The sequence below is a fragment of the Caulobacter sp. CCNWLW153 genome (assembly GCF_036889365.1).
Classification (GTDB): domain Bacteria; phylum Pseudomonadota; class Alphaproteobacteria; order Caulobacterales; family Caulobacteraceae; genus Caulobacter; species Caulobacter radicis.
The window spans coordinates 1-56,446 of record NZ_JBAKFV010000018.1 but is presented as its reverse complement, the minus strand read 5'-3'; the positions used below and the strand labels follow the sequence as shown (position 1 = coordinate 56,446).

The following is a 56,446-nucleotide window of genomic DNA, read 5'->3' as shown; positions in this document are numbered from 1 at the left end:
GTCGTCGACGGCGCCTTCCTGATCCGCGCGGACATCGAGAAGTCCGGCGCGAGCCACGATCACTGAGGGAGGCGAAGGTCATGCTCGAACATATCGTCGCCGCCGCGATCCGGCTGCGCTGGGTCGTGCTGGCGCTCGTCGCCGTCGCGATCGCCGTCGGGGTCTGGAGCTTCCAGCGCCTGCCCATCGACGCCACGCCCGACATCACCAACGTCCAGGTGCAGATCAACACCGAGGCGCCCGGTTTCTCGCCTCTGGAGGCCGAACAGAGGGTCACCTTCCCGGTCGAGACGGCCATCGCCGGCCTTCCGGGCCTGCAATACACCCGCTCGATCTCGCGCTACGGCCTTTCCCAGGTCACCGTCGTCTTCAAGGACGGAACCGACATCTACTTCGCCCGCCAGCTGGTCGGCGAGCGGCTGCAAAGCGCGCGCGGCCAGCTGCCGCCGGGCCTGACGCCGGAACTTGGCCCCATATCCACGGGCCTGGGCGAGATCTTCATGTATACCGTGGAGGCCAAGCCCGGCGCCCGCCGTCCTGACGGCGAGGCCTGGGGCCCCGAGGACCTGCGCACCTTGCAGGACTGGGTGATCCGGCCCCAGCTGCGCAACACGCCCAGGGTCACCGAGGTCAACACCATCGGCGGCTTCGAGCGGCAGTACCACGTCACGCCCCTGCCCGAACGGCTGTCGGCCTACGGCCTGACCATGGGCGACGTCGTGGCGGCGCTGGAGCGCAACAACGCCAATGTCGGGGCCGGCTACCTGGAGCGCTACGGCGAGCAGGTTCTGGTGCGCGTGCCCGGACAGGCCTCGGGAATCGCCGACCTGTCGGCGGTCATCGTCGCCAGCCGCAACGGCGCGCCGATCCGCGTGGCCGACGTCGCCGACGTCGGGCTGGGCCAGGAGCTGCGCACCGGCGCGGCCACCGAGAACGGCCAGGAGGTGGTGCTGGGCACCGTCTTCATGCTGGTCGGCGAGAACAGCCGCACCGTGGCCCGCGCCGCCGCCGCCCGCCTGGAGGAGGCCGCCAAGGCCCTGCCGCCGGGCGTCACGGCCAAGCCGATCTACGACCGCACCGACCTCGTCGACCGCGCCATCGCCACCGTCGAGAAGAACCTGCTGGAAGGCGCCCTGCTGGTCATCGTCGTGCTGTTCCTGCTGCTGGGCAACATCCGCGCGGCCCTGATCACGGCGGCGGTCATCCCGCTGTCGATGCTGCTGACCATCACCGGCATGGTCCAGGCCGGCGTCTCGGGCAACCTGATGAGCCTGGGGGCGCTGGACTTCGGCCTGATCGTCGACGGCGCGGTGATCATCGTCGAGAACTGCCTGCGACGCCTGGGCGAGGCCCAGCATCGCGAAGGGCGCCTGCTGACCCGCGACGAGCGCTTTTCCCTCGTGGCTTCGGCTGCCGGCGAGGTGATCCGGCCTTCCCTGTTCGGGATCCTGATCATCACCCTGGTCTATGTGCCGATCTTCGCCCTCACGGGGGTGGAGGGAAAGATGTTCCACCCGATGGCCATCACCGTGGTCATCGCCCTGACGGCGGCCCTGGTGCTGTCCCTGACCTTCGTCCCCGCGGCCGTGGCCATGTTCGTCACCGGCAAGGTCGAGGAGAAGGAAAGCCGCATCATGGCCGGCGCCCGGCGCCTGTACGAGCCGGCCCTGGAGGCGGCCCTGCGCCTGCGGGTTCCGTTCGTGGTCGGCGCGGCGGTGCTGGTGGTCGTGGCCGCCTTCGCCGCCTCGCGCATGGGCTCGGAGTTCGCGCCCAGCCTCGACGAGGGCGACATCGCCATGCACGCCATGCGCATCCCTGGCACCAGCCTCACCCAAGCCGTGGCCATGCAGGCGGCGCTGGAGAAGCGGATCGCCCGCTTCCCCGAGGTCGAGCGGGTCGTGGCCAAGATCGGCACCGCCGAGGTCGCCACCGACCCGATGCCGCCCTCGGTGGCCGACACCTTCATCCTGCTGAAGGACCGCAAGGACTGGCCCGACCCGCGCAAGCCCCGCGCCAGGCTGGTGGCCGAACTGGAAGCGGCCGTCGCCGAGGTCCCAGGCAGCAACTACGAGTTCACCCAGCCGATCCAGATGCGGTTCAACGAACTGCTGTCGGGCGTGCGGGCCGACGTGGCCATCAAGGTTCACGGCGACGATCTCGAGCAACTTCGGGCGGTCGGCGAGAAGATCGGCGCGGTGGTCGAGGGCGTCTCCGGCGCCCAGGACGTCGGGGTCGAGCAGGTCACCGGCCTGCCCGTCCTGCAGATCACCCCCGACCGCGCCGCCCTGGCGCGCCTGGGGCTCAATGTCGACGACGTCCAGTCGGTGGTGGCCACCGCCATCGGCGGCACGGTCACCGGCCAGGTGTTCGAGGGCGACCGGCGGTTCGACGTGGTCGTGCGCCTGCCCGAGAGCGAGCGCGGCAAGGTCGACGACGTCGGCCGGCTGCGCATCCCGCTGCCGGGAAGCCTAGACCAGCCCCGCGGCTTCGTGCCCCTGCAGGACGTCGCCCGGATCGAGACCGTGATCGGCCCCAACCAGATCAGCCGCGAGGACGGCAAGCGCCGCGTCGTCGTCACCGCCAATGTCCGCGGTCGCGACCTGGGCTCGTTCGTCGACGAGGTGCGCGAGAAGGTCGGGGCGCAGGTCGAGGTCCCGCCCGGCTACTGGATCACCTATGGCGGCACGTTCGAGCAGCTGATCTCGGCGGCCAGGCGGCTTCAACTGGTGGTTCCGGCCGCCCTGCTGCTGATCTTCGGCCTGCTCTACGCGCTGTTCCGCTCGGCCAAGGACGCCGGGATCGTGTTCTCAGGCGTGCCCCTGGCGCTGACCGGGGGCGTCCTGGCCCTGCTGCTGCGCGGCCTGCCGATGTCGATCTCGGCCGGGGTGGGCTTCATTGCCCTCTCGGGCGTGGCGGTGCTGAACGGCGTGGTCATGCTGAGCTTCATCCGTTCGCTGCGGCAGGACGGCATGGACCTTGACCAGGCAATCCGCGAGGGCGCCCTGGCGCGGCTGCGGCCGGTGCTGATGACGGCCCTGGTGGCCAGCCTCGGCTTCGTGCCCATGGCCTTCAACGTCGGGGCCGGCGCCGAGGTCCAGCGGCCGCTGGCCACCGTGGTCATCGGCGGCATCGTCTCGTCCACCCTGCTGACCCTTCTGGTGCTGCCGGCCCTCTACCGGCTCGCCCATCAGGTCAGACTGCGGCCTTAAGCCGCTGTTCAGGCGCGATTAATCTCGAAAAGCCGATCGTGGGATCGTACCCGCTCCCGGACCCCGGTTTTCGCCTTCAAGGGCGTAAGCCGGGGTCCGGGGGCTCCAGCTTTCGGAACCCGCGCCATGCTTCGCCGCAAACCCAAGAAGACGCCCTTTCCCGTGGCGGACGGCGACACCGTCGAGCTCGTCCTCCGCTGCGGTCACCGCGCCCGCGCCTCGGTGCTCGGCTCCAGCGGCGGCCTGATCGAACTGGCCTATCGCAAGGCCGACGACCGCTGCGGCCACGCCTATGTCGACGCCGCCACCCTGCAACCGGGCGAGAACGTCCGCTGGGCCTTCACGGCCCGTCCGCCGGTTCAGGATCGGGGATATACGGGTTGACGACCGAGCTGACATACCAGCCGCCGTCGATCCGCTTCGTCGCGCGGATCTCGCCTCCCGGAATCACGGTCACATCGAGGTTCTTTTTGCCCAGCAGGCGGTCTGCGCCCCGGCCATTGATGTTCTTCCAGTCAAAGCTCAGCGTGAGCTTCATATTGGCGTAGATGCGAATTTCCTGCCCGGGGTAGCCGTCCGTGATCCGGTTCAGTTCGCCCTTGTTTTGGATGAAGAACGTATCGCGGCCAAGCGCCGAGAAGGCGCCGTCGGTGATCATCACGGCCTTGGGCTGTCCATCGCCGGTGACGATCTCCACACGAACGCCAGCTGGCAGCCTGGGCGTGGGATAGGTGACGACTTCCGCTTCGGTGATCCTCTGGGCGACGATCCGGATGTTCACGTTGCTGAAGGACCCGTAGGCGCTCTCCAGGGCGTTCCACAGCGCCAGCGCGTACTTGGCGTCGTCCACCACCAGGGTCAGGTTGACGTTGCGCCAGTTCAGCACGCCCCGGAAGCCCGCCATGGCGCTGGTCTGGCTTGCTGTGGCGTTCTTGCTGAGCGTCAGCGTCGTGCCCGACACCGCAACAACCTTGGTGTCGGGAGCGATCACGCCATCGCATGCAACCAGCACGCCCGGCAGCAGATAGCCGCCGGTCGCGCCTGGATCGCCGGTCACCGTGACGGTCGGAGACCCTGCCGTCGTGGTGATGCTCCGGCCGATCTCGATCGTCGGCGGCAGGCGACAGGCGGCGTCGTCCTTCGGCGACCTGATCACCGCGCGAATGTCGACGTTCTCGATCACGCCGCCATAGTCGAGCCCAAGGAAGCAGTTCGGACCATAAAGGACGACGTCCGCGGTCATGTCCGAGGTCACGTCGAAGCCGGTGGCGGCCTGCCGGTCGGTGAACACCCCGGTGACGACGGTGCGGCGACAGCAATGAGGAACGTCCGAGCCGCCCTCGGCCAGGCCCCAGATGTCGCCTGTTCCCCGACCGATCAGGTCGCAGCCGACATAGGTCTCGTCCTCGTTGTTGAAGCGCGAAACACAGAAGGCCACGGGCGAGTAGCCCGGCCCGCTATACACTCGGTACGGAAGGGTGCTCAGGTCCGCCCGCACCCCCCCATGGACATGCGTCGATCCCTGGATGTCGTAGCCGTGATACCCCACGCGCCGAACCTGCGACTGCGCGAGGTCCACGCCGGTCGCTCCATGCACGACGATGCCCGTCCAGCCGACGTTGGCGACCCGGACGCCGATCCGCAGCCTGGCGTTCCGCCAGACCCCGCCGGCGTCATGCAGTTCCAGGCCGATGAAGCTGTAGTTCTCGATCCGGCAAAGCAGGCTCACGTCCGATACTTGAGCGGCGTTGCGTACGCCGTACACCCATACGTCGGGCGTCGTGATGGAGCTGCCATCGAACAGGATGTCGGCGCCGACCGTCACGTCGGAGGCCTCGATGCTCAGGTGCACCGTGCCCGAGGCCGCCTCGGGCACGAGCAGGAAACGGCCCGAGCCGACCAGCCGCGTGCCTGGTGTCGAGAGCACCAGCCCCAGGGTCAGATAGGTGTAGCCGAGCGTGTCGATGACGCCGCCGGCGTTCAGGACCCGTTGCACATAGACCGTCAGGTCCACGGTGTTGACGCCGTTGATGATGGCGCCGTGCAGGGATGCGGGAATGGCGTCCAGCAAGGTCCGATGCTGGTTCAGCTTGTTGTCGACGTCTGTGGTCTGGCCCAGCGTGATGTCGGGGCTATAGGCGATGTTGCCGGAGAGGTCCGCGCCAATGAGCGAACGAGCGGCGGCTGCCGTCGCCGCGCCGACGACCGATCTTCCCAGGCTCGAAAAGGCTGTGGCGCCGGCCGAACCCGCGCCGTTCCCATAGATCAGTTGGTCGTTCGCGAGCGTCACGCCGGATATGGCCGTCAGGGTCGCCGAAAGCGGCTGGTACTCGTTATCGGCTGAGCTCACGCGATACTCCTGAACCTATCGTCAAACACGACAATCCTGGTTCGGAGCGTGCTGGTCCGTCGCGTCAGTCCAGGATCGAAGCCTCGCCGCTTCGACATCTGAGGTTGCCGAAAGCGAGACCACAATCCTGCTTCTAGATGCGTCGATCCCGAGTCGCTACGGCTAGAACCGCCAGTTCAGCGCCGCGCCCCAGGTCAGCGGCTTGCCGGGGAAGCGCACCACGGTGTTGGCGTTGCTGCTGACCGCCGTCCAGTAATACTCGTCGGTCAGGTTGCGCGCCCACAGCGACAGCTCCCAGCCCTGGTCGGGCGACGAGATCCCGATGCTGCCGTTCAGCAGGCCATAGCTGTCGATGACGAACAGCGGATTGCCCTCCAGGTCGGCGCTCGACTTGTCCTGCCAGCGGCCGTTCAGCGCCGCCTGCAACTTCAGGCCATTGGCCAGGTCGTGGTCGAATAGGGCCGTCAGGCCGCCCTGGAACTTCGGGCTGTATAAAAAGGGCCGTCCGTCGAAGTCCTGGGGCTGACCGGCGCCGTTGATGCCGGTGTAGCCTTGGACCTCGGTGTGCAGCCAAGTCGCCGAGGCGAGGAAGGTGAGAGACTTGGTCGCGCGCCAGGTGATGTCGCCGTCCAGGCCGCGGGCCATGCCCTCGGGCACGTTGGCCAGGCGCGACAGGGCCGTATAGATCGGGTCGGCGAACGACACGCTGAGCTGCTTGTCGGTGTAGTCGTAGTAGAAGACGCTCAGGTTGGCCTGCACGCGCCGATCGAACAGCGCGGCCTTCACGCCCACCTCGTAGGCCGTCAGCAGTTCCTGCCGCGCCGGGGCGTTCTGGGTCGAGATGTTGGCCGCGTTGATCGGCGTCGCCCCGGCCTTGGCCCCGCGCGAGATCGAACCGTAGACCAGCACGTTGTCCGACGCCCGCCAGTCAAGCGCCGCGCGCCAGGCGAAGTTGTCCTCGTCCAGGGTCGAGCGCACGAAGCCGAAGCTGGCCGTGGCCGGATCGAAGGTGTTGCACGAGCCCTGCGTGATCGGCGCCACCAGGCCGTAGACGCCGAAGAACAGCGCCCGGTTCACGACGTTGACGTTGGGCAGCATGTTGCCGTTGAAGTCGCGCGAACAGCCCACGTAATCCTGCTTGTCCTGGCTGTAGCGCAGGCCGACGGTGAGCTTCAGAGTTTCCGTCAACTGCCTGTCGGCGTTGGCGAAAAGGCTCCAGGTGTCGGTCTCGATATTGCCCACGTCCTCATAGGTGCGGAACGCCTGGCTCATCTGCAGCGCGGTATAGCCGCCGCTGTTGAAAGGCGTCGCCAGCAGGGTCGAGCCATAGAACCGGATCAGGCCGACATTGGCGTTCTGGCCCAGGATCGTGCGGTTCATGTCGAGGATCTCGTCGTGGGCGATATAGCCTCCGACCAGCCACGAGCCCTTTTCGGTGCGCCCCTCCAGCCGCAGCTCCTCGGCCGTGGACTCGATGTCGCCGTGCGCCTTCTGCACCAGGATCTCGTAGGGCGCGCCGCTCCAGTCGAACACCGCGTCGCGCCGCAGCTTGTTGTAGCTGGTCAGCGAGATCAGGCTGACGTCGTCGGAGAGGCGCCAGGCCAGCCGCAGCTTGGCGGCGTCGAAGCGGTCGTCCTCCTGCGCCGGATCGCTGATCCCCAGACCCGTGCCGACGTCAGCGCCGCGTACCCACAGCGGGGCCCAGTCGGCCTGGGTGGCCTTGGTCGGCCTGTTGGCGGCGATGTAGTTGACCAGGCCCGCGGCGTTGAACGGGCTGGCCGCCGTCGCGGGCGTGAAGCCGATGGCCTGGGCGGCCACCGTGTCGGACCGGTTGCGCCAGCCGGCGTAGGAGAAGTCGATGTCGACCTTCTCGCTGGGCTGGGCGGCCAGCGACAGCCGCCAGCCCTGGCGATCTACCTCGCCCAGCCGCTCGTCGCGACTGTTGCTGACCTGCCAGCCCTTGCCGCTATGCTCGGCGCGGAAGGCGACCCGGGCCTGGACCTTGTCGCCCAGCGGACCGCTGAAATAGCCCTCGAGGTTGCGGGTCTTGTAGTTGCCAAGCTCGGCCGTCAGCCCGGCCTCGAACTCCTCGGTGGGCTTGTTGGTGACGAAGTCGACCAGGCCCGCCGTGGTGTTGCGGCCGTACAGCGTGCCCTGAGGACCTTTCAGCACCTCGACCCGCTCCAGGTCGAACATCGGGCCTGTGTTCATGAACGGATAGGCGTAGGCGACCTCGTCCACATAGGTGCCGACCGTCGAGGTGGCCGACAGGTTGATGGTGTTGAAGCCGATGCCGCGCAGCGTATAGGTCGGCACGCCCTGGTAGCTCTGGCTGACAGTGAAGCTGGGCGCGACCGTCGACAGATCCTTGGGGTCGGTGACGCGCAGCTGCTGCAAGGCCTGGCCGCTGAAGGCCTGGATCGGCATGCCGATGTCGTTGGCCGCTTCCTCGCGACGCTGGGCCGTGACGACGACCGTCTCGATGGCCAGGCTGTCCTTTTCGTCTTGCGCGGGCTTGGCCGTCGGGGCCTGGGCCCAGACGGGCGCGGCCATCGACAGGGCCATCGCCGACACCCCCAGCGTCAGCGCCAGGCGCAGTGGTCCTTGCATGCGAAACCTCCCTCCGGCCGCGCCTTCATTGGACGCTGGCTCTATCGGAGCGTGCGGGTCGCCCGCCCCTCTAACAAGCTATCGGAACTGATAGGGTCCCAAGCCGGTCACAGCCCCAGCACCAGCCTGGCGATGATGTCGCGCTGGATCTCGTTGGAGCCGCCGTAGATCGAGGCGGCGCGGTTGTTGAGATAGCGGGCCATGGTCGTGCGGCCGTGCTCGGGGCCGATCAGGGCCTCGTTCGAGCCCGCCTCGCGCGCGGCCGGCTGATGGACGGCGGCCCACGCCCCCAGATGCGCCACCGCCAGTTCGTCCTGCCGCTGCAAGGCCTCGGATCCCTGCGCCTTCAGGATCGACGAGGCTGGACCCGGATTGGCGCCGCTGGCGAAGGCGCTCAGCACCCGTCGCTCCGTGACGTCGATGGCCAGGGCCGCGATCTCGGCTTCGGCCAGGCGTCGCCGCTGGTCGGGATCGTCGGCCACGCCCGCTTCGCGCAGCCTGGAAAGGCCCGCCTCCAGCCCCGCCGCATAGCCCCCGCCCCGCTCGAACTCCAGCAGGTGCTTGGCCACCGTCCAGCCCTGGTTCTCCTCGCCCAGCCGGTCGGCCTTGGGCGTGCGGACCTCGTCGAAGAACACCTGGTTGACCTCGTGCTCGCCGGCCAGGGTCAGGATCGGATCGACGCGGATCCCCGGCCGGTCCATCTCGACCAGCAGGAAGGTGATGCCGGCCTGCGGCTTGCCCTCCGTGCTCGTGCGCACCAGGCAGAACATGTGCGTGGCCCAGTGGGCGTGGGTGGTCCAGATCTTCGAGCCGCTGAGCACGTAGTCGCCGCCGTCGGGCGTCGCCTTCATCTGCAACGAAGCGAGATCCGACCCCGCCCCGGGCTCCGAATAGCCCTGGCACCAGTAGTCCTCGCCCGACAGGATCCTGGGCAGGTAGCGGGCCTTCTGCTCGGGACTGCCGAACCGCATGATCGCCGGCGCCACCATCCGCAGGCCCATCGGCGCCAGGCCCGGCGCGCCGGCCCGCGCGCACTCGGCCTGGAAGACATGCCGCTGGATCTCGCTCCAGCCCGGGCCGCCGTGCTCGACTGGCCAGCTCGGCGCGACCCAGCCCCTGGCGTGCAGGATTCTCTGCCAGGCCAGGCTGTGCTCCTTGTCGCAGAACACGCTGGTCATCCGCCGCCCGGCCTCGCGCAGGCCCGGCGTCAGCTCGGCGTCCAGGAACGCCCGCACCTCGTCGCGAAAGGCCAGGTCTTCGGGCGACAGCTCCAGATCCACGCGCGCGCTCCATGCCAACGTCGGGGAAACTTGCGAAAGCCGGGGGCCGGTGCGCAAGCTATCGGAACCGATAGGGAAAGAGCGCCCGCATGACGGCGACGACGGAGGGGGATCGCGAGCGCCTGGCGCGGGTCATGGACCTGGCCCTGCACGTGCGCGATCTAGGCGCCGAGATCGGCCTGCCCTACGTCGCCGCCAGCGCCGACATCTCGAGCCCCGAACCGATGCTCGGCCCCGACGGACTGCCGCTGGCCGAGACCACGTTCGAGTGGCTGGACGCGGGCCTGCGCTACTGGCGCGACCGTTCTTTCGCCCTGCGGGCCCCGTTCATCCTGGCCGCCCGCTACGCCGCCGAGCCATTCTTTTACCACCAGGGCCGCTTCGCCAGTTGGCGGCCGCTGCCGAGACTCGAGGCCATTCCGGTCGCCGAGGCGGCGCAGGACTTCGGCGTCGCCGCCGCCGTCATCGCGCCCGCCTACCTGACCGGCGGGGTGATCGGCGCGGTGGTCTGGGCCTCGGACGAGCCGCTGGCCGACCTGCCCGCGCTCTACGCCGCCCATGCCGACCGGCTGCACGGCGCGGCCCTGCGCCTGGTGTCGGCCTATCGCGACGGCCTGGCCGACGACGGCCCGCTGGCCCGCTTGACCAAGCGCGAGATCCAGTGCCTGAAATGGGCGGCGGCCGGAAAGACCGACGCCGACATCGGCCAGATCATCGGCATCTCCGGACCCACGGTCCGGTTCCACGTCCAGAACGCCGCCCTGAAGCTGCGCGTGGCCGGGCGGGCCCAGGCGATCCATCGGGCCACGGGCCTCGGCTATCTGGGCTCCGCCGCATTCTGAGGCGCCGGCGCCCTGGATGATGCGCGGCAATGCTTTGTCACGAACGAGATGCACAGCCGCAAGGCGGCCTCTCCACCTTAAGACCTGTCAGAAGCGCCCGCCGAACGAGGGATCGGCCCGCGCTTCACAGGAGAAGACCATGAGCAAGACCCGCAATCGCCTGCTGGCCCTGACCGCCCTGGGCGGCCTGGCCATCGGCGGCGCGGCCGTCGCCGAAACCGTGAAGCTGCCTGCCAAGCAGGTCGCCCTCGGCGTCGATCACTTCCAGGCCAAGACCCAGGTCATCGACGATCAGCTCGACGTCGAGACGGTGGTCAGCACGCAGGCCGGTTTCCAGACCGGCAAGGGCCTGTTCCGCAACCCGTCGAACGACAACTACCTGCGCGCCGTCGTCGACAAGCGCACCGGCGCGACGCGTTACGAAGTCCGCCAGACCCTGATGTACCAGGGCTCGATGCGCGAGTACGACACCGTGGCCTACGAGACCGCCGCCTGGCCGGTCCAGGCCCAGGCGATCAAGATCCGAGACAACGCCGGCCGCTGCTTCCTGTTCGAGGCGCCGGAGCTGTGCACGGAAGAAGTCGCCTTCTCGGTCAGCGAGAACGAGCTGCGCAAGGTCGCCGCCAAGCCGCAGGCCTGGGGCTTCAAGTTCAAGTCGCCCAAGGGTTACGAGCACCGCACGGCCATCACCCAGGCCGAGATCGTCGGCCTGCTGAACAGCGTCGACGCCTATCGCGCCACCCTTCCCGCCGTCCAGGCCCAGGCCGACACCGCCACCGGCGGCTGAGCCTCGCATCCCCGTATTCCGGAGTAGTTCCGTACCATGAAGTTCGTTGCTTTGATCGGCGTGGCCGCTGGCCTCGTCGCTTTCCCCGCCATGGCCGGTCCGGCCGGCCACGGCCTGACCTTCACCGAAGAAGTCGCCAAGAAGAACCTTCAGAAGCGCACCGTGAAGATCTCCGCCGCCGCCTCCTGCGCCGCCCCGGCCGCCGTCGAGCTCGCCAAGCGTGACGACGTCGCCGCCGCCAAGGCCAAGGAAGGCGTGGTCCGCGTCGTGTTCCACTCGGCCGACGCCGCCGCGGCCCAGGAAGGCGCCGTCCGCGCCGCCGTTTCCGATATCTGCCGCGCCGTCTAAGGCGTCCGGCATCCAAGACGGCCGCTTCGGCGGCCGGCCCTCGCGCGAGTCCTCTTCCCCCGAAGTGCGCGCGAGGGCATCCCTTTTTCAGAGAACGATGCAATCTGGCCTGGTATTGGCTTGAAGTCGGTGGAAAACAGCCGCTTTCTACCTTGCTCGCGGCCGCATCGTTCCTAGATAGCCCAGGCATATGGATAGCTCAGGTAACGGACTGAACGCTTTGCAGCGGGAGCTGGCCACAGCCCCTGTGGCCCCGACCGTGCTCATCGTCGAGGACGATCCGGCCCTGCGCACCCTGCTGATGCGCCTGCTGCGCGAGGAAGGCTTCCAGCCCCTCAGCGCCGCGCACGGCGGCGAGATGGCCCGCGTCCTGGAGACCAACACGGTCGACATCATCCTGCTCGACGTGATGATGCCGGGCAGCAACGGCTTCCAGCTGTGCCGCAGCCTGCGCAAGGAGAGCGACGTTCCGATCGTGATGCTCAGCGCGCGCGACGACGAGAGCGACCGCCTGATCGGCCTGGAGCTCGGCGCCGACGACTATATCGGCAAGCCCTTCAGCAAGAAGGAGCTGATCGCCCGCATCCGCGCCATCCTGCGCCGCACTCAAGGCGGGGCCCAGGCCAGCCAGCCGCGCGGCGCCCAGCAGATGGTGTTCGCCGGCTGGCAGCTCGATCCGGGCCGCCGCGAGCTGCTGTCGCCCGACGGCGCCTTCGTCGACCTGTCGGGCGCCGAGTTCGACCTGCTGCTGGCCTTCCTGTCCTCGCCCCAGCGGGTGATCGGCCGCGAGCGCCTGCTCGAGATGTCGCGGGCCCGCATCTCCGACGCCTCGGACCGCAGCATCGACGTGCTGGTCAGCCGTCTGCGCCGCAAGCTGGCCGTCAGCGGCCAGGCCGAGTCGCTGCTGCGCACCGTGCGCGGCATCGGCTACATCTTCACCGCCCAGGTGGAGCGGCGATGAAGCCTTTGCGGCTATGGCCGCAGCGTCTGGTCGGCCAGGTCACCCTGGTCCTGATGCTGGCCGTCGCCCTGGAATTCATCGGCAGCTCGATCCTGTTCGAGAACAGCCGCATCTACCCCAACCGCAACAACCAGGTTCAGCGCGCCGCCGAACAGCTGGTGACCGCCGAAGCCATCCTCGAGACCCGCCCCGAGCACGAGCGCATCGCCCGCGCGGCGGGTCTCTCCAGCCGCTCCAGCCAGTTGGAGTGGACGCCCCTGCCCCATCTGGTCGACCGCGAGCGCTCTGCCGAGCGCAAGCTCAGGGACCAGTTCCGCGCCGCCGAGCCCAGCCTGGCCCGGCGCGAGCTGCGGATGAACGCCGAGATCGACCGCACCCTGCCGCGCGACACCCACCTGAAGGTGGCGCTGAAGATGCGCGACGGCACCTGGTTGACCATGAAGACCAAGATCCGGGCCGCCCCCTGGGCGGTGCTGCTCAGCAGCGTCGGCTCGGCCTTCATCCTGGGTCTGGGCGTCATCACCGCCGCGGCCCTCGTGCTGCGCAACCTCAGCCGTCCCCTGCGGGCGCTGGCCGAGGCCGCCGACAAGGTCGGCCAGGGCGCGCGCGTGCGGGTGGCCGAGACCGGCGCCGGCGACCTCAAGATGGTGGCCCAGGCCTTCAACGCCATGCAGGACCGCATCGCCGGCCTGCTGCAGACGCGCACCGAGGCCCTCGCCGCCGTCGGCCACGACCTGCGCACGCCGCTGGCCCGCCTGCGCCTGCGCGCCGGCTTCGTCTCCGAGACCTCGGCCCGCGAGGCGCTGGAGGCCGACGTCGACGAGATGACCGGCATGCTCGACTCGCTGCTGGCCTATCTGGGCGGCCAGGAGGATCCCGAGCCGCCGCGCCGCACCGACATCGCCGCCATCGCCATGACCCTGGTCGACGACGCCACCGACTCCGAGCGCATCGCCACCTATGACGGTCCCGAGCACCTGCCGGTGCGGGCCCGTCCGTTGTCGCTCAAGCGCGCCATCAGCAACATCGTCGAGAACGCTCTGCACTACGGCGGCGAGGCCGCCCTGACCCTCAGCCGCGAAGGCCGGATGGTCGTGCTGGCGGTCGAGGACAAGGGCCCCGGCATCCCCGAGGCCCAGCTGGCCCACGTGCTGGAACCCTTCCACCGCCTCGACAGCGCCCGCGCCCGCAACACCGGCGGCCTGGGCCTTGGCCTCACCATCGTCCAGCAGATCCTCAAGCGCGAGGACGGCGAACTGATCCTGCGCAACCGCCCGCAAGGCGGCCTCCGCGCCGAGATCCGCCTGCCGGCGCTATAGAGAAGATCCTCCCCTCTGGGGGAGGCGGCCCGAAGGGCCGGAGGGGGGCCGTTTTCAGCTTTCGAGACGCCTTCGGTCACCCCACCGATACACCCGCCTCCCTCGCCCTCGTGGCGAGGGCCCATGCCGGCCGCTGCACAAGGCCCAGGAAGGCGGTCTTGAGGAACCTCCCCCTGCGGAGGAGGTCGCCCATAGCGCTAAGATCCTCCCCTCTGGGGGAGGTGGCCCGAAGGGCCGGAGGGGGACCGCCGAAGGCGATCGCAGCCCACCACGAGAAAGCCCCGTCTCGGAAACCCTTTGTCACAAAACCCGCTGCGTCGCAGCAAAGACGCCACCCCACCTTCCATGTTGCGTGGCGGTTCAGGCCGCGCGCGCCGCGGCGTCCGTTACCCCTTTCCCCGGACGCCGCGGCCATCGCATGGAGGTTCCTCTTGGAACAGTTTCTCGAACGCGCCGCCTTCTTCCGCGGCCAAGTCTTCCCGGCTCAAAGCGCACTGTACGAGCGCCTGGCCAGCCACGGCCAGAGCCCCTCGGCCCTGATGATCTCGTGCGCCGACTCGCGCGTCGTGCCCGAGCTCATCACCCAAGCCAATCCCGGCGACCTGTTCGTCTGCCGCAACGCGGGCAACATCGTGCCGCCGTTCAGCCAGGCCAACGGCGGCGTCTCGTCGGCCGTGGAATACGCCGTCATGGCGCTAGGCGTGCGTGACATCGTCGTCTGCGGCCACTCCGACTGCGGCGCCATGAAGGCGTTCTCCAACCCGGCCGCCCTGGAAAAGATGCCGAACGTGGCCGCCTGGCTGCGCCACGCCCACGCCGCCCACAGCGTCGTCTGCAACGCCTATCACGGCCTGGACGAGCACGGCACGACCCGCGCCCTGTCGCTGGAAAACGTGGTGGTCCAGATCAATCATCTGCGCACCCACCCGTCGGTGGCCTCGGCCATCGCCCAGGGCAAGCTGACCCTGCACGGCTGGTTCTTCGAGATCGAGACCGGCCAGATCCAGGCCTATAACGGCGACACCGGCCAGTTCGAGCAGGTCTACGAAGGCCAGCCCCTGCCCGTCGCCCAACGTCCGGCCAAGCGCATGGTCGCCGCCGACCATCTGGGCATCGCGGCCGAATGAGCAACTCCGCCGTTTCCTCCCCGAACGGCGCGAAGTCCGGGTTCGGCGCGATCTTCTCGCGTGACCTGACGGCTTCCATCGTCGTCTTCCTCGTGGCGATGCCCCTCTGCATGGGCATCGCCGTCGCCTCTGGCGTTCCGGCCGAGCGCGGCCTGATCACCGGCATCATCGGCGGCATCGTCGTCGGCGCCCTCGCCGGCTCTCCCCTCCAGGTCAGCGGCCCCGCCGCCGGCCTGGCCGTCATCGTGTTCGAGATCGTGGCCAAGCACGGCCTGTCGACCCTCGGCCCGATCCTGGTGCTGGCCGGCCTGGTCCAGCTGGCCGCCGGCGCCTTGCGCATGGGCCAGTGGTTCCGGGCCATCTCGCCGGCCGTCGTGCACGGCATGCTCGCCGGCATCGGCGTCCTGATCGTCGCGGGCCAGTTCCACGTGCTGTTCGGCGACAAGCCGCGCGCCAACGGCCTGGACAACCTGCTGGCCATCCCGGGCGCCATCACCGGCCTGTCGGTGTCGACCTTCGGCGCCGCCGAAGCCGCCCTGCTGGTCGGCGTGGTCACCATCGGTTCGATCCTGCTCTGGGAGAAGATCCGTCCGGCCAAGCTGAAGCTGGTTCCCGGCGCCCTGCTGGGCGTGCTGGCCGGCACCTTCGTGGCCATGGGCTTCGGTCTCGACGTCCAGAAGATCGCCGTTCCGGAATCGATCGCCGGCGCCATCGCGATCCCGGGCATGGCCGACTTCGCCAAGCTCGCCGATCCGATGCTGATCCTCACCGCCGTGGCGGTGGCGTTCATCGCCTCGGCCGAGACCCTGCTGTCGGCGGCCGCCGTCGACCGCATGCACGATGGTCCGCGCACGAAGTACAACAAGGAGCTTGGCGCCCAGGGCGTCGGCAACCTGCTGTGCGGCCTGGTCGGCGCCCTGCCGATGACCGGCGTGATCGTGCGCAGCTCGGCCAACGTCCAGGCCGGCGCCGTCACCCGCGCCTCGGCGATCCTGCACGGCGTGTGGATCCTGGCCTTCGTCGCCCTGCTGCCCTTCGTCCTGCGTCAGGTCCCCAGCGCCGCCCTCGCCGGCGTGCTGGTGGTCACCGGCTGGAAGCTGGTCAGCCTGGACCACGTCCGTCACCTGTTCGCCCGCTACGGCCTGCTGCCGGCGCTGATCTGGGCCGCGACCTTCGTCATGGTCGTCGCCACCGACCTGCTGACCGGCGTGCTGGTGGGCCTGGCCCTGACCGTGGTCGAACTGCTGCCGAACCTGAAGCGCATGCGCCTCAAGATCGCCCAGCAGAACGTCGGCGAGAAGGAACAGGAAATCCGCCTCGAGGGCGCGGCGACCTTCGTGCAGCTGCCGAAGATCACCAAGGCCCTGGACGCGGCTCCCGACGGCGGCGTCGTCCGCCTCGACACCCGCGCCCTGACCGTGCTCGACCACACCACGACCGAGGTGCTGAGCGAGTGGGTCAAGAGCAAGGAGCGCACCGGCTCCAAGGTCGAGCTGCCCAACGCCTGCGTGTTCGGCGAACGGCTGCGGGCCGCCGGCGCCCACTGACCTCACCCAGTCGCCCCGGGACCGAGTCCGCTCGGTCCCGGGGTTCTTTTTCGTTTGAAGACCGTCAGAGACTTTCGATGAACAAGGCCCAGGAACGCGCCGCCGACATGGCGGCTCAAGTGCTTTGCGCCTATCTCCAGAACAACGTCGTCTCGGCCGACGAACTGCCGGACCTCGCGGCCCGCACCTATGCGGCGCTGGAGGCGGTGTTCTCGACCCCGGCCGCCGAGCCGGTCGAACGCCCCAACGCCGACGAGATCGCCGCCAGCGTCACCCAGGACGCCATCGTCAGCTTCGAGAACGGCCGCCGCTATCGCTCGCTGAAGCGCCATCTCAACAGCCTGGGCCTCACCGAGGAGGAATATCGCTCCAAGTGGGGCCTGCCGGACGACTACCCGACGGTCGCCGCCAGCTTCTCGGACCTGCGGTCCAACGTCGCCCGCGCCAACCGTTTCGGCTCGCGTCGCTAGCGCCAAGGAAAAAGGCCCGCCGATCTGGCGGGCCTTCGTCGTTCTACCAGGCGCCGGTGTTGGGCATCGAGACCCAGGGCTCGGCCGGCTCCAGGTGACCGTCCTGCAGCAGCTCCACCGAGATGCCGTCGGGCGAGCGCACGAACGCCATGTGGCCGTCGCGCGGCGGGCGGTTGATGGTCACGCCCTGGTCGGCCAGGCGCTGGCAGGCCGCGTAGATGTCGTCGACCTGGTAGGCCAGGTGGCCGAAATTGCGGCCGCCCTGATAGTCCTCCGGGTCCCAGTTGAAGGTCAGCTCGACCAGCGGAGCCTTGCGTTCCTTGGCCTTGTCGGCGTCGCCCGGCGCGGCGAGGAACACCAGCGTGAACCGGCCCTTCTCGTTCTCCATCCGGTACATCTCCTGCAGGCCCAGGCCCTCGCAGTAGAAGCGCAGCGAAGCGTCGAGGTCTTTCACGCGGACCATGGTGTGCAGATAGCGCAAGGCGGCCTCCAGATGTTGCGAAGCGCCGATATAGCCCAACCCTTACTGCACCGCGACCTTGCCGCGCGTCTGGCGACGCCAGAGCGCCGCGTACTCGCCGTCGGCGGCCAGCAGCGCCGCGTGCGGCCCGCGCTCGACCACCTTGCCCCGGCGCAGCACCAGGATCTCGTCGGCGTCGGCGATGGTCGACAGCCGGTGGGCCACGACCAGGGTCGTGCGCCCTTCCCTGGCCTTGCGCAGCGTCGCCTGGATCGCCGCCTCGGTGCGGCTGTCCAGCGCGCTGGTGGCCTCGTCGAGGATCAGCACCCGCGGGTCGGCCAGCAGGGCCCGGGCGATGCCCACCCGCTGGCGCTCGCCGCCCGAAAGCTTCAAGCCCCGCTCGCCGACCTTGGTGGCCATGCCCTCGGGCAGGCTGCCGATGAAGTCGCCCAGCTCGGCCGCGCGGGCGGCGTCCCAGACCTCTTCCTCGGTCGCGTCCGGACGGCCGAAGGCGATGTTGGCGGCGATCGTGTCGTTGAACAGCGCCACGTCCTGCGGCACCAGCGCCACCGCCCGCCGCAGCGAGGCCTGCTTGAGGGCCTTCAGGTCATGGCCGTCCAGCGTCACCCGCCCCGCCTGCGGGTCGATCATCCGAAGGGCCAGGCGCACCAGCGTGGTCTTGCCGGCGCCCGACGGACCGACGATGGCGACGGTCTGGCCGGGCGCGGCGGTGAAGCTGACATCGCTCAGCCCGTCCGAGCGCGCGCCGTGGCGGAACGAGACGCTCTCGAAGGCCACGGCCCCGCCGCGCCGGTCGCCCGCCGGCGGCAGGTCGATCGCGTCTTCCGTGTCGGCGACGTCGGCGCCCTGACGGCGCAGCTCCATCATCGACTCCATGTCGATGAACGACTGCCGGATCTCGCGATAGGCGAAGCCGAGGAAGTTCAGCGGCTGATACAGGTTCACCAGGATCAGCACGACGGCGGTGATGTCGCCAGGACCGATGCGGCCGTGGGCGGCTTCCGAGCCCGCCAGCACGGCCATCACGACCAGGCCCACGCTCATGATCGCCGACTGCACGACATTGAGCAGCGACAGCGAGTTGGTCGCCTTGATCTGCGCCGCGCCATAGGTCGACAGCGCCCGCTCATAGGCGCCGACCGCGCGGTCCTCGGCCCCGAAGGTCTTGACCGTCTCGTAATTCAGAAGGGCGTCGACGGCCCGCCCTGCGGCTTCCGCGTCGGCCTCGTTGAGCTCGCGCCGGTGGGCGATCCGCCAGTTGGAGATCGAGAAGGTCAGCAGGCCGTAGATGAACACGGTGACGATCGCCGTCGCCGCGAACCGCCAGTCATAGGCGCGCGCCAGGACGGCGGCGGCCAGGATCAGCTCGACGATGGTCGGGGCGATGTTGAAGACCAGGCCCCGGATCAGGAAGTCCATGGCCCGCGCGCCCCGGTCGATCGTGCGCGACAGGGCTCCGGTGCGCTTGGTCTGGTGGAAATCGATCGACAGCGACAGGGCGTGGGCGAAGGTTTCGGTGGCCGCGCGGTTCTGCGCGGCCTGGGCGACGGGCGTGAACACCGCGTCGCGGGCCTGCGGCGCGGCGGCGGCGATGAAGCGCACGCCCGCCCAGCCCAGCGCCAGGGCGGCGAAGGACAGCGTCACCTGGGTCGCCGCGCCCTGCCCGGCCGTCAACCGGTTCACGGCCGCGCCCAGCAGCAAAGGCGCGGCCACGCCGAGCGCCTTGCCGACGAAGGTCAGGGCCAGGGCCGCGGCAAGGCGCCAGGCCAGGCCGGGCGCGCGGGATCGCAGGACGAGGCGCAGAAGTTCGGCCAGCGCCGCCCATCCGGAGACCGGCTTGGCGGCTTCAGGAGCGGTTCGCGCGCTGTCGCGACCGGCCGAGGCGAAACCTCTCACCGGGCCTCTCCGAGCGCGTACAGCACCGTCGTCTGGACGCCGCCGCCCGGGGTCATCCAGTCGGCGCGCCAGGCGCCGTCAAGGCGCTCGGCATGCAGGGGACCCGCGCTCAGCGGACCCGGCGCGGAGACGGCGATCCTGACGAGGTCCTCGCCGCCCTCGCCGGCCACCTGCACGCCGTGCTCGCCATGAGACAGCGGCTGGGTCAGCGAGAAGCTGAAACGCCCTTGAGCGTCGACCTTGCCCTCGGCCTGCGAGACGCGGTCCACGCGGACGCCGAAGCCGGCCCCGGGTCGGCCTACGCCGGAGATCACCGCCCCGCCTTCCTGGTCGTAGTCGATGGCGAGGATCCGCAGGGAATCAGACGGGCCGGCCAGCGGTTCGGAGCCGCCGCCGGCCTTCAGCAGGGCGACGGCGCCCTCGGGCGTGATCAGCACATAGCCTTCGGCCTGGACGGTGCGTCCCTCGCGGGTCATCGACAGGCCGAACAGCCGAGGCTCGACCGCGCCGGGAAGAACCGCGCGCCACAGACCCGAGGCGTCGGCCTCGACGCTGATCGCCTCTCCGGTCGGCGCCCCCAGCCGCACCGAGGCGCCGGCCGTGGCCGACCCCGACAGCGCCACGCCGCCGCCCTGGGTCGCCGCGGTGACCACCTTGGGCGGCGCCAGATAGGCCGCTTCGGGGTCGCGGGCGGGCTGGGCGGCCGGCGCGGTGCGCCCCCAGTCCCGCCGTCCGTCCTCGCCGCAGGCCGCGAGGGTCGCAACGAGCGCCAGGGCCAACGGCCACGGCTTGAAAGCGGCCTTGCGAATCCCGATCATGCGCCTTCCAAATCCTGGGGCGGTCGCTAAGACCGAGGCCCGAAACGCCATGGCGCGCCCTTCCCGACGGGAGCCGCGCCTTTTCTTTTGTTGGAGTGGACGACGATGCCCGACCTGTCTAGCCGCCTGGGGTCGGTATGCGTCTACTGCGGCTCCTCGAACACGGCCGATCCGGCCTATCTGGCGGCCGCCCACCAGATCGGCGGCGACTTCGCCCGCGCCGGCCTCAAGCTTGTCTACGGCGGCGGCGGCGTCGGCCTGATGGGCGCGGCGGCGCGCGGCGCGCATGAAGCCGGCGGCGCGGTGCTGGGCATCATCCCGGAGTTCCTGCGCGGTCGCGAAAAGCCGTTCGACGACGTCGAGACGGTGATCGTCACCTCGATGCACGAGCGCAAGATGCTGATGTTCGAGCGCTCCGACGCCTTCGTCGTGCTGCCCGGCGGCATCGGCACGCTCGAGGAGATCATCGAACTGCTGTCCTGGCGGCGGCTCGACCTGCATCGCAAGCCGATCGTGTTCCACAATCCGGACGGCTTCTGGGACCCGCTCTTCACCCTGCTCAAGCACACCATCGACCGCGGCCTGACCCCGCCCGCCCTGACCAGCGCCTGGGTGTCGGTCGAAACGGCCGAGGACGTCACTCCGGCCTTGCTGGCGTGGGGTTTGGACGTCAATCGCGATCGCGAGATCGACGTTCGGCGATTGACTTAGTTTTCAATAACAACGAACAATGTGATCAGCGTCCACTTATAATTAGGACGCGGGGATAGGAGATGTCCATGCGTATGCTTCTGCTCGGCGGTCTCGCCGCAGCTTCCCTCGTCGGCGTGGCTCATGCCGCGTCGTCGGAAGGCGCCATGCTCGTTCTGAAGGCGCCGCCGGCCAAGGCCGAACTGATCCTTGAAGGGGCCATGTGGCGCTGCACCGGCACGGTCTGCAAGGCGCCGGCCGTAAAGGCCCTGCCCGCCGTGCGCAGCTGCCGCAAGGTGGTCGCAGAGCTGGGAGCCGTGTCGGCCTTCACCTGGCGAGGCGAAGCGCTCGACGCCGCCGGCGTCGATGAGTGCAACACGGCCGCCAAGCCGTAAGCCCTCCTCGAAATCATGGAATTCAGCGCCATCCCGGCCCGTCCGGGATGGCGTTTTCTTTTGGGCGCTACTTCTGGTCCGAAGTCTTGGGCGGCTGCGACTGTTGCGGCGGCTTGGCGGCGCCGGGGCGAGGGCCGACCAGCAGTCCGCCCATCAGGGCGAAGGACAGCATGGCATGGCTCATCTTGGTTACATTCATGGCGGCGTCTCCTTGACCAGCCCGGAGCGACCGCTTGGCGACGCTCCACTTGTTACGGGACCGGGCTCCGCGACCGGTCCAGCCAGAAAGAGACGCGCGCGGCTTACAGGGACTCGCACCCTCCTAGTCGTCAGCGCGTCCAGGCAAGGATGCGCCGCGCCTGCCGCATGACAAGTAAAATATTCCGAACACGGATGAAGTCCGTGCCCTGACGATCGACTTGTAGAGCACCTGGAACGACCTTGCGGATACTATCCGCTCACGCACCAGTCAGTGCAGTGTCGCGCCGTCGCGCTCCGGTAGATCGGCGGTCGGGACCACATCCCCCTGACCAGGCTTTCCGGCCGAGGCGATGATGTTGGCCGCGGCGCGCAGCATGACCGGCTCGACGCGCTCGGCCTCGCAGCCGACCAGTTCGGCCGCCAGCTCCGGCAGGTCGGCGCACAGGCGCAGCTGGCCCGCGATCCGTTGCAGGGCGAAGCTTTCCTCCAGGCCGGGATCGTTGGCCACGACGCCCACCAGCAGCGAGAGCGCGGTCTCCAGCTTGTCGGCCCGCGCCTTGGCCTCGCGCGCCTGGTCCAGCAGCAACCGCGCGCTGGAATCCATGGCCTCCAGCGTGTCGGCCAGTTTCTCCGGAGAGAGGCCCATCAGCATTTCGGGGCGGAGCATCGTGTTCACCGTGCAGTCCATCGAGTGTTCTGCTGCGTTGAACGGTCGCACCCCGGCGCGCTGGGCGGTCTAAAGTGGCGTCCCGACGAAAAAGGCCGCCCGCGTCGGCGTGACGCAGGCGGCCCTGGCTCGAAACCTCGGGCGCTCAGTGGACGGCTTACGCCGCCGCGCCGAACGACAGGCCCTCGTAGCGGCGCAGGTGGTGATCGACCGAGCCGAACAGGCCCTCGATGATCGTCCCGCGCTTGAAGTAGTGGCCGATGGCCAGCTCGTCGGTCATGCCCATGCCGCCGTGGATCTGGATGGCGTTCTGGCCGACGAACTTCAGGGCGCGGCCGATGCGCACCTTGGCCGCCGAGACGGCCTTGGCGCGCTCGGCGTCGCTTTCGTCGAGCTTGATGGTGGCCATGTAGGTCATCGACACCGACTGCTCGAGCTCGATGAACATGTCGACCATGCGGTGCTGCAGCACCTGGAAGTCGGCGATGGCGCGACCGAACTGCTTGCGCTGCTTGGCGTAGTCCAGCGTGCCCTCGTGCAGCTTGCGCAGCACGCCCACGCCTTCGGCCAGGCTGGCGGCGGCGGCTTCGTCGAGCACCTTCTCGACGAGCGGCAGGCCCTCGCCCTCGGCGCCGACCAAGGCGTCGGCCGGGATCGAGACGTTCTCGAAATATACTTCCGAGGCGCGACCGCCGTCGACGGTGGGATAGTCGCGGGTGACGACGCCCGGCAGGTTCTTGTCGATCAGGAACACCGACACGCCCGCAGCCTCGCGCTGGCCGCCGCCGGTGCGGGCGGTGACGACGAGATGGCTGGCGAACGGCGCGCCGACCACCACGGCCTTGTGACCGTTGAGGATCCAGCCCGAGCCGTCCTTCCTGGCTGTCGTCTTCAGGTCGCTCCAGGTGTAGCGGCCCTGCGGCTCGGCATAGGCGAAGGCGATGGTGGTGGTCCCCGCGACGATGCCCTCGATGACCGAAGCGGCGCCGGCATAGCCCGAGTGCTTCATGAAGCCGCCGCCGATGACGACCGTGCCCAGATAGGGCTCGATGACCAGCGCTTTGCCGAACTCCTCCATGATGATCATGTTGTCGATCGCGCCGCCGCCCAGGCCGCCCAGTTCCTCGCTGAACGAGGCGCCCAGGATGCCCAGTTCCTCGGCGAAGGCCTGCCAGTAGTCGGCGCGCCAGCCGCTTTCGGAAGCGACGATCTTGCGGCGGGTCTCGAAGTCGTACTTGTCCTGCAGGAAGCTCGCGACCGTGTCGCGGACCATCGACTGCTCTTCGGTGAAGTTGAAGTCCATGAGGGCGGTTCCTCTTATGGTTCCCCTCCCCCTTGCGGGGAGGGGTTAGGGGTGGGGGTGTCAGCGCCGATCGTGGAAAGTACGCGCTGGACAGCCGAATGCGGGTCGTAGATCGCTAACTCGTTGGGGACTCTGATCACGGTGTAGCCCCTCGCCTCCAGCCAGGCTTGGCGTTCGGCGTCGCGGGCGGCCACCGCGTCCAGGGCGTGGATCCCGCCGTCCACCTCGACGATCAGCCGATGGTGATGGCAGACGAAATCCACGATGTAGGGTCCGAAAGGCGCTTGGCGGCGAAAGTGAGATCCGGGGATCTCGGCATTCCTGAGCGCCTTCCAGAACAGCTTTTCCGCCAGTGTCGGCTCGCGGCGCATCCTGCGGGCTGATCGATCTGCTCGCTCGGATGTGTGCACCGGTCCTGGCGTTCGTGCTGACACCCCCACCCCCTGCCCCCTCCCCGCAAGGGGGAGGGGAATTCCGGTTGTTGTCAGAGGCCCAGCACCATCTTGGCGATGATGTTGCGCTGGATCTCGTTGGAGCCGCCGTAGATCGAGGTCTTGCGGACGTTGAAATAGGTCGGCGCGGCGCGGTGGGCGAAGTCGGGGCCGATCGGATGGGCGTTGTCGCCGTCCTTCGGAAAGCCGCGGAAGTAAGGCGCGCCGTAGTGGCCGGCCGCCTCCAGGGCCAGTTCGGTGATCCGCTGCTGGATCTCGGTGCCCTTGATCTTCAGGACGCTGGATTCCGGCCCCGGCCCCTTGCCCGCCGCCTCGCCGGCCAGGGTGCGCAGCTCGGTGTATTCCAGCGCGGCCAGGTCGATCTCCAGCTCGGCGATCTTGCGCTTGAACATCGGGTCGCGGATCAGGGCGTCGCCGTCATCCGAGAGTTCGGTCGAGGCGATCTGGCGGATGCGCTCGATGCCACGCTTGGAGCGGGCGACGCCGGCGATGCCGGAACGCTCGTGCGCCAGCAGGAACTTGGCGCAGGTCCAACCCTTGTTCTCTTCGTAGATGCGGTTCTCGATCGGCACCTTGACGTTCTCGAGCCAGACCTCGTTGACCTCGTGCTCGCCGCCCAGGGTGATGATCGGGCGCACGGTCACGCCCGGCGACTTCATGTCGATCAGCAGGAACGAGATGCCTTCCTGGATCTTGGCGTTCGGATCGGTGCGCACGAGGCAGAAGATCCAGTCGCCGTGCTGGGCCAGCGTGGTCCAGGTCTTCTGGCCGTTGACCAGGTAGTATTCCTTGCCATCGTCGCCGGTGAAGCGTTCGGCCTTGGTCTTCAGGCTGGCCAGGTCCGAGCCCGCGCCCGGTTCGCTATAGCCCTGCGACCACCAGATCTCGCCCGACAGGGTCGGCGGCAGGAAGCGTTCCTTCTGCTCGGGCGTGCCGAAGGTGTAGATCACCGGGCCGACCATGTTGATGCCGAACGGCAGGATCGGCACGCAGTCGGCGCGGGCGGTCTCTTCCGACCAGATGTAGCGCTGCACCGAGGTCCAGCCCGGGCCGCCGTACTTCTCCGGCCAGGCGGGGGCGACCCAGCCCTTCTGGGCCAAGGTGCGGTGCCAGGAGAGGAAGTCCTCCTTGGACATCTCCTCGCCCTCTTCCTGGCGCTCGCGCAGGCCTTCCGGATAGTTCTGCGCGATGAAGGCGCGAACCTCGTCGCGGAAGGCCAGGTCTTCGGGCGAAAAATCGAGGTTCATTGCGCGCTCCCGAACAGGCCGGCTGAGCCGGCGTCTTGTTGTTTCGGGAAGATGATAGGGGTCGAACGAGCGTTTGGAAAGATGACGCGAAGGTCAACGTAAACGTCGTTCACCCATCACGGTCAGCGGACCTCGCAGGCCAGGCGCACCAGGGCCAGGGCCGACACCCCGCCGACGCCCTCCTCGTCCTCGATTTCCAGCGAGACCAGCGGCGTCTTGCCCAGCCCCGCCAGGAGGCGGGCATGGCCGGGGCCGCCGACGTGGGCGGCCACGGCGTGGGCGATCAGGTCGGGGTCGATCGCATACAGCACGGCCGCGGCGGCGGTCGCCGCGTATCCGTCCAGCAGGACGGGGATCTTCTGGACCCGGGCGGCGATGATCGCACCGGCCACGGCCGCCGTTTCGCGGCCGCCCAGCTGGCGCAGCACTTCCAGCGGATCGGAGAGATCGCTCTCGCCGCGCGCGCGCTCCACGGCCGCGACGACGTCGGCGGCGACTTCACCGGCCGCCCAGTCGACGGCCTCGCCGCCGAACAGCGCCAGGGCGATGGCGGCCGCGTCACGATGGGCTTCGGCGGCGATGACGCCGGGAATCAGCAGGTCGGGCTGCTTGGCCAGGGCCTCCATGCCGAAGGCCATGGTGGCGGCGCATTCCTTCTCGCTCATCGAGGCCTTCTGGCGCGCGTCGGGCGTCGGACGGTCGATGGCCAGGTCGAAGGCTTCGAGGCCCGCGCCCTGCGAGCCGGCCATGCGGCTGACCGTGGCGCCGCCGGCGGCGATGGTCTCCAGGCGATCACGGGCGTAGCCGCGCGGGCCGATGCCCTGACGGGCGCCGGCGTACAGCGCCACGACCGGCCGGTTGACCGAAGGCGGCGTGCGACCGGTCCAGGCTGTGAGCCAGGCCGAGATTTCGGCAAGGCGGCCGCCGTCGGCCGGCGGTACGAAAACGCCCGGCGCCGGAAGATCGGCGGCCAGGCGGCGGATGTCGGCGAAGGGCGAGGCGGCGGCGGAAGCGTTCATGGCCGCCGACTTAAGCCAGTCCGCGCCCGATGCAAGCGCATAGGGCGCGGAACATGGCTCAAGAGGCTATGGATCAGCTGGCGGCCAGATCCTTGCAGGCCCCGTCGCGCTCTTGGATCAGGCTCGCCTTGGCGGCTTCGTCCGCCTTGGAGGCGGCGCGCTTGGCGTCGGAGCGCGCGTTGTCGGCGCGGTCCGAGGTGAAGACGTGGCGGCCCGGGCGCTGGTCCTTGATGAACTGCTTCAGGGCGGCCGGGTCGGCTTCGCCGAGGGCCTTGGCCTCGGTCAGGCCCAGGCAGCGGTTGGCCTGGATGAACTGGGCGTCGGTGACGCGCTCGGCGGCCAGGGCCGGAGCGGCGACCGCGGCGATCGAAGCGGCGGCGAACAGAATGGTGGCGATACGCATGGTTGGTCCCTCTTGATTGAAATCTGGGCGCAGAGCCGCATCGCGCCTGGCGACTTGCGCCCGACGCCGCGGATGGCGACATTCGGTCATGGCTTCAGAAAACCGCCCGCCCCGCCCCATCGTCACGCCCTGCGTCAAGGTGTGCGCCGTGGATGGTGCGTCCGGCTTCTGCCTAGGTTGCCGGCGGACCCTGCAGGAGATCGCCGGCTGGTCGCGCTACAGCGACGAGGAGCGGGCTGAAATCATGGCCGCTCTGCCCCATCGCCCCGATCCGATGGAAAGCCTGATGGCCGCCCAGTCGGGTGCGCGTAACTGATTGGTCTTCAGGTTCTCGAGAGCATTTGCTGGCTTTGCATCTAAGTTCTCCCCGAAGCGTCTGCCTGACGAAGATGAAGATGACGACCCCAGCCTGATCTTTGAAGTTAAATCCAGTCCATGAACTTTATTACATGTCGCCCCACCAACGTTACACCGAGTTAATTGGCAAAAAGCGCAGCAGTTTGTTAACCAAGTAAATTCGCACCCCCATTCACCGCTTGCAAACGTCTTTCCGGCTAATGTCCCGGACAAGGGTCGTAGAAACGACCGAAAAGCCTGCAAGGCGGGGTGTCTTCGATGTTCAAGTTCACGGCGATCGCGATTGTCGGTGCGCTGTCGGCGGTGGGCGCGGCAAAGGCCGTGACCTCGCTGGACAGCACGTTCCGCCAATCGCCCCAGACCATGCCCGCCACTGCGGCCGCCGCGACGCTCGGTGACGCCGGCGCCGCGCAACTGACCAAGGGTCCCGACGGCCATTTCTGGGCCGAGGCCAAGGTCGACGGCCGCGCCGTTCGCTTCCTCGTCGACACCGGCGCCACCGCCGTCTCGCTCAGCAAGGCCGACGCCCAGCGCCTGGGCATCGACGTGACCAAGCTGAACTACGAGTACGACGTCGTCACCGCAGACGGCCGCACCCGCGCCGCCTCGGTGAAGCTCGGCAGCGTGGCGATCGCCGGCGCCAAGGTCGCCAATGTCGACGCCCTGGTCATCGAGAGCGGCCTGGAGACCTCGCTGCTGGGCATGAGCTATCTGGGCCGACTGTCGCGCTTCGAGGCCACCCCGCGGTCGCTGATCCTGCACCCCTGAGATCGGCTGGGCGCATGATCGCCCGGAATTCTTGCACGATCCTGCGAGACAAGGCGCGTGCGCATGGGCGCCGGCGCCGGTTTGCGCTAACCTGGGGTCATGCTCATCACTTCAGCGCCAGCTCAGGCTGGCTGCCCTCGCCATCCCGCTCTGGCCGAGGCGATTGAACGATCCGTCGCGACCGACGGCGTTCACCCGACCGCGATCGGCGGCATGTGGCTGGCCCGGATGTCGGAGCCGAGCCCGCCGGTCCATGGCGTGCACGAGGCCGCCGTCTGCATCATCGCCCAGGGCCGCAAGCAGGTGATGCTGGGCGAGGAGGTCTATGTCTACGACCACGCCCGGTTCCTCGTGGTGTCGGTGGACGTGCCCGTCGTCGGCCAGGTGATCGAGGCCAGCGCCGACGCCCCCTACCTTTGCGTGCGGCTCGACATCGATCCGCGCCGACTGAACGAACTGATCCTCGAGATCGACCCAGGCCCGGTCCGCAACGCGCCCGCGCCCAGCCTGGCCCTCAGCGCGACCACGCCCGAACTGTTCGACGCCGTCGTGCGCCTGGTGCGGCTGCTGGAGACGCCGGGCGACATCCCCGTGCTGGCGCCGCTGATCCAGCGCGAGATCCTCTATCGGCTGCTGCGCACCGACCAGGGGCCGCGCCTGCGCCAGATCGCCGCCTGTGAAAGCCGCCTGGGACAGGTCTCGCGCGCCATTCACTGGCTGAAGATCAACTACCAGCGTCCGTTCCGCATGGAGACCCTGGCGGCCGAGGCGCGGATGAGCCCGTCGGCGCTGCACCAGCACTTCAAGGCGATCACGGCGATGAGCCCGCTGCAGTATCAGAAGCAGCTGCGTCTGCAGGAGGCGCGCCGGCTGATCCTGGCCCAGGGCCTGGACGCCGCGACGGCCGGCCACAACGTCGGCTACGACAGCCCCTCGCAGTTCAGCCGCGAATACAGCCGGCTGTTCGGGGCCCCGCCGCTGCGTGACGCCACGCGGCTGCGCACCCGGCCCGAGCTCGTCAGGACTGCGTGACCGCGCCTTCCGGCGCGACGCCGGCGGCGGCGTCGTAGGCCGCTTGATCGAGGATGCCCTCCTGCTTGGCCACCAGCGTCGGCACCAGGGCCTGGCCGGCGACGTTCACGGCCGTGCGGCCCATGTCGAGGATCGGGTCGATGGCCAGCAGCAGGCCAGCGCCCTCGAGCGGCAGGCCCAGGGTCGACAGGGTCAGGGTCAGCATCACCGTGGCGCCGGTCAGCCCGGCCGTGGCGGCCGAGCCCAGCACCGAGACGGCGACGATCAGCGCGTAGTCGGTCAGGCCCAGCGGCAGGTGGTAGAACTGGGCGATGAAGATCGCCGACAAGGCCGGGTAGATGGCCGCGCAGCCGTCCATCTTGGTGGTCGCCCCTAGCGGCACGGCGAAGGCGGCATAGGCGCGCGGAACGCCCAGGCCCGCCTCGGTGACGGTCTCGGTCACCGGCAGGGTGCCGATCGACGAGCGCGACACGAAGGCCAGCTGGATGGCCGGCCAGGCGCTGGCGAAGAACTTCAGCGGGTTCAGGCCGTGGCCCGTCAGCAGGATCGGGTAGACGACGAACAGCACCAGCGCCAGGCCCAGATAGATCGCGCCGGTGAAGGCGCCCAGCTGGCCCAGCGTGGTCCAGCCGTACTGCGCCACGGCGTTGCCCAGCAGGCCGACCGTGCCGATCGGCGTCAGGCGGATCACCCAGCTCAGCACCTTGCGCACCACGGCCAGGGCCGAGGCGTTGAAGGCCAGGAAACCCTCGCCCGCCGGACCGACGCGCAGGGCGGCGATACCGGCCGCCAGGGCGATAACCAGGATCTGCAGCACGTTGAACGACAGCGAGGTGCTGGCGCCAGCCTCGCCGACCTTGGTCGAGGCGTTGAGGCCAAGGATGTTGGATGGCACCAGGCCCGTCAGGAAGTCGAGCCACGAGCCGTTGGTGCGCGGCGCCGCGGCGGCCGCCGCGTCGAGGGCGGCATGGGCGCCCGGCTGCAGGGTGACGCCCAGGGTGATGCCGATGGCCACGGCGATCAGCGCGGTGATCGCGAACCACAGCAGGGTCTTCCAGACCAGCCGCGCGGCGTTCTGCAGTTCGCGCAGGTTGGCGATGCTGGCGACGATGGCGGTGAAGACCAGCGGCGGCACCAGCACGCGCAGCAGCTGGATGAAGATCGAGCCGATCTGGTGCAGGGTTTCGGCCAGGGCATGGCCGGCCTGCCCCTCCTCGACGCCCAGGCGGCGGGCCAGCAGGCCCAGGGCGAGGCCGACGACCATGCCGACCAGAACCTGGACGCCGAAGCCGCTGATGAAGCGGCTGGAAGGGGCTGTCGCCTGGGCCATGGGTCGTTCCTGCTCACATTCGGCGGTGATCAGTCGCCGTTCAACTCACGAAACACGCAAAGCCCGGCGACGACACGCGCCACCAAGCTTCGAAACTGGAAATTCCTGCTCGCGCATATGAGGGCGGCGGTCGAACCAGTTTTTGTGCGATCCGGCGCCAGCCAAACTGAAAGCTCCACTACTCCAGTCGGAATTAGGGGCGGCGGCGTGTCACATGGTAAACGCGCCGGGGGCTCCCTAGGGTGGCCTCACCCCCTGCCCCATCTCGACTTTCCGGAGCCGCCATGAGTCTCTCCTTCCTGTTCGGCGCGATCATCGGGTCCGGCCTGTTCATCCTGCTCGGTCGCGGCCCGGTGGAAAAGCTGCTGGCGGTGATCCAGGAGCGCGTCGGCAAGCACTGAGAAGTTCCAAGCGACGCCGGCTGCTATTCGCCGCCGATACACGCGATCGTGTCGGAACGAAGTCTTGCGAAGCGCCTTTCTTCTGCATCGGACGCGCCAAGGCGCGCCAGGAAATGTTCAGGAGGCGCTCATGTCCATTCTCGCCTGGATCGTTCTGGGTCTCGTGGCAGGCTTCATCGCCAGCAAGCTCGTTAGCCGCACCGGCGGCAGCCTGCTCGTCGATCTGGTGCTCGGCATCGTCGGCGCTCTGGTCGGCGGTTTCGTGTTCAACCAGTTCGGCGCCTCGGGCGTATCGGGCTTCAACCTCTACAGCCTGCTGGTGGCCACGGTCGGCGCGGTGGTCGTGCTGGCCATCTATCACCTGCTGGCCGGCCGTCGCGCATTGTAGCGATACGCCGATCCCGAACAGGAACAACGCCTTCGGCCTCCGGGCCGGAGGCGTTTTCTTTTGTGGCGGCTAGCGGAATGTCCACCGGTGTCATACTCCTGGCGAAAACAGGTCGGGAGGACTACGCATGGCTCACTACAGTCTGGTCGGGCGATTGGCCCTGGCCGCCACGGCCCTGACAGCCCTGGTCGGCGCAGCGCCGCTGCGGCTGACGGTGGCGTCCCAGGGCAAGGCCGATCACCACTCCCTTCAAGCCGCCATCGACGCCCTGCCCGACACCGGCGGCGAGATCGCCATCGCGCCGGGAACCTACCGCGAGAAGCTGTCCATTCCCCGCAACGGCGTGCGGCTGGTCGGCAAGGGCAAGCGGCCGCAGGACGTGGTGCTGGTCTATGGCGACGCCTCGGCCACGGTCGGCGGCACGCTGAAATCCTCGTCGGTGACGGTGTCGGGCGATGATTTCCTGGCCCGCAACCTGACCATCCAGAATGACTATCACCTCAACAACAGCCAGCCCTCGCAGGCCGTGGCCCTGGCGCTGATGGGCGACCGGGCCCAGCTCTACAAGGTGCGCCTGCTGGGCGCTCAGGACACGCTCTACGCCGCCAGCCGCAAGGGCAAGCCGCCGAGCCGGCAATACTTCCGCGACTGCTACATCGAGGGCCACGTCGACTTCATCTTCGGCGACAGCAAGGCCGTCTTCGACCGCTGCACCATCCACGGCGTCGCCAACGCCACGGTGATGATCACCGCCCAGAGCAAGAACGCGCCCGAGCAGGACAGCGGCTACGTCTTCGACCGCTGCACGATCACCGCCGACCCAAAGGTGGGCGAGCTGTGGCTGGGCCGCGCCTGGCGGCCCTACGCCACGGTGGTCTTCCTCAGGACCAGGATCGACGCCGACCTCCAGCCCAAGGGCTGGCGGGAATGGACGCCGGGCAAGACCGACACCTTCAAGACCGCCTACTACGCCGAGTACGCCTCGACCGGGCGCGGGGCCGATCCGGCGGCCCGCGAGCCCAGCGCCCACGCCCTGGACGCGAAAACGGCGGAGCGCTGGGCGCCCCGCCGCTTTCTTTCTGGGCCGGACGGTTGGACGCCCGGCCGGTTCTAGAGCCGGCTATTCCGCCGGAGCCGTCGCCAGCTCGTCCTGGACGAACAATGCCGGCGCCGGCTTGCGGGCCGACCAGCCGAAGACGGCGATGACCAGGTAGCAGACGGCCGGCAGCAGGAAGGCCAGGCCCAGGCCGTAGTGGTCGCCCAGCCAGCCGGTGGCCGGCGGGATCAGCGCGCCGCCGACGATGGCCATGCACAGCAGGCCCGAAGCCTGCGGCGTGCGGTGGCCCATCCCCTCGATGCCGAGGGTGAAGATGGTCGGGAACATGATCGAGTTGAAGAAGCCGATGGCGATCAGGGCGTAGCCGGCCTGGGGGCCGACGCTGAAGGCCGAGACCAGGATCAGCACGATGGCGGCCAGCGAGGCGACGGTCAGCACCTTGCCGGGCGAGACCTTGGCCAGGATGAAGCTGCCGAAGAAGCGGCCGATGGTGGCGCCGCCCCAGTACCAGGCGACCATGCTGCCGGCCTTGGCCAGCGTCAGGCCCAGGGTGTCGGACTGGGTCAGATAGGTGGTCATGTAGGTGCCGATCGCCACCTCGGCGCCGACATAGACGAAGATGCACAGCACGGCGAAGGCCAGGCGCGGATACTTCAGCATGCCCAGCATCTCGCCGACGCCGACGGCCTTTTCGGCGCGCGGGGCGGCGGGGTTCTTGCGCAGCAGCCAGAACAAAACCGCCAGGGCCAGAAGGACGCCGGCAATGATCAGGTAGGGCGTCTGCACGGCCTGGGCCTGGGTGTGGCGCACGACCGCCAGCTGGGCGGCGGTCAGGGTGGCCGGATCCGGGGCCTTCTCGATGTGGCTGAGGATCAGGGCCGCGCCGACGAACGGCGCCAGGAAGGTGCCGACAGAATTGAGGAACTGGGCGAAGGTCAGGCGGGCCGAGGCGGTCTCGCTCTTGCCCAGGATGGCGACCAGCGGGTTGGCGGCCACCTGCAGGATGGTGATGCCCGAGGCCAGCACGAACAGCGCGGCCAGGAAGCCCTCGTATACGCCGGCGTTGGCGGCCGGGGCGAACATCAGGCAGCCGACCATCATGATCAGCAGGCCGACCACGACGGTGCGCAGATAGCCGACCTTGGCCAGCAGGAAGCTCGCCGGCAGCGAGACGACGGCATAGCCGATGAAGAAGGCGAACTGGGTCAGGCCGGTCTCGAAGTTGCTCAGCGAGAACAGCGATTTCAGCGCCGGGGCCACGAGGTCGACCAGGCAGGTCGAAAAGCCCCAGGCGAAGAAAAGAAGAATCACGAAGGGCAGCAGCGCCTGCCCTTTTCCGCTCGCGCCGCCGCTTGCCGGCGCCGAGCCGCCCATGCCTGCCATCTCTGTTTCACTCCCCTGTCCGTCTTTCGCGGGACGGCGTAGTCACCCCGAACGTGACAACGTTGTCAACCTTCAAGCCCGTTCCCTCCCCATTGAGACCGGTATCAGCGGGAAGCTCTCCCTGTGGGGGAGTGATCACGTGAGCGATCGGCGGGGGTTAGCGCAGGCGCATCATTTTCCCGAAGGGCCGGAGGCGCGATCCTTCTCCCTGGAGGGAGAAGGTGGCCTGCGAAGCAGGTCGGATGAGGGGTTGGGGACCGTCGACGGCGTGCCGGCACGCCGGCTGGCGGCGTAACCCCTCACCCTCCCAGGCTGTCGCCTGGGCCCCTCCCTCTCCCTTCAGGGAGAGGGTTTGGGGGTGATCGGCCGGCGCCTAGGAAGCTGAGCCCCCTTCGGCCCTCCGGGCCACCTCCCCCAGAGGAGGAGGATCTTGGGAACTCAAGCCGCGATCCGGCTCGGGGCGACAACGCGGCTCAGGACCGAGGCGGCGGCCGAGAGGCCGGTGCGGATGGACTGGTCCTCGGCGCTGTCGCCGTGGGCGCCGGCGCGGCCGGCCAGGTGCAGGCCGGCGAAGTGCAGGCGCAGGTCCAGGCCGATCATCTTCAGGTGCTCGTCGCAGGCCTCGTCGTGGATCGGGTGGACCTTGCGCTGGCGCACCACCTGGGCGTCGCGGACAGAGCCGGCGGCGACGAGGCCGAGGCGCCGGGCCTCGGCCGAGGCCTGGGCGATCAGGGTCTCGTCGTCGGCGGTCCAGAGAGCGTCGCCCTCGAAGCAATAGTAGTCGAGCGCCAGGGCCTCGCCCTCCAACGCCCGGGCGCGGGCGGCCTTGATCGAGGCGCCGTGGATCTCGGCCAGGGCGGGCGTACGACGACGGCCGGGCGCGGCGGTGAAGGCGACCGTCACCTGGTCGCGGTACATCAGCTCGCAGGCGTGGAAGAGGCTGATCGGCGTGGGGGTCAGGGCGCCCATCAGCTCGCGCAGGGGCATGGTCGAGATCACCTGGTCGGCGGTGAAGATCTCCTCGCCGCCGTCGGGGGCCTTGGTGGACACCGTCCAGACCCCGGTGCTCCAGTCGCGCCGCAGGCCGTCGACCTGGCGTTCCAGGCGGATCTCGCCGCCGGCCTGGGCGATAGCCTCGGCGCAGGCCTTCCAGAGCTGGCCCGTGCCCTGGCGAGGCCGCATCCCGGCCTCGGACCGGAAGCTGGGGCAGGCCGGCTGGGCCGGGGTTTCCTCGGGACGCAGGGCCCAGAGCTTCTCGGCATAGGCGCTGAGGCGCCGGGCGACGCGGCGGCCGAAGCGCCGGGTCAGCCATTCGCCCAGGGTCTTGGAACTGGCGATAGGGCGCAGCTTGGCGCTGATCAGGGCGCCCAGCGCCGCGCCGGGCTGGCCGCGACGCGCGCGCCCCTCGCCTTCCAGGCGCATGGCGCCGGGGGCGATTTCCAGCTCGTCGGGCAACAGCGCCGTCCAGAACGCGCGGATGGCCGGATCGGCCGAGGACAGCCGGCGCCCCGATACGTCGAGGCGGAAACCGTCGAACGAAAGCGTGCGGGCCGCGCCGCCGACGTAAGCCTGGGCTTCCAGCACCGTCACGGTACGGCCGGCGCGGGCCAGGGCGTGAGCCGCCGACAGCCCGGCGGGCCCGGCCCCGATCACCAGCGTCTCGACGTGTTCGCCCATGTTCCCGCTCCCCGAATTCAGACTTCGAGGATCGGCGTACAAGGTTAAGAACATCGTTCAGATTTGGCGCTCCCAAGGCCGAAGCGCGGCCTTGGGACGCTATGTCGCGGGCTGGTTTCGGCTAGGGTCTGGACTCAATTGCCCGGGAGAGAAAGGCCTTTAAGATCGATACCCCACCGATCGTCATCCCGGAAAGCGCGAAGCGCTTATCCGGGCCCCAGGGGCTGGCGCACTGCCGGTGGCCCCTGGGTCACGGCTCTGCGGCCCGCTACGCGGACCTCCGGCCGGGATGACGACCTTTATAGCCAAGACAATTGAGTACGGACCCTAGGCCAGCTGGTCGCCGACCGGCAGGCTGCGGATGCGTTTGCCCGTCGCCGCGAAGATGGCGTTGCACAGCGCCGCCGGAGCGGGCGGCAAGACCGGCTCGCCCAGGCCCGTGGGGCGGTTGTCGCTGAGCAGGTAGTGCACCTCGATCGGCGGGGTCTCGCTCATCCGCAGCAGCGGGAAGTCGCCGAAATTGCTCTCTACCGCCGCGCCGTTCTCGAAGGTGATCTTCTGGCGCAGCGTGCTGCCGATGGCGTCGAGGATCGAGCCCTGCACCTGGTGGTCGGCGCCGGTGGGGTTGATGATCTGGCGGCCGACGTCGGCGGCGACCCACACCTTGTGGACCTTGACCTCGCCCTTGGCGACCGAGACCTCCATGACCACGGCCACATAGCCCAGATGGCTGAAGTGGCAGGCCACGCCCAGCCCCCTGCCCTTGGGCAGCTTGCGGCCCCAGCCTGATTTCTCGGCCACGAGGTCGAGCACCCCGCGCATGCGCCCGGTGTGGAAGCTGTCGTTCTGGCCTTCCGGTCCGATCAGGCGCGGCTCGCCCAGCAGCTTGCGGCGGAACTCGACGGGATCGGCCTTGGCCGCCAGGGCAACCTCGTCGGTGAACGACTGGATGACGAAGCCGAAGGCGTTGTTGCCCGGCGCCCGCAGCGGTCCGGTGGGAATGCCCAGCGGCATCACCGAGACCTCGTGCTGGTAGTTGGCCACGGCGCCGGCCGGGAACTGGGTGGAGTTCATGCCGCCCGAGCGCACGAAGGTCTCGCCCTCGCCGAAGCTGACGAAGTGGTCGCGCCAGGCGACCAATTCGCCCTTGGCGTCGAGGCCGGCGGTGAAGTTGTGCCAGCCGCCGGGGCGGTAGAAGTCGTGCTGGATGTCGTCCTCGCGGGTCCAGATCAGCTGGACCGGGGCGTCGACCTTGCTGGCGATGAAGGCGGCCTCGACCATGTAGTCGTTGACCAGCCGCCGGCCGAACCCGCCGCCGCAGCGGATCAGGTGGATGGTGACGTTCTCGGGCGGCACGTTCAGGGTCTTGGCCACGAGGGCGCGGCCGGGCTCGGGGTTCTGGGTCGGGGCCCAGATCTCGACCTTGCCGTCCTTGACCCGCGCGGTGCAGTTCTGCGGCTCCAGCGGCGCGTGGGCGATGAAGGGATAGTCGTAAGACGCGCTGACGACCTTGGCCGCGCCCTTCAGGGCGGCGGCGACGTCGCCGTCGGCGCGGGCCACGCGCTGGGGCCCAGCCTTGGCGAACTCGGCGGCCTTGGCCGCCAGCGAGGCGGTGCTCTGGGCGCTGGTCGGATGCTCGGCCCAGGTCGCGTCGAGAGCGTTGCGGCCCCGGCGGGCCGCCCACCAGTTGTCGGCGACCACGGCGACGCCGGGCAACAGGCCGTCCAGCGCCGTCCCGCCCTCGACCACGAAGGCGTCGCGCACGCCCTTGACCGCCTTGGCGGCGGCCAGGTCGGCGCTCGCGACCTTGGCGGCGAAGGTCGGGGCCTTGAGGAAGGTGGCGTAGACCATCCCCGGCAGGCGCACGTCGATGCCGAACAGCGGCTTGCCGGTAACGATGGCGTCGGTGTCGGTCTGGACGTGGCTCTTGCCGATGATGCGGAAGGCCTTGGGATCCTTCAGAACCAGGGCCTTGGGATCGGGCGGGGCGATGGCGGCGGCGGCCTGCGCCAGTTCGCCATAGGCCAGCTTGCGGCCGCTGGCGGCATGGACGACATGGCCCGGCTCGGTGGTCAGTTCGGCGGCCGGAATGTCGAGCTTCGCGGCGGCGGCCTGGATCAGCATCCAGCGACCGGCGGCGCCGACCCGGCGCATCCCGTCCCATTCCAGCGTGGTGGCCATCGAGCCGCCGGCGACCTGGCGGCCATAGACCTTGGTGTCGGCCAGGGCCTGCTCGACGATCACGTCTTCCCAGGCGACGTCGAGCTCCTCGGCGATGATCATCGGCAGGGCCGTGCGCATGCCCTGCCCCACTTCCGGGATCTTGGAGGCGATGGTCGCCTTGCCGTCGGGCGAGACCTTCAGATAGGCGCTCAGCGTGGCCGGACCGGCGGCCAGGGCCTCGCCCTCGAGGTTGAACGACAGCATCAGGCCGCCGCCGGCGGCGGTGGAGGCGGCCAGGAACAGGCGGCGCGAGAGGACGGGCGCGTTCATGGCCTCAAGCCTCCGCCTGGCCGGAGGCCGACTTGATGGCCTTGCGGATCCGCGGATAGGTGGCGCAGCGGCAGAGGTTTCCATCCATCGCTTCGTCGATCTGGGCGTCCGTCGGCTTGGGCGTGGCGGCCAGCAGGGCCGTGGCCGACATGATCTGGCCGGCCTGGCAGTAGCCGCACTGGGGCACATCGAGGCTTTTCCAGGCCTCCTGCACGCGGGCGCCGACCGGATTGGCGGCGATCCCCTCGATGGTGGTCACCGCCTTGGCCCCTACCCGCGAGACGGGCGTCACGCAGGCCCGCACCGGAACGCCGTCCAGATGCACTGTGCAGGCGCCGCACTGGGCGACGCCGCAGCCGTACTTGGTTCCGACGAGGTCGAGCAGGTCGCGCAGCACCCACAGCAGGGGCGTGCTGGGCTCGGTGTCGACCGTGTGGGGCGATCCGTTGACCGTCAGGGTGTAGGCCATGCGAGCGACTCCGAAGGTGGAGCGTCATCTTGCCGCAACCTTCGCAACCTGCCGAGCGCCATGCGCCGTGGCCGGGACCTGAGCAGCGATTTGTCACAAAAGTTTCACGCAGGGCTTGAACGCCCGCCGCTTCCGTGGTTCCGGTCCGCCCAATGCGCGGATGCTCCCGATACGGACGTCCGCGTTTTTCGTTCCGCCGCTTCGAACAGAGGATGAAGCGACATGCTGGGTTTGTTCCGGGCGATCATGCCCAAGGAAGACCGGTTCTTCGATCTTTTCGCCCAGCACGCCGCGACGCTGGTGGCCGGCTCCAAGGCGCTCAGCGACCTGATGAGCGGCGCCGACAGCATCGAGGCGGCCACCGCGCGTGTGAACCAGCACGAGGAAGAGGCCGACGAGGTCACCCGCCAGGTGATGCAGGCCGTCCGCCGCAGCTTCATCACGCCCTTCGACCGCAGCGACATCCAGGACCTGACGACGTCGCTCGACGACGCCATCGACCAGATGCGCAAGACCGCCAAGGTGGTCAGCCTGTTCGAGGTCACCACCTTCGAGCCGCAGATGAAGGCGATGGCGGAGATCATCGTCCAGGCCGCCGACCTGACGGCCGAGGCCGTCTCGCTGCTGCCCAAGATGCGCCACAACGCCCAGCGCCTTTCCGACCTGGCCGTGAAGATCACCCAGATCGAGGAACAGGCCGACCAGATGTACGACGTCGGCCGCAAGGAGCTGTTCCTGGCCCACCGCGACAAGGACCCGATGGCCTTCATCGTCGGCATCGACATCTACAGCCACCTGGAAAAGGTCGTCGACCGCTTCGAGGACGTGGCCAACCGCATCAGCGGCATCGTCGTCGAGCAGGTCTAAAGAGCCCGCGCCGTGGATCCCACGTTCCTCATCCTGGTGTTCCTGGTGTTCGTCGCCCTGGCGTTCGACTTCCTGAACGGGCTGCACGACGCGGCCAACTCGATCGCCACGATCGTCTCCACCCGCGTGCTGTCGGCGCGCTGGGCGGTGATCTGGGCGGCCTTCTTCAACTTCATCGCCTTCCTGTTCTTCGGCCTGCACGTGGCCAAAATGGTCGGCTCGGGCATCGTCGACCCGCACATCATCAGCGATCGGCTGATCTTCGCGGCCCTGATGGGCGCGATCAGCTGGAACCTGCTGACCTGGTGGCTGGGCATCCCCTCCTCCAGCTCGCACGCCCTGATCGGCGGCCTGGTCGGCGCGGCCATCGCCAAGGTCGGCGGCCTCGGCGCCATCCAATGGGCGGGCCTTGGCAAGACCGCGGCCGGCATCGTGGTGTCGCCGACGGTGGGCTTCGTGCTGGCGCTCGTCCTGGTGCTGATCGTCTCATGGACGTTCCTGAAGAGCTCGCCGTTCTTCGCCGACCGGGTGTTCCGCAAGCTGCAGTTCGTCTCGGCCGCGCTCTACAGCCTGGGCCACGGCGGCAACGACGCCCAGAAGACCATGGGCATCATCGCCGCATTGCTGTTCGCCCACGGCGCCACCGACCAGCCCGGCCACATCCCGTTCTGGGTGGTGATCGCCTGCCAGGCGGCCATGGGCTTCGGCACGCTGTTCGGCGGCTGGCGGATCGTCCACACCATGGGCAGCAAGATCACCCGCCTGACCCCGATGCAGGGCTTCTGTGCGGAAACCGGCGGCGCGATCACCTTGTTCCTGGCGACGCATATCGGCGTTCCGGTATCGACGACTCACACGATCACTGGCGCTATTGTCGGCGTCGGCGCTTCGCGTCGGGTCTCGGCGGTGCGCTGGGGCGTGGCCAAGAACATCGTCGTCGCCTGGGTGATCACCCTCCCGGCGGCGGCGCTGACCGCGGCGGTGTTCTACTATCTCGGGTTCTGGATGCGGTGACGGACGGGACGGTCAAGCAGACCGGCGGGGCCAAGGGCGGCGGCAAGCGCCGCCAGGTCGCCGCCCTGCCCTGGCGCGGCGAAGGGGCCGCGCTGGAGATTCTGCTCGTCTCGTCGCGCGAGACGCGCCGCTGGGTGATCCCCAAGGGCTGGCCGATGAAGGACCGGCTCGACCATCAGGCCGCCGCCCAGGAAGCCTACGAGGAGGCCGGCCTCGACGGCGTTATCGTCGAGACCCCCTTCGGCGAATACGAGTACCTCAAGCGCCTGAAGAGCGGCGCCGGCCGCCTGGTCAAGGTCGACGTCTTCCCGATGAAGGTCACCGGCGAACACGCCATCTGGCCCGAGAAGGGCCAACGGACCCTCAAGTGGATGACCCCGGTGGAGGCGGCGCTGGCCGTGCAGGAGCCGCAACTGCGCGACTTGATCGCCCGCTTCGCCGGCGTGGGCCTGCCGCAAGAGGAACGACCCGAGCCCACGCCCGCCCCGACGCCCGTGCGGGTCGCGCTGCAGCGCCTGCGCCGCCGCGTGACGGTGCTGTGGGGCCGCGCCGGCCGCCGGGGCTGAACCCTCTCGACAAACGCTCGCTTGGAACGTAATGTTCTCATTATGTTCACGCGAGGCGAGCGTATGCAGCTGTCACTCTGTCTGGCCCGGTCGCCGCTGGAAGACGTGCGCGACGTGTTGCTCGCCGCCTTCGGGCCGCAGCGCCCCAAGGCGCGGATGGACCCCATCTCGCAGCTGGTGAAGTCGTCGATCAGCCATCGCACGCTGGACGCCGTCTCATGGGCGGCGTTCCTGCGGCTGCAGGGCGCGTTCCGCACCTGGGAAGACCTGGCGGGCGCCGAGGCGCCGGACGTGCTGGCCCTGATCTCCGACGTCACCCACGCCGAGGACAAGGCGCGCCGCCTGCCGATCGCCCTGCGCATGGTCCAGGACCGCATCGGCTGGCTGTCGCTCAGCCACCTGCGCAACCTCACCGTCGAGCAGGCCCGGCACGAGCTGCGCGCCCTGCCCGGGGTCGGCCAGAAGGTCGCCGCCAGCGTCCTCAACTTCAGCACCCTGGCCATGCGCGACCTGGTCGTCGACAGCCACGTGCACCGCACGGCCCAGCGGCTCGGCCTCGTGGGACCGGGCGATCCGACCCACAGCTACCACGCGCTGATGGCCCTGGCGCCCGACGCCTGGACGGCGGACGACCTCTTCGAGCTGCACTGCCTGATGAAGCATGGCCTGGGCCAGCTGGTCTGCCCGCACGACGCACCGAAATGCGGAGCCTGCCCGCTGAAGGCGCAATGCCGCCGCGTGGGCGTCGAGGGCGCGACCGTGCTGGCCTGGAAGCCGCGCGCCTGAGGCGATAAGCACGGCCCATGACCGAGCCCGCCGCCATCGCCACGCCCGACGCCGCCATGATGAGCGCGCCCACGGCCCTGGCGCGGTTCCTGGAGACGGCGGACGCGGCCTTGCTCGACGGCGTGTTTTCGGCCGGCGAGGTGACGATCCTGGAGAACTTCGCGCCGCATGTGTTCCAGGGCCAGGAAGGTCTCGCCCTGTGGCGGGCGATCATGACGGCGCATGTCGGCGCGATCGGCGAGCTGAAGCATGAGTTCGGGGCGCCGCAGGACTTCGGCCTGACGGGTGAGACCATGCACTTCACCCTGCCGACCCGTTGGACCGGGCTGCGGGACGGCCGGCGCTTCACCGAGCTGGGCGGCTGGACGTTCGTGCAGGTGCGCGAGGCCGGCGCCTGGCGGATCCGGTCCTACGGCTGGGCGGTCGTCAGCTTCGAGTGGCTGGACCAGACGGACCCCTAGCCCGCCAGCTGCGTGAAGGTCTTCGTGCCGATCGGATAGCGTCGCCAGGCGCCGTAGTCGAAGTGCCACCACTCTTCGGGATAGACCTCGAAGCCCTGGCCGACCATGGCCTCGCGCAGGATCCCGCGCCGGGCGCGTTGCCTGGCCGTGCCGCCGGCGAAGTCGGCATAGGAACGGGTCGACATCTCGTCATAGCGGCTGGGCATGTCGACGATCGCGCCGGTCGCAAGGTCGTGCAGCGTCAGGTCGACGGCGCAGCCCCGGTTGTGGCGCGAGCCCTTGGCTGGGTCGGCGACGAAGACGCGGCTGGCCGGCGGCGTGGCCTCCCAGAACATCCAGGTGACGAACCAGGGGCGATAGGCGTCATGGACCGTCAGGCCATAGCCTCGCGCCGCCAGCGCCTTGGCCGCCCGGCCGACAGCTTCGGCGGCCGGGCGCTGCAACCAGGCGGCTGGGCGCTCGTAGAGCTTCAGCCCCATGAAGTTGTCACGGCCGGCATAGCGGATGTCGAACCGGATGGTCGGATCGATAGCGGCCAGGTCGACGAGATCCGGCGGCAGGAAGTCGCCCGCCTCGGTCGGCGGCGTCGCGGCCAGGGCGCGCTCGCGCAGGGCCTTGGGATCGGCCCGGACGGCGCGGCGGATGGCGGCCTGCACCTCGGCCCCGAAATCGCGGCGCGGCAGGAAGGCCCCGTCCAGGCGGACGCCTTTCGCCGTGACCACAAGCTCGCCGCCGCCTTCGACGGCGTAGCGTTCGTCGGCGAGCGGCGAAAGCCGCCGGGCCGGTCCGCCATGGGCGAAGACCGCCAGGGCGCCCTCGTCGGTCTCGAAGACCGTGATCGGCGTCTCGGGCGCGCCGTACTGGGCGACGAGGGCCAGATCGGCGGCCGCCAGCGCCGCGCCGGGCGCCAGGCCGGAGGCCAGCATGCCGGCGGCGACGGTTCGACGGGTCTGCCGCATCGCCGCCGCCCCTCGCCTATTTCATGGTCGGGATGACGAAGGCGCTGTCCTCGACGTCGCCTTCTGGCCAGCGGGCCGTGACCGTCTTGACCTTGGTGTAGAACTTCACGCCCTCGACGCCGTGCTGATTGGTGTCGCCGAACGCGCTGCGCTTCCAGCCGCCGAAGGTGTGGTAGGCCACCGGCACCGGGATCGGCACGTTGATCCCGACCATGCCGACATTAACGCGGGCGGCGAACTCACGCGCGGCTCGGCCGTTGCGGGTGAAGATGGCCACGCCGTTGCCGTACTGGTGCTCGGACGGCAGGGCGATCGCTTCCTCGAAGCTCTCGGCGCGGACCATCTGAAGGACCGGGCCGAAGATCTCTTCCTGGTAGGTCTTCATGCCCTTCTTGACGCCGTCGAACAGCGACGGGCCGATGAAGAAGCCCTTCTCGAAGCCTTGCAGGTGGAAGTCGCGGCCGTCGACCACCAGTTCGGCGCCCTCGTCGACGCCGATCTGGATGTAGTCGGCGATCTTGGCGCGGTGCTGGGCGCTGACCACGGGGCCGTAGTGGGCGGCCGTGTCGGTGGAGATGCCGACCTTCAGGGTGTCGATCTCGGCCACCAGGCGCTCGCGCAGCTCGTCGGCGGTCTTCTTGCCGACCGGGACGACGACCGGCAGGGCCATGCAGCGCTCGCCGGCAGAGCCGAAGGCCGCCCCCGACAGGTCCTTGACCACCTGGTCGAGGTCGGCGTCGGGCAGGACCAGGCCATGGTTCTTGGCGCCGCCCATGGCCTGGACGCGCTTACCGTGGGCCGTGCCGGTCTGGTATACGTAGTGGGCGATGTCGGAGCTGCCCACGAAGCTGACGGCGCGGATCAGCGGATGGGTCAGGATGGCGTCGACGGCGCTCTTGTCGCCATGGATCACGTTGAGCACGCCTTCAGGCGCGCCGGCCTCCATCATCAGCTCGGCCAGCTTGACCGGAACCGTCGGATCCTTTTCCGACGGCTTGAGGATGAACGTGTTGCCGACCGCGATGGCGATGCCGAACATCCACATCGGGATCATGGCCGGGAAGTTGAACGGGGTGATGCCGGCGCAGACCCCCAGCGGCTGGCGCATCGAATAGACGTCGATGCCGGGGCCGGCGCCCTCGGTATATTCCCCCTTCAGGATGTGAGGGATTCCGCAGGCGAATTCAATGACTTCCAGGCCGCGTTGAATGTCGCCCTTGCTGTCGGCGATGACCTTGCCGTGCTCGGACGACAGGATCTCGGCAAGGCTCGCCATGTCGCGCTCGATCAGGCGCTTGAACTCGAACATCACCCGGGCGCGGCGCTGCGGGTTGGTCGCCGCCCAGCCGAGCTGGGCCTTGGCGGCGGCCTGGACGGCGGCGTCGATCTCGCCGTCGGTGGCGAACTGGACGCGGGCCTGCACCTCGCCGGTGTTGGGATTGAAGACGTCGCCGAAGCGCCCCGAGGCGCCGTTGAAGGCTTGGCCGTTCACGAAATGGGCGATGTCTCGCATGATGCGCTCCCTAACGCTGTTTTTCGGCGTCAATAGCATCCGAAAAACGGCGCGTATCGTGGAAAATCTATCCTCGGACCCCTCCGGGCTCCAGGTTCAGACATTTAACGCGCGCCGGGGCGGGTTAGCCGCCTACACCTAACCCTGGCGCGCTTTGCCTCACTCGGCGTCCACGTGCACCCGGCGGAACCGGCCCTGCAGGTAGACCAGCGGCTCGTGGTCGGGGTCGTAGCGCAGCTTGACCACTCGCCCGACATAGACCCGGTGGTCGCCGGCGTCGAAGACGTGGTGGGTCTCGCATTCGAAATTGGCCATGCAGCCGGGCAGGATCGGCACGCCGGTGCGCCAGGTCTCGGTCTCGACGCCGGCGAAGCGGTCGGTGTCCTTCTGCACGAACTGGCGGGCCAGGGCCTGGTGGTCGGCGTGCAGCACGTTGACGGCGAAGCGGCCGGCCGCGTCCAGCGCCGGCAGGCTGGACGACTTCAGGTCAACGCAGACCAAAGCGAGCGGCGGATCCAGCGACACCGAGGTGAAGGAATTGGCCGTCAGGCCGACGCGGCGGCCGTCCTGCCCCAACGTCGTGACGACGGTGACCCCCGTGGTGAAGCACCCGAAAGCGTTGCGCAGGGCGCGGGCGTCGTGCGCGCCGCCCTCCCCCAGTTCGATCGTGACCGCCTGACTCATCGGCGTAAGGAGTGAGGCAATCCGGCCGCGCGGGCAAGCGCCGCGGCGAAGCTTGGCCTAACGCGGGCGCTAATGAAGTTTCTGCTTACTTAGGCCGCAGGCGGCGCCTCGACCAGAACCCCGGGCTTTGCCGCGTCCAGGCCGAAGGTCACCGGCAGGTGGCGCACGTGCGGGGTCTGAAGGTTCAGGGCCTTGGCGCCGCGGGCGACGGCCAGCTTGCCCAGGGCCGTGGGGCCGAAACCGGCCTGGACCTTGGGACTGGCGCCGAGGCGGCGGCGCAGCACGCCGTTGGCGTAGATGACGTTGGCGCGCATCAGGGCCGGCGGGGTCATGAACTCGATCGAGATCGAGACATTGAGCATCGGGCCGTTCTCGATCCGGTGCGGGGCGTTCTGCTTCCAGGTGACCATGGTCCCGGGGGTCAGCTCGACGGCCTGGGCGCCGGCGTCCCAGGCCGGGTCGAAGGCGAACTGCTCGGCGGTCTCGCGCAGCACGATCTTCTCCAGCGCCAGATCGCCGACGTAAGGGTCGGCCACCGGATAGACCCAGACCTTCTTGACGCCGCGGACCTGCCACAGCGACACCAGCGGCACGTCGAGATGGTAGAACACCTGGGCGTTGGCGCTGCTGATCAGCATGCCGAGGTCACGCTTGAAGGTCTTCAGGCCCGGAACCTGCGCCTCCTTCTCGGCGAAGATCTCGTCGCAGAGGGCCGCGTACTCGGGGACGTGGTCGTTGGTGTGGCGCAGGTTCAGCCAGATGCGGCCGGCCTTGGCGGCCTCCAGCAGTTGGTCGCCCGACAGGTTTCCCGCCGAGCCCTTCCGCCAGGTGGTCCAGGCCTTGGGGTCCTCGCCCATGGTGAAGACGCCCAGGAGTTCGCGCGGATAGCGGTCGAGCAGGCGCGCCAGGCCCTCGTCGTCGAACATCGGCCGCTCGTGCAGGCCGTGCTGGAAGATCAAGTTTTCCTTGCCGAAGGCCTTGGCCTTCTCGGGGGTCCAGTCGTGGATGATGGTCATGACGCCAGCCTCACGCCGTGTGTCCGTAGAAATGGATCTTGAAGGGACCCCACCAGAGGGTCTTGCCCAGGCCCCGCGCGGCGCGGTCCAGCCATTCGGCCCGGTCGCCGGCGCGGGTCAGCCACTTGAAGCCGGCCACGGCCCCGAACAGCGCGGCCTGGACGACGCCGACGGCCATCCAGCGGGCCACGCCCGCCCGGTCCGGCGGCACGGCGGCGGCGCAGTGGGCCGAGGGGCCCTGGCCGTAGGCGAAGGCGCGGCGGATCGTGTAGTCGAGGGTCAGGCGGTCGGGCACGGGGTCTTCCCAGACCCAGGCGGCCGGCTCCCAGGCGAAGACCGCGCCGGCGGCCCGCATGTGGCCGAACAGCATGTCGTCCTCGCCGCCGATGTGGTTGCGCTCGGCCGCGAAGGGCGCGACCGGGTCGGGCAGGCTCGAGCGCTTCAGCAGGCTGTCGCCACAGCCGTAGTAATGGTCGATGACGCCGGCCTGCTCGGGACCGATGCGCGAGAAGAACCGCTCCAGGTAGTCTCGGTGCTCGGTGACGGCCTGCGGCGCGCGGGCGCGGACCGGGCCGAAGACCACGTCGGCGGCGTAAGCCTGCTGGGCGGCGAGCAAGGCGGCAAGCCAGCCGACGGGCGCCTCCTCGTCGTCGTCGAGGAAGGCGACGAACGCGCCGGAGGCCTTGGCCATGCCGGCATTGCGGGCGTTGGCGACGCCGGCGCGGGGCTCGTGGACGTAGTGGACGGGAAACGGCGCCTCGCCCGCCAGGGTCTGGGCCACGTCCTTGGCGGACGGGACCTGGTCGTTGTCGACGATCACGAGTTCCAGCTCGGAATGATCCACGCCGGCCTGAGCCAGCACCGAGCGGGCCGCGACGGTCAGGCCGCCGAGCCGACGCTGGGTCGGGATCATGATCGTCACGCGGGCCATCAGACCTCCATCGTCGCGTTGCGGCGCTTGCCCTGGGCGGCGACGGCGTCGACCAGCCCCTTCACCCGGCCGCCCATGGTCAGCTCGGTGCTGGCGATGATGTCCATGCGACGACGCAGGCGCGCGACCGGACCCGCGCCGTTGGCGCCGGCCAGGGCCCAGACGCCCTCGACCGAGCCGGCCACGCGGCCGGCCATGCTGGCGGCGGTGGCCGCGCCGTCGGCGATCAGGGTCTGGGCCAGGCCGTAGGAGTGCTTGTAGTGATCGGCGCCGGGCCCCAGGTCGTAGCGGGTCAGGCCCAGCCCCGGCATGGCGGCGATCGCGCGCATGAAGAAGATCTGCCCCGGCGACCAGGCGCCGAAGGCCGGATTGGTCGAGGCGATCCACGGATGGTAGATCGCGCCCTGGCGCACGCCGAAGTGGCCCGCCACCAACTGCCCGCCGGCATAGAGGTTGATCATCAGGCCGCGGAAGTCGCCGTCGCGCCGCTCGAACAGCATCTGGAACAGGTCTCGCGTCCATTGCGGGCGCAGGAAGTCGTGGACGCCCGTGCGCTCGATCTGCTCGCGCTTCCAGGCGATCAGTTGGTCGAAGGCCTCCTGGCTGTCGTCGGCGGCCTTCAGCGTCACCTGGCCCATCTCGCGGTCGAGCTTGTTGTCCAGGCGGCGGTAGTTCTTGATCTTCTTGGGGCTGCCGGAGCGGACGGCCTCGAGATAGGCCGTCGCGTCGCCCTGCGTGTCTATGACATAGGCCGGGATCGCCGGCTCGACCTGGAAGGCGTTCGCGGGGTCCACTAGGCCCGTATAGCGGAATACGGCCAGATCGGCGGCGCGCAGCGCCTGCGCCGCGTCGATCTCGACGCCGGGCTTGGCGACCAGGCCGTGATAGTCAGAAAGCGGGGCGCCGATGGCGCGGGCGACGCCGCCGGGACGGCGATGATGGGCCAGGAAGCCGATCGTCTCGCCGCCGCGCCGAATCACCGCGACCCGAGCGTCCTCGCGCACCTTGCCGACGGCCAGCGCGAAGTCCGGCCCCAGCAGCGGGCCGGCCAAGGCGGGCTGGGCCTGCGCGTACGCGCGCCAGAGGGCGACGTCCGCGGGCGCGAGTTCGGAGGGGTGAAGGGTCTCGACGTCCAACATGTCCACCTCTGTCCTAAACCGGCTCGGTTAGGGAATGATGGAAATGTCACTGCAATCGAGAGGCCAAGCTCAGGCGCGGAATGTCGCACCCAGGATGCGCTCCAGCCACGCCTGGTCGATCTCGTCGAAAGCCGCCGGACGGTCGGAATCGACGTCGAAAACGGCCAGCAGGCGGCCGGCTGCGTCGAACACCGGCACGACGACCTCGCTGGCCGAGCGGCTGTCGCAGGCGATGTGGCCCGGGAAGGCGTGCACATCCGGCACAAGCTGGGTCTGGCCGGTGGCGGCGGCCGCGCCGCAGACGCCGCGGCCGAACGGGATGCGCAGGCAGCCCAGCGTGCCGTGGTACGGGCCGACGACCAGTTCGCGCTCCTTGGCCGGATCGACGACGTAGAAGCCGGTCCAGAAGTAGTGGTCGAAGCTGTTGGCCAGCATCGAGGCCACGGTCGCCATGCGGGCGGTCACATTGGCCTCGCCGTCGAGGACGGAGGCGATCTCCTCGGCGACCTCGGCGTAGCGGGCGGCCTTGTCGGCGGAGAGGGTCTTGTCGTTGAAAGCTTCGGCCATGGGCGCGGATATAGCGCGCCCATGGCCAAATGCGAGGGGCCGATTGGTAGGGCCTTAGAACTCTTCCCAATCGCCGGGACGCGACTGCGGGGCGATCTTCAGGGCGTTGGCGCCCTGCACGTAGCGCTCGCGGAAGGCTTCGCGACGCGGCGCGGCCGGCTGGCGAGGGGCCTGGCGGGGATGCAGGTCGCGGATCTCGGCGCCGACCTGGAAGCGGCCGATCAGGCGTTCCAGTTCGCCCGCCTCGTTGGACAGGGCATGGGCGGCGGCGGTCGACTGCTCGACCATGGCCGCGTTCTGCTGGGTCACCTGGTCCATCTGGTTGACGGCGGTGTTGACCTCGGCGAGCCCCACCGACTGCTCCTTGGCCGAGGACGCGATCTCGCCGACCAGCGCGTTGATCTCGGAGACCTGCTCCATGATCTGCTGCAGGGTCTCGCCGGTCTCGCCGACCAGGCGCACGCCCTTGCCGACCTCGTCGGTCGAGGCGCGGATAAGGCCCTTGATCTCCTTGGCGGCGTCGGCGCTGCGCTGGGCCAGGGCCCGCACTTCCTGGGCGACAACCGCGAAACCGCGTCCCGCATCGCCGGCCCGCGCGGCCTCGACCCCGGCGTTGAGGGCCAGGAGGTTGGTCTGGAAGGCGATCTCGTCGATGACCCCGATGATCTGGGTGATCGACTGCGAAGACTTCTCGATGCCGCCCATGGCCTGGACGGCTTCGGTGACGACCTTGCCGCTCTTCTCGGCGTTGGCCTTGGCGCTCTCGGTCAGCTGGCGCGCGCGCTCGGCGCCTTCCGAGCTCTTCTTCACCGTGGCGGTGATCTGGTCGAGGGCCGCGGCGGTCTGCTCCAGGCCCGCGGCCTGGCGCTCGGTGCGCTGGGCCAGGTCGTCGGAGGCGTGGCTGATCTCGGCGCAGCCGGCGCGGATGCTCTGGGCGGCCGACAGAATGCCGGCCATGGTCTGCTGCAGGCTGTCGACGGCGGCGTTGAAGTCGCGCGGCATCTTGCGGGCCTCGCCGGTGAAGCCGTCCTCGCGCATGCGCCAGATCAGATCACCGTCGGCCAGCTTTTCCATGCCCTGGCCGAGCGTGGCGACAGCGGCGGCCTGGGCCTTGGCGAAGGCCTCGGCCTCCTCGGCGTGGCGCTGGCGCTCGATCTCGGCGGCGGCGCGTTCGGCCTCCTGCTCGGCGCGGCGGCGCTGGCCGTCGGCCAGGTCGTGGCGGAAGCCGTCCAGGGCCCGGGCGATGGCGCCGATCTCGTCGCCGCCGGTCACGCCGGGCACCGGCTGGTCGTAGCGGCCGGCGCTGAGCGCGTCGACCGACTGGGTCAGGCCCGAAAGCGGGCGGCGCACCAGGCTGGCGCTGGCCAGGAACAGGGCCAGCAGCACAGCGCCGGTGATCGCCATGCCGCCGATGAACAGGATCATGGCCAGGCGGTCGGCCGGACCGGTGATGGCCGAGCGCGGCACGTCCATGACCAGCGCCCAGGTGGTGTTCAGCTCGGGCATGGCGATGGGACGGATCATCCGTTCCATCTCCTCGTCGCCGACCTTGACGCCTTCGAAGACGGCGGGCTCGCCGCCGCTCAGCACGGCCTTGACCTTGTCGGCGCCGGCGTCGGCATAGGCGGTCGTGCGCAGATCGGCGTTGGGGTGGGCCACCCACTTGCCGCTCGAGGACAGCAGCATCACGCGGCCGCCGCCCAGAGGCTGCATCTTCTCCAGGCGCTGCGAGACGCCGTCCAGCGACAGGTCGACGCCTTCGGCGCCGAGGAACTGGCCGTTCACGAGCACCGGATAGACGACCGAGGTCATCAGCTGGGTCTTGCCGGCGACGGTGTAGGGATAGGGCTCGAGGATCGCCGCCTTACGGGTGTCGCGCGGGACCGTGTAGTAGGGCTGGCTGTATTCGTTGCCTTCGCTCAGCGGCTCGAAGATCACCTTGCCGTCGCTGTGCACCCAGTAGGGGGTGAAGTTGCCCTGGGCGGTCGAGCCCATGGCGGTCTGGCCGGCGAACTCGGCGTCCTTGCCGTCCAGCGCGTCGGGCGCGGCCATGAACCAGGCGCCCATGACGATCGGCGTGGCGTCGGCCTGGGGCCGCAGCATCTCGATATAGGCGCGGCGGTCGCGAACACCGGCGGTGTGGGCGGCGGCGATCGAGCCGGCGGTGGATCGCGAGGTCGCCTCGACCTTGCCGATCTCGGTGCGGATCTGCTCGATGGCGTCGTCGGCCACGGCGTCGGCGTAGCGATGCGTCAGGCCCGCGACGATGCTGGAGGTGTGCATCGACACCGCCACGGCGGCGGCGATCAGCAGAAGACCGATGGCCAGACCCGCCACCGTCACCAGCTTCCACGCGATGGTCAGCCGACCGAACGCCTTCATAAGAGAATCTCCGCAGCCTGAGCCGTTAACCTCGTTGTGGCTGGCGATTCCTAATCAGCTGTTAACCGTAGTTAAGCTGCGACAATCTGGCGCCCTGATCCTCCCCCTGAAGGGGGAGGTGGCCCGAAGGGCCGGAGGGGGAAGTCATTGCTGACGTCAGTTCAGTCGCCGATACAGCGCTCACTTCCCCCTCAGTCGCTCCGCGACAGCTCCCCCTTCAGGGGGAGCATTCCGCGCCCTACCCTTTCGCCAGCTTCACCAGCTGAACCAGGATCTTCTCGGCCGCGTCCAGCCGCTGGGCCGGCGTGTCCCATTCGCCCTTCACGACGACCTTCTGGTCGGGGCGCGCCTTCCAGATCAGGCTGTTCTTGCCGATGAACTGCATCAGGGGCAGCGGGTTGGCGAACTCGTCGTTGCGGAAGCTGAGCACCGCGCCCTTGGGGCCGACGTCGATCTTGGCGACATTGGCCTCGCGGCACATACCCTTGATGCCGACGACCTTGAGCAAGGAGTCGGTCTCGGGCGGCAGCGGGCCGAAGCGGTCGATCATCTCGGCGGCCAGGGCCTCGCGGTCGGCGGCCTTCTCGGCTTCCGACAGGCGGCGGTAGAGCGACAGGCGCACGTTCAGGTCGGGCACGTAGTCGTCGGGGATCATCACGGCCGCGCCGGTGTTGATCTGCGGCGACCAGGCGCGATCCTCCATCAGGGCCTCCGCGCCCTGGCGCTCGCGCAGGGCCGCCACGGCGTCCTCCAGCATCTGCTGGTACAACTCGACGCCGATCTCCTTGATGTGGCCGCTCTGCTCGTCGCCGAGCAGGTTGCCGCCGCCGCGGATGTCGAGGTCGTGGCTGGCCAGCTGGAAGCCGGCGCCCAGGCTGTCGAGCGATTGCAGCACCTTCAGGCGCTTCTCGGCCGACAGGGTGATCTGCTTTTCGGCGGGCGTCGTCAGATAGGCGTAGGCGCGGGCCTTGGAGCGGCCGACGCGTCCGCGGATCTGATACAGCTGGGCCAGGCCGAACATGTCGGCGCGGTGCACAACCAGGGTGTTGGCCGAGGGGATATCAAGCCCGCTCTCGACGATAGTCGTCGCAAGCAGCACGTCGTACTGCCCCTCGTAGAAGGCGGTCATCACCTCTTCCAGCTGGGTGGCGCTCATCTGGCCGTGGCCGACGACGTACTTGATCTCCGGCACCTGGGTGCGGAGGAACTTCTCGATGTCCTCCAGGTCCTTCAGGCGCGGCACGACGTAATAGGCCTGGCCGCCGCGATACTTCTCGCGCAGCAGGGCCTCGCGCACGGTGACGGCGTCGAAGGGCGTGATGTAGGTGCGCACCGCCAGGCGATCGACCGGCGGCGTTGCGATGATCGACATCTCCCGGATGCCCGACAGCGCCATCTGGAGCGTGCGAGGGATCGGCGTCGCGGTCAGGGTCAGCATGTGCACGTCGGCGCGAAGCTCTTTCAGCTTCTCCTTGTGCTTGACCCCGAAGTGCTGCTCCTCGTCGACGATGACGAGGCCCAGGTCCTTGAACGCCACCTGCTTGGACAGCACCGCGTGGGTGCCGACCACGATTTCCAGCTGTCCGTTGGCCAGGCCCTCGCGGGTGTCGGCGGCCTCCTTGCCGGTGACCAGCCGCGACAGGCGGGTGACCTTGATCGGCCAGCCCTGGAAGCGTTCCTTGAAGGTCTTGTAGTGCTGCCGGGCCAGCAGCGTGGTCGGGCAGACGATGGCCACCTGCTTGCCGCTCATCGCCACCACGAAGGCCGCGCGCAGGGCGACCTCGGTCTTGCCGAAACCGACGTCGCCGCAGATCAGGCGGTCCATCGGCTTGCCCGACGACAGGTCTTCCAGCACGTCGTGGATGGCGTTGAGCTGGTCGTCCGTCTCTTCGTAGGGGAAGCGGGCGCAGAACTCGTCGAACACGCCCGACGGCGGATCGGTCTCTTCCACCGACTTCAGCGAGCGGGCGGCGGCGATCTGGATCAGGCCCTCGGCCATGACCCGCAGGCGCTCCTTCGCCTTGGCCTTGCGGCCCTGCCAGGCAGCCCCGCCCAGCTTGTCGAGCTGGACGTTCTCGCCGTCGGCGCCGTAGCGGGTGAGCAGGTCGATGTTCTCGACCGGCAGGTAGAGCTTGCTCTCGCCGGCGTACATCAGGTCGAGGCAGTCGTGCGGGGCGCCCTGCACGTCGAGGGTCTTGAGGCCCTCGTAGCGGCCGATGCCGTGGTCGATATGGACGACGAGATCGCCCGGGGTCAGCGCGGACGCTTCCGCCAGGAAGTTGGCGGCGCGGCGCTTCTTGCGCGGACGGGCCAGGCGGTCGCCGAGGATGTCGGTCTCGGAGATGACCGCGAGGCTCTCGGTCTCGAAACCGCTGTCGAGCGGCAGGACGACGCGCTGCGGAACCTTCGGGTCGTTGGCCTTGGCCGCCTGCCAGTAGCCGGCGAAGGGAACCTTCTTCAGGCCGTGGTCCGCCAGCATCGTTCCCAGGCGCTCGGACGAGCCTTCCGACCAGGAGGCAAAGAGGACGCGCTTGCCCTCCCCGGCCAGCTTCTTGGCATGGTCGGCGGTGGCCTCGAACAGGTTGACGCTGTCCTGGGCGCGCTCGGCGGCGAAGGTGCGGCCCAGCTTGGCGCCCAGGTCGACGACGTCCAGGCCTTGCGGCTGGAACGGCGTGAACTGCCGGTGCGGACGGTCACCGACCGCCTCGTCCCATTCCTTGGCGGTCAGGTAGAGGGCGTGCGGCTCCAGCGGGCGATAGGCCGACTTGCGGTCGGCGGCGGCGCGGGCGTCGTAGGCGTCGGCGATCATCGCCAGCCGTTCGTCGCGGGCCTCGGCGGCCTGGTGGTCGACGCCGATCAGGCTGCCGGCGGGCAGGTAGTCGAAGATCGTCGCCATCCGTTCGTAGAACAGCGGCAGCCAGTGCTCCATGCCGGCGCGGCGACCGCCGTCGCTGACCGCGGCGTAGAGCGCGTCGTCGCCCGGCGCGCCGAACAGCCGCACGTACGAGCCCCGGAAGCGCGACACGGCGTCGGCGTCCAGCAGGGCCTCGCTGACCGGCAAGAGCTCGATCGACTTCAGTTGCTTGGTCGAGCGCTGGGTCTCCGGATCGAAGGCGCGGATGCTCTCCAGCGTGTCGCCGAACAGGTCGAGGCGCACGGGCTCTTCCGAGGCCGGCGGATAGACGTCGATGACGCCGCCGCGAATGGCGAACTCGCCGCGCTCGGAGACGGTGGAGGCGCGGACATAGCCGTTGACGGCGAAATAGCGCTCCAGGTCCTTGATATCGACGCTCTGGCCGACCTTGGCGCCGTAGCTGGCGCGCAGCAGCACCTCTTTGGTCGGCACGCGCTGCAGCAGGGCCGGGGCCGCGACGACCAGCATGGCCGGCTTGCCCTGGCCCAGGCCGCCCGCCAGCCGGTGCAGGGTGCACATCCGCGTGGCCGCCACCCCGGCCGAGGGGCCGATGCGGTCATAGGGCAGGCAGTCCCACGAGGGCAGCAGCACCGCCTCGATCTCGGGGGCGAAGAACTTCAGGGCGTCGATGAAGGCGCTGGCCCGGGCGGTGTCGCGGGCGACGAAGGCCGTCAGCCCCCCCCGGGCGCGGGCGATATCGGCCATCACCAGGGCGTCGAAGCCTTCCGGCGCGCCGGCCAGGGTCAGGCCGCCGGCGGCCTTGGCGATCTGTTTGGCGTCGTAGGCCATGCTGCTCTTCGGATGCTTGGCGACCGATAAGCCGCCGGGACGCTATTGGTTCAGACTGTCGGACCGAAACCTCGCCCTTCGACAGGCTCAGGGTGAGGTTTCTACTGCACTGCCTGTGCTCTGGTCCTCATCCTGAGCTTGTCGAAGGGCGAGGACCACGCACGGTCTATGCCCCGTCGCCGGGCGGCCGCGAGGCGTGGGCCTCGAAGCGGAACTTGCGGATCATCGCCATGATCTCGGTCTCGAACGCCTCGGGCGTGGCCTCCTGGCCGACGATCCAGGCGTAGATCTCGCGATCGGACTGTTCCAGCAGGGTTTCCAGCACGTCGAGCTGGTCGGGGGTCAGGCTCGGGCCATGCGTTTCCGCGAACGGCCCCAGAATGAGGTCCGCTTCACGAAAGCCGCGGTGCCAGGCCCGAAACTTCAGCCGCCGGAGGCGGGCGTCGTGATCGATGGTCATGCGGCCGCCGATATAGAGCGCGCCGAGGCCTCGCGCCAGCGTCGCGGCGTCGATTGACCGAAGCTGCTGACGGCTTTAGGCGCGAGGACATGGCTTCCTTGATGATCCAGGGCTGCGGCTCCGACGTCGGCAAATCGACCCTGGTGGCGGGGCTGTGCCGCCTCTTTGCCAACCGCGGCCTGGTGGTCAGGCCGTTCAAGCCGCAGAACATGTCCAACAACGCGGCCGTCACCGCCGACGGCGGCGAGATCGGCCGGGCCCAGGCGTTGCAGGCGATAGCGTGCCGCACGCCGGCCAGCGTCCACATGAACCCCGTGCTGCTGAAACCCCAGAGCGATGTCGGGGCCCAGGTCGTGGTGCAAGGCCGGGTGGTCGGGAACTACAAGGCCCGCGCCTTCCAGGGGCTCAAGCCCGACCTGCTGGCCACGACGCTGGACAGCTACCGCCGCCTGGCCGCCGAGGCCGACCTCGTTTTGGTCGAAGGCGCGGGCAGTCCGGCCGAGACCAACCTTCGGGCCGGCGACATCGCCAACATGGGCTTCGCCCACGCCGCCGACGTGCCGGTGGCCCTGGTCGGCGACATCGACCGCGGGCACGTGATCGCCGCCCTGGCCGGCGCCCACCTCGTCCTGGACGAGGCCGACCGGGCGCGGATCAAGGGCTTCATAATCAACAAGTTCCGGGGCGATCCGGCGCTGTTCGACGACGGTCGCGCCGAAGTCGTGCGCCGGACCGGCTGGCCGGATCTCGGCATGGTTCCGTGGCTGCCGCCCGTGAGGTTCCTGCCGGCCGAGGACGCCGTGGTGCTGGAACGGCCTGCGGCGGCCTCCGAAGGCCGGCGCGCCAAGGTGGTCGTGCCGATGCTGTCGCGGATCGCCAATTTCGACGACTTCGACCCGCTTCGAAACGATCCGGCGATCGACCTTGCGTTCCTGCCGCCGGGCGCGGTGCTGCCGGCCGACGCCGACCTCGTCATCCTGCCCGGGACCAAGGCGACGCTGGCGGACCTGGCGTTCCTGCGCGCGAACGGCTGGGACGTCGACATTCTCGCTCACGCCCGGCGCGGCGGGCGAGTGCTGGGCGTCTGCGGCGGCTACCAGATGCTGGGCCGGACGGTCAGCGATCCGGAAGGCGTCGAGGGCGCGCCGGGGTCGGCGCCGGGGCTTGGCCTGCTGGACGTCGAGACCGTGCTGGCCGGCGACAAGACGGTGCGGCCGGTCGCCGGACAACTGACCGACGGCGCGGCCTTCGAGGGCTACGAGATCCATGTCGGCCGCACGAGCGGCCCGGGAGCCGCGCGGCCGCTGCTGGCGATCGACGGCCATGGCCCCGACGGCGCGGTGTCGGCCGAAGGCCGAATCGCCGGCGCCTACATCCACGGCCTGTTCGACAAGGCCAGCGCCCGCGCCGCCCTCCTCGCCCCGCTCGGCGTCGCGACCGACGGCCAGGACCAGTCGGCGCGGGTCGACGCGGCGCTGGACGAAATCGCCGACATCCTGGAGCGCTCGCTCGACATCGCCGCCATCGCCCGCATCGCCGGCCTGCCCTAGGGTCCGTACTCAATAAGCGCTGGCGGTAATCGGGGGTTGCTGATTCAAGGCTTCTGAAAGGGAGCCTTGAG

At 69.2% G+C, this 56,446-nt stretch carries 52 protein-coding genes and 1 pseudogene (1 of these 53 cut by a window edge); 24 read left to right on the top strand and 29 right to left on the bottom strand.

Annotated elements, in window-relative coordinates:
• The 3 genes from V6S85_RS22915 to V6S85_RS22905 form a co-directional block, all read left to right on the top strand.
• On the top strand, positions 1-66 hold the 3' end of the coding sequence (locus V6S85_RS22915; RefSeq protein WP_334350376.1) for an efflux RND transporter periplasmic adaptor subunit. The gene continues 1,182 nt to the left of window position 1, outside the view; only the last 66 of its 1,248 coding nucleotides appear in the window; its start codon lies beyond the left edge, outside the window; its stop codon occupies positions 64-66.
• A 14-nt stretch (positions 67-80) separates the two neighbouring features.
• Positions 81-3,209: an efflux RND transporter permease subunit gene (locus V6S85_RS22910; protein ID WP_334350375.1), complete on the top strand. Its 3,129-nt coding sequence runs from the start codon at positions 81-83 to the stop codon at positions 3,207-3,209.
• Between the two features lie 126 nt (positions 3,210-3,335).
• Positions 3,336-3,593, top strand: coding sequence for a hypothetical protein (locus V6S85_RS22905; RefSeq protein WP_334350374.1), 258 nt, complete (start codon positions 3,336-3,338; stop codon positions 3,591-3,593).
• Here V6S85_RS22905 and V6S85_RS22900 read toward each other — a convergent pair.
• The 3 genes from V6S85_RS22900 to V6S85_RS22890 all read right to left on the bottom strand — a co-directional run bounded on the left by V6S85_RS22900 (position 3,550) and on the right by V6S85_RS22890 (position 9,449).
• Complete coding sequence (locus V6S85_RS22900) at positions 3,550-5,559, bottom strand: hypothetical protein (RefSeq protein WP_334350373.1); 2,010 nt, start codon at positions 5,557-5,559, stop codon at positions 3,550-3,552. The genes V6S85_RS22905 and V6S85_RS22900 overlap by 44 nt on opposite strands.
• 162 nt (positions 5,560-5,721) lie before the next feature.
• Positions 5,722-8,169 carry a TonB-dependent receptor gene (locus V6S85_RS22895; RefSeq protein ID WP_334350372.1) on the bottom strand — a complete coding sequence of 816 codons (2,448 nt, stop codon included), beginning with the start codon at positions 8,167-8,169 and terminating at the stop codon, positions 5,722-5,724.
• Between the two features lie 107 nt (positions 8,170-8,276).
• The gene (locus tag V6S85_RS22890; RefSeq protein ID WP_334350370.1) at positions 8,277-9,449 is read right to left on the bottom strand and encodes an acyl-CoA dehydrogenase family protein; all 1,173 of its coding nucleotides are present in this window, start codon (positions 9,447-9,449) and stop codon (positions 8,277-8,279) included.
• An 89-nt stretch (positions 9,450-9,538) separates the two neighbouring features.
• Between V6S85_RS22890 and V6S85_RS22885 the strand changes: the two genes are divergently transcribed.
• From V6S85_RS22885 to V6S85_RS22850, 8 genes are all read left to right on the top strand, one after another.
• Complete coding sequence (locus V6S85_RS22885; RefSeq protein ID WP_334350369.1) at positions 9,539-10,291, top strand: helix-turn-helix transcriptional regulator; 753 nt, start codon at positions 9,539-9,541, stop codon at positions 10,289-10,291.
• 139 nt (positions 10,292-10,430) lie between these two features.
• Positions 10,431-11,078, top strand: a complete 648-nt coding sequence (locus tag V6S85_RS22880; protein WP_334350368.1) for a hypothetical protein — start codon at positions 10,431-10,433, stop codon at positions 11,076-11,078.
• A 36-nt stretch (positions 11,079-11,114) separates the two neighbouring features.
• A complete protein-coding gene (locus tag V6S85_RS22875; RefSeq protein ID WP_334350367.1) occupies positions 11,115-11,426 on the top strand; it encodes a hypothetical protein in 312 nt (103 codons plus the stop codon).
• 247 nt (positions 11,427-11,673) lie between these two features.
• Entirely contained in the window at positions 11,674-12,387 is a 714-nt protein-coding gene (locus V6S85_RS22870; RefSeq protein WP_334350366.1) for a response regulator transcription factor, read from the top strand.
• Complete coding sequence (locus V6S85_RS22865; RefSeq protein ID WP_116564369.1) at positions 12,384-13,706, top strand: ATP-binding protein; 1,323 nt, start codon at positions 12,384-12,386, stop codon at positions 13,704-13,706. The genes V6S85_RS22870 and V6S85_RS22865 overlap by 4 nt, the downstream gene beginning before the upstream one ends.
• 431 nt (positions 13,707-14,137) lie before the next feature.
• Positions 14,138-14,833: a carbonic anhydrase gene (locus V6S85_RS22860; protein ID WP_334350365.1), complete on the top strand. Its 696-nt coding sequence runs from the start codon at positions 14,138-14,140 to the stop codon at positions 14,831-14,833.
• On the top strand, positions 14,830-16,380 hold the full coding sequence (locus tag V6S85_RS22855) for a SulP family inorganic anion transporter (RefSeq protein WP_116564373.1): 1,551 nt from the start codon (positions 14,830-14,832) through the stop codon (positions 16,378-16,380). The genes V6S85_RS22860 and V6S85_RS22855 overlap by 4 nt, the downstream gene beginning before the upstream one ends.
• A gap of 77 nt (positions 16,381-16,457) precedes the next feature.
• Positions 16,458-16,850, top strand: a complete 393-nt coding sequence (locus tag V6S85_RS22850) for a MucR family transcriptional regulator (protein ID WP_207780678.1) — start codon at positions 16,458-16,460, stop codon at positions 16,848-16,850.
• Positions 16,851-16,893: 43 nt separating this feature from the next.
• Here the strand turns inward: V6S85_RS22850 and V6S85_RS22845 are convergent, their stop codons facing one another.
• The 3 genes from V6S85_RS22845 to V6S85_RS22835 are packed head-to-tail and all read right to left on the bottom strand — an operon-like array spanning position 16,894 to position 20,045.
• Complete coding sequence (locus V6S85_RS22845; protein ID WP_116491286.1) at positions 16,894-17,331, bottom strand: VOC family protein; 438 nt, start codon at positions 17,329-17,331, stop codon at positions 16,894-16,896.
• A 42-nt stretch (positions 17,332-17,373) separates the two neighbouring features.
• Complete coding sequence (locus V6S85_RS22840) at positions 17,374-19,299, bottom strand: ABCB family ABC transporter ATP-binding protein/permease (RefSeq protein ID WP_116564375.1); 1,926 nt, start codon at positions 19,297-19,299, stop codon at positions 17,374-17,376.
• Positions 19,224-20,045 (bottom strand): hypothetical protein, encoded by an 822-nt coding sequence (locus V6S85_RS22835; protein WP_116564377.1) that lies wholly within the window; start codon positions 20,043-20,045, stop codon positions 19,224-19,226. The genes V6S85_RS22840 and V6S85_RS22835 overlap by 76 nt, the downstream gene beginning before the upstream one ends.
• Positions 20,046-20,150: 105 nt before the next feature.
• On the opposite strand from V6S85_RS22835, the gene V6S85_RS22830 reads away from it, so the two are divergent.
• Both V6S85_RS22830 and V6S85_RS22825 read left to right on the top strand, forming a co-directional pair.
• The gene (locus V6S85_RS22830) at positions 20,151-20,756 is read left to right on the top strand and encodes a TIGR00730 family Rossman fold protein (protein ID WP_116564379.1); all 606 of its coding nucleotides are present in this window, start codon (positions 20,151-20,153) and stop codon (positions 20,754-20,756) included.
• Positions 20,757-20,824: 68 nt separating this feature from the next.
• Positions 20,825-21,130 carry a CC_3452 family protein gene (locus V6S85_RS22825; RefSeq protein WP_116491282.1) on the top strand — a complete coding sequence of 102 codons (306 nt, stop codon included), beginning with the start codon at positions 20,825-20,827 and terminating at the stop codon, positions 21,128-21,130.
• 67 nt (positions 21,131-21,197) lie between these two features.
• Here the strand turns inward: V6S85_RS22825 and V6S85_RS22820 are convergent, their stop codons facing one another.
• The 7 genes from V6S85_RS22820 to V6S85_RS22790 all read right to left on the bottom strand — a co-directional run bounded on the left by V6S85_RS22820 (position 21,198) and on the right by V6S85_RS22790 (position 26,422).
• Positions 21,198-21,329, bottom strand: coding sequence for a hypothetical protein (locus tag V6S85_RS22820; RefSeq protein ID WP_243410454.1), 132 nt, complete (start codon positions 21,327-21,329; stop codon positions 21,198-21,200).
• A gap of 270 nt (positions 21,330-21,599) precedes the next feature.
• Positions 21,600-21,998 (bottom strand): hypothetical protein, encoded by a 399-nt coding sequence (locus tag V6S85_RS22815; protein ID WP_244286936.1) that lies wholly within the window; start codon positions 21,996-21,998, stop codon positions 21,600-21,602.
• 157 nt (positions 21,999-22,155) lie between these two features.
• Positions 22,156-23,301, bottom strand: coding sequence for an acyl-CoA dehydrogenase family protein (locus tag V6S85_RS22810; RefSeq protein ID WP_334350364.1), 1,146 nt, complete (start codon positions 23,299-23,301; stop codon positions 22,156-22,158).
• Positions 23,302-23,315: 14 nt separating this feature from the next.
• Positions 23,316-23,711 carry an endonuclease domain-containing protein gene (locus V6S85_RS22805; protein ID WP_279325475.1) on the bottom strand — a complete coding sequence of 132 codons (396 nt, stop codon included), beginning with the start codon at positions 23,709-23,711 and terminating at the stop codon, positions 23,316-23,318.
• Positions 23,712-23,785: 74 nt separating this feature from the next.
• Positions 23,786-25,000, bottom strand: coding sequence for an acyl-CoA dehydrogenase family protein (locus V6S85_RS22800; protein WP_334350363.1), 1,215 nt, complete (start codon positions 24,998-25,000; stop codon positions 23,786-23,788).
• Between the two features lie 122 nt (positions 25,001-25,122).
• A complete protein-coding gene (locus V6S85_RS22795; RefSeq protein ID WP_334350362.1) occupies positions 25,123-26,019 on the bottom strand; it encodes a nicotinate-nucleotide--dimethylbenzimidazole phosphoribosyltransferase in 897 nt (298 codons plus the stop codon).
• A gap of 73 nt (positions 26,020-26,092) precedes the next feature.
• Positions 26,093-26,422 (bottom strand): hypothetical protein, encoded by a 330-nt coding sequence (locus V6S85_RS22790; RefSeq protein WP_116564389.1) that lies wholly within the window; start codon positions 26,420-26,422, stop codon positions 26,093-26,095.
• An 88-nt stretch (positions 26,423-26,510) separates the two neighbouring features.
• On the opposite strand from V6S85_RS22790, the gene V6S85_RS22785 reads away from it, so the two are divergent.
• From V6S85_RS22785 to V6S85_RS22775, 3 genes are all read left to right on the top strand, one after another.
• A complete protein-coding gene (locus V6S85_RS22785) occupies positions 26,511-26,738 on the top strand; it encodes a DUF1289 domain-containing protein (protein ID WP_334350361.1) in 228 nt (75 codons plus the stop codon).
• A 290-nt stretch (positions 26,739-27,028) separates the two neighbouring features.
• Positions 27,029-27,547 carry a TIGR02281 family clan AA aspartic protease gene (locus tag V6S85_RS22780; protein WP_334350360.1) on the top strand — a complete coding sequence of 173 codons (519 nt, stop codon included), beginning with the start codon at positions 27,029-27,031 and terminating at the stop codon, positions 27,545-27,547.
• Between the two features lie 99 nt (positions 27,548-27,646).
• Positions 27,647-28,579 (top strand): AraC family transcriptional regulator, encoded by a 933-nt coding sequence (locus V6S85_RS22775; protein ID WP_116564395.1) that lies wholly within the window; start codon positions 27,647-27,649, stop codon positions 28,577-28,579.
• Here the strand turns inward: V6S85_RS22775 and V6S85_RS22770 are convergent.
• Positions 28,566-29,909, bottom strand: coding sequence for a dicarboxylate/amino acid:cation symporter (locus V6S85_RS22770; protein ID WP_334350359.1), 1,344 nt, complete (start codon positions 29,907-29,909; stop codon positions 28,566-28,568). The two genes, V6S85_RS22775 and V6S85_RS22770, sit on opposite strands and share 14 nt — an antisense overlap.
• Positions 29,910-30,440: 531 nt before the next feature.
• On the opposite strand from V6S85_RS22770, the gene V6S85_RS22765 reads away from it, so the two are divergent.
• Both V6S85_RS22765 and V6S85_RS22760 read left to right on the top strand, forming a co-directional pair.
• Positions 30,441-30,698, top strand: coding sequence for a GlsB/YeaQ/YmgE family stress response membrane protein (locus tag V6S85_RS22765; protein WP_116564399.1), 258 nt, complete (start codon positions 30,441-30,443; stop codon positions 30,696-30,698).
• Positions 30,699-30,825: 127 nt separating this feature from the next.
• Complete coding sequence (locus V6S85_RS22760) at positions 30,826-31,812, top strand: pectinesterase family protein (protein ID WP_334350358.1); 987 nt, start codon at positions 30,826-30,828, stop codon at positions 31,810-31,812.
• Between the two features lie 6 nt (positions 31,813-31,818).
• Here V6S85_RS22760 and V6S85_RS22755 read toward each other — a convergent pair whose 3' ends face one another.
• The 5 genes and pseudogenes from V6S85_RS22755 to V6S85_RS22740 form a co-directional block, all read right to left on the bottom strand.
• A complete protein-coding gene (locus V6S85_RS22755; protein WP_243410457.1) occupies positions 31,819-33,066 on the bottom strand; it encodes a sugar MFS transporter in 1,248 nt (415 codons plus the stop codon).
• 510 nt (positions 33,067-33,576) lie between these two features.
• Positions 33,577-34,815 (bottom strand): FAD-dependent oxidoreductase, encoded by a 1,239-nt coding sequence (locus V6S85_RS22750; RefSeq protein ID WP_334350357.1) that lies wholly within the window; start codon positions 34,813-34,815, stop codon positions 33,577-33,579.
• Positions 34,816-35,024: 209 nt separating this feature from the next.
• Positions 35,025-35,088, bottom strand: a pseudogene (locus V6S85_RS26695) (hypothetical protein); the annotation flags it as partial.
• A gap of 54 nt (positions 35,089-35,142) precedes the next feature.
• Positions 35,143-37,308 (bottom strand): xanthine dehydrogenase family protein molybdopterin-binding subunit, encoded by a 2,166-nt coding sequence (locus V6S85_RS22745; RefSeq protein ID WP_334350356.1) that lies wholly within the window; start codon positions 37,306-37,308, stop codon positions 35,143-35,145.
• A gap of 4 nt (positions 37,309-37,312) precedes the next feature.
• A complete protein-coding gene (locus V6S85_RS22740; protein ID WP_116564409.1) occupies positions 37,313-37,777 on the bottom strand; it encodes a (2Fe-2S)-binding protein in 465 nt (154 codons plus the stop codon).
• 222 nt (positions 37,778-37,999) lie between these two features.
• Between V6S85_RS22740 and V6S85_RS22735 the strand changes: the two genes are divergently transcribed.
• The 5 genes from V6S85_RS22735 to V6S85_RS22715 all read left to right on the top strand — a co-directional run bounded on the left by V6S85_RS22735 (position 38,000) and on the right by V6S85_RS22715 (position 41,471).
• On the top strand, positions 38,000-38,644 hold the full coding sequence (locus V6S85_RS22735; RefSeq protein WP_116564411.1) for a DUF47 domain-containing protein: 645 nt from the start codon (positions 38,000-38,002) through the stop codon (positions 38,642-38,644).
• A gap of 12 nt (positions 38,645-38,656) precedes the next feature.
• Positions 38,657-39,658 carry an inorganic phosphate transporter gene (locus V6S85_RS22730; protein ID WP_334350354.1) on the top strand — a complete coding sequence of 334 codons (1,002 nt, stop codon included), beginning with the start codon at positions 38,657-38,659 and terminating at the stop codon, positions 39,656-39,658.
• Positions 39,655-40,224 (top strand): NUDIX hydrolase, encoded by a 570-nt coding sequence (locus V6S85_RS22725; protein WP_116564415.1) that lies wholly within the window; start codon positions 39,655-39,657, stop codon positions 40,222-40,224. The genes V6S85_RS22730 and V6S85_RS22725 overlap by 4 nt, the downstream gene beginning before the upstream one ends.
• A gap of 63 nt (positions 40,225-40,287) precedes the next feature.
• Positions 40,288-41,010, top strand: a complete 723-nt coding sequence (locus V6S85_RS22720) for an endonuclease III domain-containing protein (protein ID WP_334350353.1) — start codon at positions 40,288-40,290, stop codon at positions 41,008-41,010.
• A 17-nt stretch (positions 41,011-41,027) separates the two neighbouring features.
• Positions 41,028-41,471, top strand: a complete 444-nt coding sequence (locus V6S85_RS22715) for a hypothetical protein (RefSeq protein ID WP_116564419.1) — start codon at positions 41,028-41,030, stop codon at positions 41,469-41,471.
• Here the strand turns inward: V6S85_RS22715 and V6S85_RS22710 are convergent.
• From V6S85_RS22710 to V6S85_RS22665, 10 genes are all read right to left on the bottom strand, one after another.
• On the bottom strand, positions 41,468-42,430 hold the full coding sequence (locus V6S85_RS22710; RefSeq protein WP_334350352.1) for a M15 family metallopeptidase: 963 nt from the start codon (positions 42,428-42,430) through the stop codon (positions 41,468-41,470). The genes V6S85_RS22715 and V6S85_RS22710 overlap by 4 nt on opposite strands.
• Before the next feature lie 16 nt (positions 42,431-42,446).
• Complete coding sequence (locus tag V6S85_RS22705) at positions 42,447-43,943, bottom strand: CoA-acylating methylmalonate-semialdehyde dehydrogenase (protein WP_334350351.1); 1,497 nt, start codon at positions 43,941-43,943, stop codon at positions 42,447-42,449.
• Between the two features lie 159 nt (positions 43,944-44,102).
• Positions 44,103-44,627 carry a flavin reductase family protein gene (locus V6S85_RS22700; RefSeq protein ID WP_101717335.1) on the bottom strand — a complete coding sequence of 175 codons (525 nt, stop codon included), beginning with the start codon at positions 44,625-44,627 and terminating at the stop codon, positions 44,103-44,105.
• Positions 44,628-44,716: 89 nt separating this feature from the next.
• On the bottom strand, positions 44,717-45,643 hold the full coding sequence (locus V6S85_RS22695) for a hypothetical protein (RefSeq protein ID WP_116564426.1): 927 nt from the start codon (positions 45,641-45,643) through the stop codon (positions 44,717-44,719).
• A 10-nt stretch (positions 45,644-45,653) separates the two neighbouring features.
• A complete protein-coding gene (locus V6S85_RS22690) occupies positions 45,654-46,574 on the bottom strand; it encodes a glycosyltransferase family 2 protein (protein WP_339593557.1) in 921 nt (306 codons plus the stop codon).
• Entirely contained in the window at positions 46,574-47,713 is a 1,140-nt protein-coding gene (locus V6S85_RS22685; RefSeq protein ID WP_334350350.1) for a GNAT family N-acetyltransferase, read from the bottom strand. The genes V6S85_RS22690 and V6S85_RS22685 overlap by 1 nt, the downstream gene beginning before the upstream one ends.
• A 69-nt stretch (positions 47,714-47,782) precedes the next feature.
• Positions 47,783-48,280 (bottom strand): GAF domain-containing protein, encoded by a 498-nt coding sequence (locus V6S85_RS22680; protein WP_334350349.1) that lies wholly within the window; start codon positions 48,278-48,280, stop codon positions 47,783-47,785.
• 54 nt (positions 48,281-48,334) lie between these two features.
• Entirely contained in the window at positions 48,335-50,662 is a 2,328-nt protein-coding gene (locus tag V6S85_RS22675; RefSeq protein ID WP_116564432.1) for a methyl-accepting chemotaxis protein, read from the bottom strand.
• Positions 50,663-50,900: 238 nt separating this feature from the next.
• A complete protein-coding gene (gene mfd / locus V6S85_RS22670; RefSeq protein ID WP_334350348.1) occupies positions 50,901-54,365 on the bottom strand; it encodes a transcription-repair coupling factor in 3,465 nt (1,154 codons plus the stop codon).
• A 166-nt stretch (positions 54,366-54,531) separates the two neighbouring features.
• Complete coding sequence (locus tag V6S85_RS22665) at positions 54,532-54,825, bottom strand: FAD assembly factor SdhE (RefSeq protein WP_109099771.1); 294 nt, start codon at positions 54,823-54,825, stop codon at positions 54,532-54,534.
• Between the two features lie 89 nt (positions 54,826-54,914).
• Between V6S85_RS22665 and V6S85_RS22660 the strand changes: the two genes are divergently transcribed.
• A complete protein-coding gene (locus tag V6S85_RS22660) occupies positions 54,915-56,375 on the top strand; it encodes a cobyric acid synthase (protein ID WP_334350347.1) in 1,461 nt (486 codons plus the stop codon).
• Positions 56,376-56,446: the final 71 nt, after the last annotated feature.

Coding starts and splice junctions, on each gene's coding strand:
- V6S85_RS22910 (WP_334350375.1), top strand. CDS start 81: ATGCTCGAACATATCGTCGCCGCCGCGATCCGGCTGCGCTGGGTCGTG.
- V6S85_RS22905 (WP_334350374.1), top strand. CDS start 3,336: ATGCTTCGCCGCAAACCCAAGAAGACGCCCTTTCCCGTGGCGGACGGC.
- V6S85_RS22895 (WP_334350372.1), bottom strand. CDS start 8,169: ATGCAAGGACCACTGCGCCTGGCGCTGACGCTGGGGGTGTCGGCGATG.
- V6S85_RS22885 (WP_334350369.1), top strand. CDS start 9,539: ATGACGGCGACGACGGAGGGGGATCGCGAGCGCCTGGCGCGGGTCATG.
- V6S85_RS22880 (WP_334350368.1), top strand. CDS start 10,431: ATGAGCAAGACCCGCAATCGCCTGCTGGCCCTGACCGCCCTGGGCGGC.
- V6S85_RS22875 (WP_334350367.1), top strand. CDS start 11,115: ATGAAGTTCGTTGCTTTGATCGGCGTGGCCGCTGGCCTCGTCGCTTTC.
- V6S85_RS22865 (WP_116564369.1), top strand. CDS start 12,384: ATGAAGCCTTTGCGGCTATGGCCGCAGCGTCTGGTCGGCCAGGTCACC.
- V6S85_RS22855 (WP_116564373.1), top strand. CDS start 14,830: ATGAGCAACTCCGCCGTTTCCTCCCCGAACGGCGCGAAGTCCGGGTTC.
- V6S85_RS22850 (WP_207780678.1), top strand. CDS start 16,458: ATGAACAAGGCCCAGGAACGCGCCGCCGACATGGCGGCTCAAGTGCTT.
- V6S85_RS22835 (WP_116564377.1), bottom strand. CDS start 20,045: ATGATCGGGATTCGCAAGGCCGCTTTCAAGCCGTGGCCGTTGGCCCTG.
- V6S85_RS22830 (WP_116564379.1), top strand. CDS start 20,151: ATGCCCGACCTGTCTAGCCGCCTGGGGTCGGTATGCGTCTACTGCGGC.
- V6S85_RS22825 (WP_116491282.1), top strand. CDS start 20,825: ATGCGTATGCTTCTGCTCGGCGGTCTCGCCGCAGCTTCCCTCGTCGGC.
- V6S85_RS22820 (WP_243410454.1), bottom strand. CDS start 21,329: ATGAATGTAACCAAGATGAGCCATGCCATGCTGTCCTTCGCCCTGATG.
- V6S85_RS22815 (WP_244286936.1), bottom strand. CDS start 21,998: ATGCTCCGCCCCGAAATGCTGATGGGCCTCTCTCCGGAGAAACTGGCC.
- V6S85_RS22810 (WP_334350364.1), bottom strand. CDS start 23,301: ATGGACTTCAACTTCACCGAAGAGCAGTCGATGGTCCGCGACACGGTC.
- V6S85_RS22800 (WP_334350363.1), bottom strand. CDS start 25,000: ATGAACCTCGATTTTTCGCCCGAAGACCTGGCCTTCCGCGACGAGGTT.
- V6S85_RS22795 (WP_334350362.1), bottom strand. CDS start 26,019: ATGAACGCTTCCGCCGCCGCCTCGCCCTTCGCCGACATCCGCCGCCTG.
- V6S85_RS22790 (WP_116564389.1), bottom strand. CDS start 26,422: ATGCGTATCGCCACCATTCTGTTCGCCGCCGCTTCGATCGCCGCGGTC.
- V6S85_RS22785 (WP_334350361.1), top strand. CDS start 26,511: ATGGCTTCAGAAAACCGCCCGCCCCGCCCCATCGTCACGCCCTGCGTC.
- V6S85_RS22775 (WP_116564395.1), top strand. CDS start 27,647: ATGCTCATCACTTCAGCGCCAGCTCAGGCTGGCTGCCCTCGCCATCCC.
- V6S85_RS22770 (WP_334350359.1), bottom strand. CDS start 29,909: ATGGCCCAGGCGACAGCCCCTTCCAGCCGCTTCATCAGCGGCTTCGGC.
- V6S85_RS22765 (WP_116564399.1), top strand. CDS start 30,441: ATGTCCATTCTCGCCTGGATCGTTCTGGGTCTCGTGGCAGGCTTCATC.
- V6S85_RS22760 (WP_334350358.1), top strand. CDS start 30,826: ATGGCTCACTACAGTCTGGTCGGGCGATTGGCCCTGGCCGCCACGGCC.
- V6S85_RS22750 (WP_334350357.1), bottom strand. CDS start 34,815: ATGGGCGAACACGTCGAGACGCTGGTGATCGGGGCCGGGCCCGCCGGG.
- V6S85_RS22745 (WP_334350356.1), bottom strand. CDS start 37,308: ATGAACGCGCCCGTCCTCTCGCGCCGCCTGTTCCTGGCCGCCTCCACC.
- V6S85_RS22740 (WP_116564409.1), bottom strand. CDS start 37,777: ATGGCCTACACCCTGACGGTCAACGGATCGCCCCACACGGTCGACACC.
- V6S85_RS22735 (WP_116564411.1), top strand. CDS start 38,000: ATGCTGGGTTTGTTCCGGGCGATCATGCCCAAGGAAGACCGGTTCTTC.
- V6S85_RS22720 (WP_334350353.1), top strand. CDS start 40,288: ATGCAGCTGTCACTCTGTCTGGCCCGGTCGCCGCTGGAAGACGTGCGC.
- V6S85_RS22715 (WP_116564419.1), top strand. CDS start 41,028: ATGACCGAGCCCGCCGCCATCGCCACGCCCGACGCCGCCATGATGAGC.
- V6S85_RS22710 (WP_334350352.1), bottom strand. CDS start 42,430: ATGCGGCAGACCCGTCGAACCGTCGCCGCCGGCATGCTGGCCTCCGGC.
- V6S85_RS22705 (WP_334350351.1), bottom strand. CDS start 43,943: ATGCGAGACATCGCCCATTTCGTGAACGGCCAAGCCTTCAACGGCGCC.
- V6S85_RS22700 (WP_101717335.1), bottom strand. CDS start 44,627: ATGAGTCAGGCGGTCACGATCGAACTGGGGGAGGGCGGCGCGCACGAC.
- V6S85_RS22695 (WP_116564426.1), bottom strand. CDS start 45,643: ATGACCATCATCCACGACTGGACCCCCGAGAAGGCCAAGGCCTTCGGC.
- V6S85_RS22690 (WP_339593557.1), bottom strand. CDS start 46,574: ATGGCCCGCGTGACGATCATGATCCCGACCCAGCGTCGGCTCGGCGGC.
- V6S85_RS22685 (WP_334350350.1), bottom strand. CDS start 47,713: ATGTTGGACGTCGAGACCCTTCACCCCTCCGAACTCGCGCCCGCGGAC.
- V6S85_RS22680 (WP_334350349.1), bottom strand. CDS start 48,280: ATGGCCGAAGCTTTCAACGACAAGACCCTCTCCGCCGACAAGGCCGCC.
- V6S85_RS22675 (WP_116564432.1), bottom strand. CDS start 50,662: ATGAAGGCGTTCGGTCGGCTGACCATCGCGTGGAAGCTGGTGACGGTG.
- mfd (WP_334350348.1), bottom strand. CDS start 54,365: ATGGCCTACGACGCCAAACAGATCGCCAAGGCCGCCGGCGGCCTGACC.
- V6S85_RS22665 (WP_109099771.1), bottom strand. CDS start 54,825: ATGACCATCGATCACGACGCCCGCCTCCGGCGGCTGAAGTTTCGGGCC.
- V6S85_RS22660 (WP_334350347.1), top strand. CDS start 54,915: ATGGCTTCCTTGATGATCCAGGGCTGCGGCTCCGACGTCGGCAAATCG.